Here is a 57,671-nt window from a genome sequence, read left to right as displayed (position 1 = left end):
ATCCAACCCAGCGATTGTGACGGAATGCCCAAAAACATACTTGAGGGTTGCGGTCTTTGGTTTTAATTGTTTGATATATAAAATCGAATGCAACAACAATTAAAGCAATGATCGCCCATGGAAATAAGATATTTTCTAAATACAGTGCCGAACCAATCAAAACAAGACTGGTTGCTTGTAAAAGCGCAATAATCTGGATGTCATATCGACCAAAAAGAATAGCTGTAGATTTCACACCAATCTTTAAATCATATTCACGGTCAGTAATGGCGTATTGAGTGTCATAAGCGACTGTCCAAGCTAGATTACCAAAATAAAGAAGCCAGCAAGTTATATCTAACGGCTTACCCATCGCAGTAAATGACATTGGAATTCCCCAAGAAAATGCCATACCTAAAACCACTTGTGGTAAATGGGTATATCTTTTCATGAAGGGATATATAAATGCTAAAACTAATCCAGCTAGAGCACAATAGAATGTCGCTAGAGGTAAAAAGAACAACGTACAAGCGCTAGCAAATACTAGCGCTAAAAATACATATATTGCTTCTCTCGGACGAATTATCCCAGTTGCTAATGGACGTGTTTTAGTGCGTTCAACATGTGCATCTACTTTTCGATCAGCAAAGTCATTAATGGCACAACCAGCAGCACGCATAAAAATTGTGCCTAAGACCATTGCCAAAAGAATATGCAATGGCGGCGTTCCTTCTGCCGCAACCCAAAGTGCCCACATGGTTGGCCAAAAGACGAGTTCTGTTCCAACTGGCTTATCAAACCGACATAGATAATAGTATGCTTCTAAACGCTGACGCCATGTGGTATCTGTTGCAGTCGTCATAGTAGTTCCTTGTCGTTCTGCTGATGTAGAAAAGCTTCAAAAGCTGGTAAGAATGTTTCTTGGACTATAAATTTACACCCATGCCAAGTATAGCAACTTTGTCGCGTCCACCCTTCTGGCAAACGAATGACACGGCGGTCACAAAGTGGTGTCGTTCTTTGAAATAGAAAAAATCCAATCGGTGTAGAACCAATATGCTGAAATATGCGGGCTTTTTTTTGTAGGCTTAAAATAGGAAAAATACTTTTTGCTTTAACCCATGGCTCTGCTTCACTGCCATATAAATAAGTCTCACGCACCCATGAGGTGTGAGTATGAGGCATATTCATCCATTGGCTATCTGCAAAAGTTAAACGCTGAAAGTGTTCTTTAAAAGGTTTTACACTGAATTGACCACCTCCAAGATCAGTCAATTGTTGAGTCAGAGAACCAGACGCATACAACCATTTTTTCAACTCAGGATTTAAAGTCTTTTCCTGTTTAAGTACTGGTTGCCGTTTACGCATAATCTGCTCACATGAAAACTCGCACTTAGTTTAACCCAATTTTTTGATAAAAAACGTAGAGAATTCAATCAACATTCCAAGCAATAAAAAAGCCTGCATAAGCAGGCTTTTTTATGAAAATACGTATTACAAGCTGTAGTACATATCAAACTCAACTGGGTGAGTAGTCGTGTTAAGACGACGTACATCTTCAGTTTTAAGTTCGATGTATGCATCAAGCATTTCTTTAGTGAACACGCCGCCTTTTAACAAGAATTCGTGATCTGCTTGAAGTGCTTCAAGAGCCATATCTAAGCTATGAGCAACTGTTGGGATTTTTGCTTCTTCTTCTGGAGGAAGATCATACAAGTTCTTATCAGCAGCTTCGCCCGGATGGATCTTGTTTTGGATACCGTCGATACCAGCCATTAACAATGCAGCGAAACCTAAGTACGGGTTCATCATTGGATCTGGGAAACGAGCTTCGATACGCTTACCTTTAGGGCTAGAAACGTATGGAATACGGATAGACGCAGAGCGGTTACGCGCTGAGTAAGCAAGCATGATTGGCGCTTCGAAGTGAGGAACCAAACGCTTGTATGAGTTTGTAGATGGGTTTGTGATTGCATTCAATGCACGAGCGTGCTTGATAACACCACCGATGAAGTACAATGCCATTTCAGAAAGGCCTGCATATTCATCACCAGCAAACAAGTTCTTGCCATCTTTAGAGATAGACATATGAACATGCATACCTGAACCATTATCGCCTACCATTGGTTTAGGCATAAAGGTTGCAGTTTTTGCATATTGGTGCGCAACGTTCCAAACAGCATATTTGAACTGTTGAACTTCGTCAGCTTTACGTACAAGTGTATTGAAGCTCACACCAATTTCTAATTGGCAAGAAGCAACTTCGTGGTGGTGTACTTCTACACGACCAGGGCCCATGATGTCTTCGATTTTTGCACACATTTCTGCACGCATATCTTGTGAAGAATCAACTGGAGGAACTGGGAAGTAACCGCCTTTAACACGTGGACGATGACCAGAGTTACCAGACTCGTAATCTTTACCAGTAGACCAAGCAGCTTCTTCAGCGATCAATGTATGACGAGCGCCAGACATATCGATGTCCCACTTCACTTCATCAAATACAAAGAATTCTGGTTCTGGACCAAAGAATGCAGTATCACCGATACCTGTAGATTTTAAGTATTCTTCTGCACGGCGAGCAATCGAACGTGGGTCACGCTCATAACCTTGACCAGTTGAAGGTTCAATAACGTCACAAGTCACAACTACAGTTGGTTCAGCAAAGAACGGGTCAACAAAACCAGTTTCTGCATCTGGACGTAAAATCATGTCAGATGCTTCAATGCCTTTCCAACCAGCGATTGAAGAACCATCAAACATTTTACCGTCTTCAAAAGTATCTTCATCAATAGAATCAGCTGGGTAAGTTACGTGCTGTTCTTTACCCTTAGTATCAGTAAAGCGAAAATCGACCCATTTTGCGCCACTTTCTTGTATGAGTTGAAGGACCTTGTTCGCCATGCTCATTTTGCTCCAATGAAATTTTGTTGCACTTGTTAAGTGCGTGTTAATTGCTGGTATTTATAAAGCAAATCCCATACCAACTTTATAAGACTTACCTAAAACATTGAATTGCTTATAACTATCCATGATTTAGGCCCCTTGTCCTGAACCCATTATACTGTTTGCATAGTGAAATGCACCATATTCAGACATTTTCAAATTATGGCATACAAGAATAGCTCGCAACCGCCCTAATTTAGTGCAAAATTGTTGCGCTAATATGAATCATCGCATCAATATCTAACAGTAATTCATGATCATAATACTTTCTTATATAGCAAGCTGGCATTCTTATTACAATGAATAAAAAAATAATAAACGATGACTTATGAAATTTTAACCTTTAGATGAGAACTCAACATCTACTTATGCCTTTGCCAAAAAGGTTTTAATGTAAATATTGCCTTGAAAAGTAATTTTCAAAAAATTTAAATAGTCCTCTTTTGCGTTATACCTCACCCATTAAAATACTGAGGTTTTCTGAAATTATTTTTTTACAGCACTTCTATTTTAAGACTCGTTAAAAACAGCTTAATCCTTATTTTCCTTATAGAGTTCTCTGCTGTGACGCAAGTTTTGGTCAGATTTGGTGCGCTAAAATAATTTTTTCAACGGATAATTTTTTTACCATTTGTTATATACCTTTTTTATACATGACTAACTTGCTTTTCAATTTAAAAAAAACTAAAAAATAAAACATAACTTTTTTTTATAATTAAACAAACTAAAAGTTTGGTTTATTTAACTACAAATATGTTCAAAGGATTTGAAATGAAGCATGAACTCGAACAATGCGACACAGCTTTTTTCGGCCATCCAAAACCCTTAAAAACTTTATTTTTTACTGAACTGTGGGAACGGTTTTCTTACTATGGAATTCGTCCCTTATTGGTTCTTTACATGGTTGCGATGGTCAATGATGGTGGTTTAGGGCTTGATCGCCCTACCGCAGCTGCAATTGTAGGGTTATTTGCCGGCTCTATGTATTTAATGACCGTTTTAGGCGGTTGGATTGCCGATAACTGGTTAGGCCAAGCAAGATCTGTCTGGTATGGTTCCATCATTATTGCATTAGGTCATTTATCGATTGCACTTACTCCTATCTTTGATCAATTCTTTTTTTATTTCGGTTTAGTCCTTATTGTTATTGGTTCTGGGTTGTTTAAAACCTGTATTTCAGTGATTGTCGGAACATTATATAAAGCCCAAGATAATAGACGTGATGCCGGCTTCTCCATTTTTTATATGGGAATTAATATAGGTTCTTTTATTGCTCCTCTTCTTACAGGCTTATTAGCACGTGATCATAACTGGCACTTAGGTTTTGGTATAGGTGGCCTTGGGATGTTAGTTGCATTACTTATTTTTCGTGTATTCGCTATTCCACAGCTACAAGCTTTTAATCAGTTGCGTCAAGAAAATGACAATTGGAATAAACCAATTGTTGAAAATAAAAATGCGCCAAAAATTGCTTTCTCCTTTTTACTATCTGTCGCAGTCGTTATTGCCCTGACCTTCTTTGGTGTCATTCATATCAATCCGGTCGCGGTAGCAACTTATTTAACAGTTGGGATTGGTATTGGGATTATTGCTTATTTTGCATATTTACTACTTTTCCTGAATTTAGAGCAGCATGACAAATTTAAAATTATTATTTGCTTTGTTTTATTAGCAGCATCTGCACTATTTTGGTCTGCCTTTGAGCAAAAGCCCACAACTTTTACTTTATTTGCACAAGATTATACGGACCGTATTGTTTTCGGATTTGAGATCCCAACTGTATGGTTTGAATCAATCAATGCCCTATTTATTATTGTTTTTGCTCCAGTTGCAGCTTGGCTATGGGCGAAGCTAGGTAAGGCAAATAAAGACCCAAGCTATATCAGCAAATTCATTATTGCATTGTTATTCGCAGCAGGTGGCTTTTTGCTCATGTCTCTTGCCAGTCATTTTGCTATTAATGGCGGGGCAGTTTCACCATTTTGGTTAGTCGGTACTTTATTTCTTCTTACCATAGGTGAACTTTGCCTAAGCCCGATTGGCTTATCAACCATGACTAAACTTGCACCTGATGTCATCCGCAGTCAAATTATGGGTCTGTGGTTTACTGGTTCAGCTTTAGGTAATCTGATAGCAGGGTTGATTGGCGGACATGTATCGGCAGATGGCATTAATCACTTACCTACCCTCTTTATGAGATGTGTTTTAGCGTTAGTGATTGGCGCAATCGTGTTATTTTTATTAAAGAAACCTATTTATAGATTAATGAACAAAAGTACCAGTAAAGTTCAACCTGACTTGGAAACCATATGACCAATTTAACTGTTCAAAAAAAGCTAGAGAAACTTCGTGAACTCATGCTTAACCAGCATGTTGATGCGTTAGTCGTCATGAGTGCCGATCCACATATGTCAGAATATTTACCAGATTACTGGAAAGCAAGACAATGGCTTAGTGGCTTTAGCGGTTCTGTTGGAACACTTGTAGTCACTCAAAACTTTGCAGGACTATGGGCAGATGGACGCTATTGGGTACAAGCCGAGCAACACCTTGTCGGAACGGGATTTGAACTTCAAAAACTGACCAGTGATGAATCATCAACACATCTAGCTTGGATTGAAAAAAATCTAAATAAAGCCTCAGTAATTGCAGTAAATGGACATACCCTATCCATTCAACAATTCAAGGCACTCGAACATACCGCAAGACTTAACAACTATAAACTCGAAACTCAACAAGATTTAATTGGAGCCATCTGGTCTGATCGCCCAGAACTTCCATCAAATAAAATTCATTTAATGCCTGAAGGGTTAAACGCCCTCTCTCGTAAAGAAAAAATTCAGGCTATTCGTGAAACTTTACATAGCAAGAATATTAAGGGTCACTTCATTTCATCTTTAGATGATATTGCATGGATCTTAAATGCACGTGGACAAGATGTAGAATACAACCCTGTTTTTCTGTCTCATTTATATATTAGTGAAAAACAAGCTGTTCTTTTTATTAGTGCGGACAAAGTTGATATAGCCATTCAACAAGCTTTTAAAGCTGATGGTATTGAGATTCGTAACTATGAAGATACAGCAACTTTTTTAGCGAATATTTCTGATGTCTCTATACTTTTAGATTCAGCCAAAGTATCGATTTTTCATGAACAAGCCATAGCAAAAGATATTCAAGTTGTATACGACATCAACCCGAGTACGCTTTTTAAATCGCGTAAGCATGAAAGTGAAATAGCTCATATCCGTCATGCAATGGTTAAAGATGGTGTTGCCCTTTGCCACTTTTTCCACTGGCTAGAAAAAGCACTTCATCATCGTGAAAACATTTCAGAACTAACCATTGATGAAAAAATTACAGCTTTCCGTGCTCAGCAAGATGGGTTTATAGGGCCAAGTTTTTCAACTATTGCTGGCTTTAATGCCAATGGTGCTCTACCCCACTACCGTGCGACCGAGGAGCACTATTCATTTATTGAAGGCGATGGGTTATTGCTGATTGACTCAGGTGGGCAATATGTAAATGGAACAACAGATATTACTCGTGTAGTTCCAGTAGGCACGCCAACGCAACCACAAAAACGTGACTATACCTTGGTTTTAAAGTGTCATATTGCTTTGGCAAAAACGATTTATCCAGAAGGTTTAGCTGCACCGCTACTCGATTCAATTTGTCGCCATACCTTATGGCAACATGGTTTAGATTATCGCCACGGAACAGGACACGGCGTAGGCTTTGCGCTTAACGTACATGAAGGGCCACAAGTACTTTCTTATTACGCGCCAGTTCATGCTTACAGCAAACTACGCGCGGGAATGATTCTTTCTAACGAGCCGGGCTTATACCATGAGGGACAATACGGTATTCGCATTGAAAATCTGGTTGCAAACCGTCTTCACTCTGGGTTTGAAAAAACTTATGGTGAGTTTTTGGAGTTTGAAACACTTACGCTTTGCCCAATCCATTTAGACTGTATCGTTGTTGATATGCTTAACAATGAAGAGAAAGACTGGCTAAATACCTATCACCAAATGGTTCAAGAAAAACTAGCTGAACATTTGTCTGGAGAGGTTCTAGACTGGCTGATTTACAACACTCGTGCGATTTAATCTGCTTTTCTAACTAAGGCAGAATACTTTTTAGTTCTAATGAAAAAGCCGATTCTGCCGTAGTTGCACATATCTCTGTTTCTTAACAGGTCTAATATCAATTTAAAGCTGAATTTTTTAGCAAATTTCTAACGAATGAAATAGTTAAACTGGTCACTTCATTTTTTGTTATATTAGCCGCTTAGAAAGTGGCTTTTTATTTTTTAATCAAGAAGTTCTTTCTATAAAGTGAGTATTAATGTGAGTAACTACTCTAGTCACTTATTAAATATATATTAATTATTATGAGGTTAAGTTCATCATGCTTCTAATGATCGACAATTACGACTCTTTTACCTACAACATCGTCCAGTACTTTGGCGAGTTGGATCAGGAAGTAAAAGTTGTTCGCAATGATCAAGTCACATTAGAGGATATTGAACGATGGCAACCTAAATATCTGGTTATTGGTCCTGGCCCTTGCTCTCCAAGCGAAGCAGGTATTTCTATTCCGGCAATTAATCACTTTGCCGGAAAAATTCCTTTGCTTGGCGTGTGTTTAGGGCATCAAAGTATTGGGCAAGCTTTTGGCGGAAACATTGTAAGAGCCAAAACGGTGATGCACGGACGTTTATCTGATATGTACCACAGCAATAAAGGTATTTTCAGTAATCTTCCTAGCCCATTCTCGGCAACTCGTTATCATTCATTGGTGATCGATCAGGAAACACTGCCTGATTGCCTTGAAGTAACGTGCTGGACCAATGAAGCAGATGGCTCAATGGAAGAAATCATGGGTGTTAAACATAAGACATTGCCTGTTGAAGGTGTGCAGTTCCATCCTGAATCAATCTTGAGTCAACATGGCCATCAAATCTTTAAAAACTTTTTAGATATTTATGCATAAGTGATCCCTATGAATATTCAACAAGCACTTAACCATATTACAAAAAATATTCACCTGACTCAGCCGCAAATGGAAGACATTATGCGCAGCATCATGCAAGGTGAGGCAACCGAAGCACAAATTGGTGCTTTGATGATGGGCCTTCGCATGAAAGGTGAAAGTATTGACGAAATTACTGCTGCCGCACGTGTTATGCGTGAATTCGCTATTAAAATTGATGTTAGCGATATCAAATATTTAGTTGATATTGTCGGTACTGGTGGTGATGGACAAAACTTATTTAACGTCTCTACAGCCTCAAGCTTTGTGATTGCAGCAGCTGGTGCAACCATTGCAAAGCATGGTAATCGAGGCGTTTCAAGTAAATCAGGTTCATCTGACCTACTTGAACAAGCAGGTATTAACCTTGATTTAGATATGGAACAAACTGAGCGCTGCATTCGTGAGATGGGTGTAGGCTTTTTATTTGCTCCAAATCATCACAAAGCTATGAAATATGCAGTTGGCCCACGTCGTGAGCTTGGTGTTCGCAGCATTTTCAATTTACTTGGCCCGCTTACGAATCCGGCCGGCGTAAAACGCTTTGTCATTGGGGTATTTTCAGATGAACTTTGCCGCCCGATTGCCGAGGTTATGAAGCAACTGGGTGCAGAGCATGTCATGGTGGTTCATTCAAGAGATGGACTTGATGAAATTAGCCTTGCTGCTCCTACTGCTATTGCTGAACTTAAAGACGGCGAAATTACCGAATGGACGCTTAATCCAGAAGATGTCGGGATTGAATCACAAACCTTAAATGGTTTAGTGGTAGCAGATGCCGCAGCAAGCTTAAAGCTGATTAAAGATGCATTAGGTAAAAATAAATCTGACATTGGTGAAAAAGCAGCAAATATGATTGCGCTTAATGCAGGTGCAGGTATTTATGTCTCAGGCATTACCAAAACCTATGCTCAAGCTGTTACATTCGCTCAAGATATTATCTATGGCGGACAAGCATTAGAGAAAATGAGTGTTTTGGCTGAATTTACCAAAACATTAAAACAATGTCAGGCAGATTAAGGACTTCTCATGATTAATATTCAAAATACCATTTTAGGTAAAATTGTTGACCGTAAACATGAGGAACTTGCTGCACGTTTAAAACAACGTAATTTGCAAGATGTTGAAGAACTAGCGAAAGCTGCAACTCCGGTACGAGGCTTTGCAAAAGCTTTACAGCACAAACGCCCTGCCGTAATTGCTGAAATTAAAAAAGCGTCTCCGTCAAAAGGTATTATTCGTGCAGATTTTAATCCTGCTGAAATTGCCGAGCAGTACGAACAAGCTGGAGCAGCATGTTTATCCGTTTTAACTGATGTTGATTTTTTTCAAGGTGCGGATGAGAATATTGCCATTGCACGAAGCCACTGTGCTTTACCTGCTTTACGTAAAGACTTTCTGATTGATCCATATAATGTAGTTGAAGCACGTGCATTACATGCTGACTGTATTTTATTGATTGTTGCATCTTTGTCAGATCAACAACTTGAAGAAATGTCTAAAACTGCTTTTGAACATCAGCTTGATGTATTGGTTGAAGTTCACGACGAAGAAGAACTGGAACGTGCTTTAAAGTTGTCTGAGCAATGTGTATTAGGTGTGAATAACCGTAATTTAAAAACCTTTGATGTAGATTTAAATACCTCAATTCGTTTGAAAAACTTGCTTCCATCATCACGTTTACTTGTGACTGAAAGTGGTATTGCCACTCCAGATGATGTTCGTATGATGCAAGAAAATGATATTCACACCTTCTTGGTTGGCGAAAGTTTTATGAAACAACCAAGACCAGATCAAGCCTTTACAGCCCTTTTTGGACAACCCCAAACGGTTTAATAGAAGATATATGAGTAATAAAGATTCATCGCTTTCTAAAGAGCAACAAAAGTTACTGAAGCAATTTAAAAAGCAAATCTCCAATCCTCATTCAAGCAAAATCGCAAGTCAGTCTGAGGCCCCAAAACCTCAGGCTGAGTCTGAAGAATTGGAAGATGCAAACCTGTTTCAAAGTGCTCTAGCAGGTGTTAAGCCCATCAACAATAGTAATATTGCTGATGTAAGAACGCCTCGCACAAAAAAAATTGATGCTCAAACACTCGCTAAACGTGCAGCTGCCGAAGGTGGTCGTGAAACTGAACATGCCGAGTTATCAGACACTCAAGCCGCTCTAAACCCTGTAGCAAGTCAAGCAACGCTAAGCTATCGCATTGCCACACTTCAGCATAAAGTTTTCGAAGACTTAAAAGCTGGAAGAATGCGCTGGTTTGAAGCTGTAGATTTACACGGATGTACGATTGAGCAAGCACGTGACGCAGTTTTACAAGTTATCCAGATGGCAAAAGATGAAAATCAAAATGTTGTCAAGATTGTACATGGTAAAGGCCCTGAAGCTGTTTTAAAAACCTATGTCAACGGATGGCTACGTCAGCACCGCGATGTTTTAGCTTTTGTAAGTGCACCTGAAAATCAAGGCGGCACAGGTGCCGTTCTCGTACTGCTTAAACGTGCAGAAAAAAATCCAAAGTTCGAACAAAAGAAATGATCCCAAAAGATCATTTCTTCACATCAAACACCTGCAATAATTGAGCAACCACGGCAACGGCAATCGTTGCAGGTTGTTTCGATGAAATCCCTTCTATCCCGATCGGGCAAACCAAACGTTGTAATGCTTCTGGTGCATAACCGCGCGTCAACATACGTTTCTCAAAAATAGCCCTTTTACTTTTTGAACCAATCATTCCAACATAAGCAAATGGTTTTGGAGTAGGTTTCAAAGCTGCAAAGCACAGTTGCAGATCTAGTTGATGATCATGGGTCAAAATTAAAATTGCGCCTGAACGGTCAAAATGCTCGATCTCGGCTTCAAGCGTATCTGTCGTTAAACATTGCACCTGTTGTAGTAAATCCGATGGGAAAATATCATCACGCGGATCAATCCATTTCACACTAACACCAATAGGCAATAAACAACGGACAATTGCTTCACCCACATGCCCCGCGCCACAAATCAGCACTTGCATGACATAAGGTTGAATCTGCTGGTCAAATTGCCATTGGTCACTGCTGGCAGGCTGAACCTCGAAACATGGTTGCTGTTCCTTACTTATATCCATAGTCTGCCAAGTAGATGCATGTTGATGTGAGACTGTACGCCATATACGCTGTCCGGCTCGCCATGCTTGCAAACAATGGGATAAATCTGAGGTAATTACAGCGGGTGATATTTTTTCAAACAATAGCCACATCACTCCGCCACAACACTGTCCCAACCGAGCACTGAGGTTAAATCGCTCAACACGTCTCACACAAACTTCCGTTTCTCTTAACATTGCTTTCGCAATATCAATAGCCTGAAACTCTAGATGCCCCCCACCGATCGTATCCGACTGCTGCCATTGTTGTTGCAAATTAAGCCGCAATAACATTGTTGCACCCACTTCTCGTGGTGTTGAACCATCAGCGCGGACCACTGTGACCAATACCATAGACGCAGCATCGACTTGCCACGCCACAAAATCAGTCCACCATTGTAAATGTTGCATAATCTTCTACATTTTAGCTTGTGGGCGGTCAGCCAAAGCTTGTCCCCGTCCAATGGCAATTGCACGTAAAATTTCTTCGGCAGTTGCTGGCGCATTAAGTACGAGCGGTGCATTTTCTGGAATAGCCGCTTGTACCGCCTGACGAATTGCAGAGAAAACAGATAATGCCAACATAAATGGAGGTTCACCTACCGCTTTGGAGCGATAGATGGTGTCTGCCTGATTTTGGTTATTAAACAGTTTGACGTTAAAAATATGAGGAATATCAAAACTGGTCGGGATTTTGTAAGTTGAAGGTGCATGCGTAAACAAGCGTCCTACATGTGGGCCTTGTGGCTGCCAATACAACTCTTCTGTGGTGAGCCACCCCATCCCTTGAACAAAGCCACCTTCAATTTGCCCCATATCAATTGCAGGGTTAATCGATCGCCCGACGTCATGCAAAATGTCAGTACGTAATACTTTCATTTCCCCAGTTAAGGTATCTATTGCGACCTCACTGACTGATGCACCATAGGCATAATAGAAAAACGGACGCCCTAAATGGTTGACCTGATCGTAGTGAATTTCTGGTGTTTTATAAAAACCACTGTCCCATAGTTGCACACGTGCCATATATGCCCGTTGAACTAAGTCAGGAAATGTCCATAAATGTCCATTCGCTGTTGAAACCATACTATCTTCAAACTGGATTTGCTCAGCATCACTTTGACTTATTTCTGCTGCAAGTTTTGCCAGACGCTCACGAATTTTAATACAGGCATTTTGCACAGCTTTACCGTTCAGATCCGCTCCACTCGATGCCGCGGTTGCCGATGTATTTGGCACACGAGAAGTATCGGTTGCAATTAAGCGAACACTATCGATTGGTAAACCCAACTCATGTGCAGCAACCTGCCGTACTTTGGTATATAGCCCCTGTCCCATTTCTGTACCGCCATGCGTAATAGAGACAGTACCATCCATATACACATAGACCAATGCACCTGCCTGATTGTAATGCACGGCATTAAACGAAATACCGAACATTAATGGTGTTAACGCAATACCACGCTTAATGATGTCATTATTCTGATTAAAGGTATGTATGGTCTGTCTACGTTTCGCATAATCACTACTTTGCAACAATTCGGCCACCAGTCGAGGGGCAACATTATCACGGACTTCTGCCCCATAATGCATACGATCACGTCCAGCACCGGGCTGCTCGGCAAAGAAATTACGCTGCCGAATTTCAACCGGATCACACCGTAAATAACGAGCAATGTCATCAATAATATTTTCAATGACAAACATACCTTGCGGTCCACCAAAGCCACGATATGCAGTATTGGAAACAGTATTGGTTTTACAGCGTAAGTTACGCAACTGAACCGCATTTAAATAATAGGCATTGCCAATATGACAAATAGCGCGTTCATTCACTGGCCCAGAAAGATCTGCCGAAAAACCACAGTTTGAAGCCAGTTGCACCTTTAAGCCTTGCAGAACACCACTGTCATCAAAGGCTACAGACCATTCATAAGCAAAACCGTGACGTTTGCCTGTAGCACTCATGTCATCATCACGGTCTAAGCGTAACTTACATGGACGGCCTGTTTTTTGTGCTGCCAAAGATGCAATGCATGCCCATTGTGCCGACTGCGACTCTTTGCCACCAAAACCCCCACCCATACGGCGGCTTTCTACACTCACCTGATGCATATTCATGCCTAATGCATGACAAATCAGTAGCTGCATTTCTGTTGGATGTTGTGTCGAGCAATAGACTTTTAAAGCGTGATTTTCTTGTGGGATAGCATAGGAAATCTGTCCTTCAAGATAGAAATGCTCTTGACCACCTAGCTCAATAGCACCAGAAAGTTGGTGAGCTGCATTTTGAAATGCCTGTTCAACTTCACCATGGCTAAATTCAACAGGCGGTAACACCCACGATTCTTTTTCAATCGCATCTTGAATTGTTAAAATCGGGGTTTCTGGCACATACTCAATTTTTGCCAACCGAACTGCCTGACGGGCTTGCTGATAACTCTCGGCAACAACCACAAACAAGGCTTGTCCATAAAATTCGACCTGCTCCTCGGCAAAAATCGGGTCATCTTTAACAATTGGTCCCCAGTTATTTTCAACCTCAATATCTTTTGCTGAAAAAACTGCATGGACACCATTGGCCTGACGTACTGCAGCTAAATCAAATTTACTGATTTTACCTTTGGCACAACTCGAAAATCCGACCGCTAGGTGCATGGTATTTTCAAGTTCGGGTAAATCATCGATATAGGTTGCCTGCCCAGTCACATGTAAATGTGCACTTTCGTGTGGAATGGAGTCTCCTGCTTTAGCCGATTTTTTAGAAACACTTAAGTCAATGGTTTGATTCATGTTAGATCTCCACCATAGCAATCAAGTCATTCACACGAGTGATCGTTTGAGACAGGATTTTTTCTACATAAAACCGCTGTAAACAGTTTTTCGCGACTTGTAAACGATATGCTGAGCTAGCCCGTCCATCATCTAGAGGCTGATAGTCTTGCGACAACACGTACTGTGCCTGAACCATCAATTCCGCTGAAAGTTGCTGACCTTCCAATATGGCTTCTGCGTATTTTGCACGTTTGGGAATAGCAGCCATGCCACCAAAAGCAATTCTCACATTGTGAGCGACATAATGAGTATCTAACTCGCATGAAATAGCCGCACATACCGCAGAAATATCTTGCTCAAAACGTTTGGCAATTTTATAGCTGGCAAATTTAAAACGCGTATGCCCTTCACGAAGTGGAATAACAATCGCCTCAACAAACTCACCAAGCTGTAATGCTGTTTTTTGATAATCTAGATAAAAGTCTTCCAATGCGATTTCACGGGTCTGTTCACCTACACGTAAAATCAATCGTGTACCTAGCGTAATTAATGCCGGCATTGAGTCACCAATAGGTGAACCATTAGCAATATTTCCACCTAGGGTTCCCGCGTTTTTAATAGGCATGGAAGCAAAACGGCGTTGTAACTCTTGAAAGTCAGGATAAAAATCTGAAATTTTGATGAGTGCATCACTCAAACTTACATTTGCCCCAATCGTTAAAGCATGCTCGGTAACTACAATATTTTTCAGTTCTTCAACCTGACCGATATAAAGCATATCGCCTAAATTACGGCCCTGCTTGGTTACCCATAAACCGACATCCGTGCTACCAGCGACAATGCGCGCTTGTGGCAATTGCAAACGTAAAGCGGCAAAATCCTGTAAAGTCTTTGGTGCAAAAAATTGCTGACCATGATCATTCAAATGCAATGCAGGCAATGCTTTGATCTCTTTTAATACATCAAGTACCTTTTGGCGTTCTAATACAACACGTGGATAGTCATAAGCTTTTTGTGCTGCCTCTAAAATAGGTCGATAGCCTGTACAGCGACACAAATTTCCAGAAAGATAATCGCTGATTTGATCTTTGCTCGGAGAATGTTGTTCATTTTCATACATTGACCATAACGACATGATAAAACCGGGTGTACAAAAACCGCATTGTGAACCATGCAAATCGACCATTGCCTGTTGTACCGGATGAAGCGTTCCATCCTGAGTAGGCAATAACGTATGCAGATCTTCTACTGTAAATAGGGCTTTACCATCTAAAGTCGGTAAAAACTGAATACAGGCATTCACACTTCGCAATTGCAAGCTGTCATTGACCAACTCACCAATCACGACTGTACATGCACCACAATCGCCCTCAGCACAGCCCTCTTTTGTACCGGTCTGCCTAGTCTTACCAGTTTGGGTATATTCTCGCAGAAATTGTAAAACCGTCATGGTAGGTAATACATTTTCCACTTGCTGCTGACCACCACGGAAAAAAAAGGTGATTGGACGTTCTGACATGTTTTATCCTTATGCTCTATAACACTGCATCTGTGCAAATATGATGCCACTAGGCGATCATTTAGAACTTACCAACATTAAATGCATATTTCATGTTCAAACTCTTGACTATTAACGATAAAAACATGAAATTTATTCATCTTTTATTAAACGCGCGCAAAACCAAAATAAATATAGTGCGTCGAGTTATGAACATCTGGTTATGTTTCTGATACAATGCCGAGCTTGTCTAATAGAGTAAATTTATACGTCTTATGTCAATGCAGCAATCGTACGCAAATATTCTGACTGCCGTCGGTGAAGATCTTAATCGTCCCGGCCTTAAAGATACGCCTGTGCGTGCGGCTAAAGCTTTTTCATATTTAACTTCTGGCTATAGTAAAACTTTAGAAGAAGTCACCAATAATGCTGTTTTCCCATCAGATAACCATGAAATGGTATTGGTGAAGAATATTGAATTCTATTCGCTTTGCGAACATCATCTCCTCCCGTTCTATGGCCGTGTTCATATTGCCTATCTACCGGAAGGCAAGGTTCTTGGCTTATCTAAATTTGCACGTATTACTGAAATGTTTGCACGCCGTTTGCAAATTCAGGAAAACTTGACTCAGCAAATCGCTGAAGCTGTGGCTGAAGTGACTGGGGCTCGAGGTGTTGCTGTCGTCATCGATTCAGCACATATGTGCATGATGATGCGTGGTGTAGGCAAACAAGAGTCAACCACTCGTACAGTTTCATTTATCGGAGACTTTAAAACCGATAAAGAATCACGACGTGAGTTCTTGAGTGCAGTACCAGAAAGTTACTAAATTCTTTTTAGTGATAAATTTAAAAGCCCAACTTAGTTGGGTTTTTTTATATCTAAATACAGCGTTTATTCTATAAAACATAACAATTAAATTATGTGATTTTTGTTATAAAAGTACGTCCCTTCACTTTAAAATGTTTGATGAGTTGATAATGCGATTCAAAAAAATTTCTTACTTAATTCTACCTTCTCTTTTTATTTTTAATACCTCAATTTATGCAGGTAACACATCAAAAGAACAAGATATCAAGAAGGTTGTTGATCAGAACTTTAAACCATTATTAGAAAAATACAATGTTCCCGGTATGGCGGTTGGTGTCATCCAAAACAATAAAAAGTACGAAATGTATTATGGCCTACAATCGGTTCAAGATAAAAAATCCGTAAATAGCAATACCATTTTTGAGCTAGGTTCAGTCAGTAAATTATTTACTGCCACGGCAGGTGGATATGCCAAAACGAAAGGAAAAATCTCTTTTGACGACACTCCAGGAAAATACTGGAAAGAGCTAAAAAATACACCGATTGACCAAGTTAACCTACTTCAACTTGCGACCTATACGAGTGGCAATCTTGCCTTACAGTTTCCAGATGAAGTTCAAACAGACCAACAAGTTTTAACTTTTTTCAAAGACTGGAAACCTAAAAACCAAATTGGTGAATATAGACAATATTCAAACCCAAGTATTGGCCTATTTGGAAAAGTTGTAGGCCTATCGATGAACCAACCTTTTAGTCAGGTCTTAGAAAAGACAATTTTTCCGTCTATTCACTTAAAACATAGCTATGTAAATGTGCCTAAAACTCAGATGCAAAACTATGCATTTGGCTATAATCAAGAAAATCAGCCTATTCGTGTGACCCCAGGCCCACTAGATGCGCCTGCCTACGGCGTTAAATCTACATTACCAGACATGCTTAGCTTTATTGATGCCAATCTAAATCCACAAAAATATCCGGCAGATATTCGACGCGCAATTGATGAGACTCATAAAGGTTTTTATCAAGTAGGTACGATGTATCAGGCGCTTGGTTGGGAGAAGTTTTCTTATCCAGCACCTTTACAAACTTTATTAGAGAGTAATTCTGAACAAATTGTGATGAAACCTAATAAAGTGACTGCCATTTCCAAAGAACCTTCGGTTAAGATGTTCCATAAAACTGGTTCAACTAACGGATTTGGAACTTATGTCGTGTTTATTCCCAAAGAAAATATTGGTTTAGTCATGTTAACCAATAAACGTATTCCAAATGAAGAACGTATTAAGGCAGCTTATGCTGTACTAAATGCGATTAAGAAATAATTCTTTTTCACAACAAAAAAGAGAGAAATAAGTTATTTCTCTCTTTGCTTTACTCATTATAAAAGTTAAAAGAACCAAACGTAGCCTAAACTAGATTTCATCCAGTCTTGATGATTTTGTTGTTCATAGTCCCAATTTAATCGAACGGCATTATTACTATTAATCACATATTGCCATTGAGTATTTACTCTCAAATTCCATTGATTTTGGTCTTCCCAATATGGCAATTCAATCTGTACGACAGAGTTAAATCGATCAAACCATTGGTTCATACAACCTAAAGTCGGGCCCATTCCCACACGCCACCCTTTATCTAGATTTGAGCCTGTTTGAACATAGGTTTGTAGTTGCCCATAGCAAATATGTTTGCGCTCATAGTCTGCAAGACTGTAACCAACCTGAGCATTAAAATTCGCTACGCCATGCTGTTTTTCTTCACTAAAGTTTCCATCATGAATTGCTTCTTGACGCCAGCCTAAGTTAAATCCCCAACTCAGCGGTGTTTTAAAAGGTTGAATCGGGTTATAGGAATTTACTTCTAATAAATCAAGATTTTCTAGTTTTAAATGATCGTCTCGCCACTGTGCATTACCATTTAAAAATAGTAATTGAGTACCTGCGCGGTATCCCCCTTGAGGATCTATTAAGTCGTGATAGGCTTGCCGATGACCAATTTCGATAAACTTATCACCTTGGACTTCACCGGCTTTCACTGAAAGATTACGTGCATTATGGCCTTGAGTTGGCTCTTTTTCTGGTCGTTTAGGTTCATGACGCTGTTTGTCCAAATCGATCTGACTTCTTAAAGCCAAAAGCTGACGTAACTGCGGCTGTGCAACGCTTTCTTCTATTTGACGGCTCGTAAATTGGAGATATAAATCATCATAGGCCATCTCTAGAATTTTGGCCTGATCTTGCTCACTAAAGGATTTTAAAACCTCAGAAGACTGCTTAACGGGCATCATCGTAATTTGATGTGCAACCTTCGCTAAAGAAGCACCATGCTGATGAGCTTGGGCTAATAGCTGGGTTTCTAAAGCAGGCCGATATACAGGCGCTTTAGTTAACCCTTGCTGTTGCATCGATTTAATGGTTTCCATCGGAATAGATGCATAAGTAAACTTTTCTTGTAAGTTAGACTCAGGTTTTACTAAATCGACCAAGCCTAATAACCTATAGGCACAGTTATCACTGACAAAATAATAAGGAAAACTCACATGCTGCATTTCCCAAATATGGCTTACTAAAAACCGCGTTTCTTCAGGGGAAAGTTTCAGCTCATATTCCCATAAATCACGACTTTCGAAATCACCGTACTCTTTTACCTTACGATAATAAGGCATAAGTGAATATTCACCCGGATATTGCCCTGTTAAACCTTTCCATGCATATGACCAGTTGTCATTCCCCGCCACAGTTGCTGCATAATTTACAGCATAGGAAACTAAATTTAATTGCTGCTGATCTTTAGGATCTAAGCGCAGTAAAGTATGACCAAACATCGAGCTAGGGTTGCCCATAAAATCTGTCGCATAAATTAATGTGGCTTTATAAGGCTTAATCTGTCCAATCCAGTTTTCAAATTCTGAACATTTTATTTGAGGCAATTCATTTTCTTGAATACCTACTTTTTGCATGAGCCATTGGCTTCGAGCCGGAAATTTACAGCGAATCGACTGATTATCTTGAGCAGGCATAAATAATGCCGAGATGTCAGCTTTCAGTTCTTCTTTTAAATTATTTTTCCCATTTTCTGACATGAAATAACCAGAATAAGTGACGTCACTTTTATGGTTTTTATTTGCATACATGAGCCTTTGCCATGTAATGTCTTGATCTAGATTTTGTTGTTCTGCAAAGGACCAATATTTTTGAATAGATGGATTTATTTCTGCTGAATACGCAATATTAACTGCCAAAGAGGCAAAAACCAAAACAACTGACTTCATTAAGCTCATCAATTTTTATCATTAAATATAAGAAAAACCCTGCCATACGACAGGGTTTTCAATTTCAAACTTATACGTAAGCTTTTAAAACGTCGTCTTTAGCCATTACAGTTTGTAATGATGCTAAAACTTGAAGGGTATTTTGATTATTTGCTGAATAGATTTCACCAAAGTTTGCTTTTGAAACTTTAAAGAAACGGTCTTTATCTTGAGGTTTAATTTGCATTAACTCAGCAAGTACGTTCAGGCTTTCACCTTGGCCTACTGCCATATCACGTGCTAAAGCTTCTGCATTTTCATTTGTGAATGTTACAACTTGCGCTGTTACTGTCCCGCCTTGACGGCAGCCTAAAGTACCGAAAGTGATCCCTAATAATTGGTTAGTAAAAATACCGTTTGTTGTTGCAGCAAGAATTTTAGGCGCTACTCCTTTTTTGCCAGCCCATACTTGTGTACCCGCACCACAACCCACATCGTTGTCAGCCATTGCAACACTTGAACCAGCTGCTAACAATGCAGCTAAAGCTATTTTTTTTAACATAGATGTATATCTCCAAAAATCATTATTGATTGTTTCTTATGTCTTGTATTGTTATGTGTAATTTTTATTACACGATATTAAAGATAGCGAGAAGGCTACGATTTAGCAATTAAAAAATAAACAATATGATGAAAAGTGCTAAAGAAAAATTTACCTTAAATTCCAGTTACCTTGATTATCTCGATTGCCTAATATTTTAAGCACAAGTACTAGACTTAAAATTAATAATAAATACCACGATCCTAGCTTGCCCCATCCCACCATATGCCAAGCATCGACCTGACTTGGATAGAGCCAAATTTTATAAAATGTACTTATATTTTCAGCAACCCAGATGATAAACGCGAGCGTTAATAATATCGGTAACATCGGGATTTTAAATTTATGTTCATTTATTTGAAAATAAAGTTTCGTTTTCCAGAAAATAAAAATACTAATCGCAAATAAAATATAGCGAATATCAGGAACAAAAAATTTACTCATAAAATTTATATATGAGAAAAATGCCAGTAAAAGCATAGTTCCAAAACTTGGAAGCTTTTCAAAAGAAACCTGAAACAGTCGTATTGACCGTGCAAAGAAACTACCTACAGCCGAATACATGAAGCCTGCAAATAGAGGCACTGTTAAAATTTTAAATACGGCGGGCTGCGGATATTGCCATGAAGCAATTGCAGGATGCGTTAGGAATATTTCCATGACCATCGCCATGACGTGAAATAAAGCAATGACTTTAGCCTCTGCCCATGACTCCAGTTTTAAATAGAGTAAACAGATCTGGATCAGCACAGCATAGATGAGTAAATAATCATAACGATAAAAACCCATATATTCATGGCTTCCCATCGGTGCTGTTAAAGCAAAAGCAATTAAAAGCAAAATACCAAACAAGGCTGCCGAAACAGCCTTGCCGATAAATTGAAACGGTAAAGTTAGATATTGCACAAAAACTATCCTAGATATTTAGCACTATACTCATGCACTGTATCTACAAAGATTTTTGGTTGTGCAGGGTCCACCCACTGGGTAATCCCATGGCCTAAATTAGCGATGTAACCCGTCTTTTCACCATTTGCGTAGGCATCATCCAACATGGCTTTCACTGCTTTTTCAATTGAAGCAGCCGAACCATATAAAACAGCCGGATCAAGATTTCCTTGTAAAGCTACGCGTCCAGCCACCGTAGTTCGAGCTGTATCTAATCGCGTAGTCCAATCTAAACCTAATGCATCTGCACCTGTGCTAATCATTGGTTCCAACCATTGGCCACCACCTTTAGTGAACACAATGATAGGAATACGTCGACCGTCTTTTTCACGTTGCAAACCAGCAATGATTTTATTCATGTAGTTTAAAGAAAATTCGACATATTCACGATGTGCCAATGCCCCGCCCCAGCTATCAAAAATCTGGATCGCCTGAGCACCTGCATCAATTTGAGCATTTAAATAGTCAATTACAGAGTCTGCTAAATGATCAAGCAAAGCATGCAAAACTTCTGGTTGGGCATACATCATTTGCTTGGTAAAACGGAATTCTTTACTTGAACCACCTTCAACCATATAAGTTGCTAAAGTCCAAGGGCTACCCGAAAAACCAATCAGTGGAACTTGACCACCCAAAGCAGAGCGAATGGTGCTTACAGCGTTCATGACATAATCAAGGTCTGATTTTGCATTCAGCTTTGGTAAATTCGCCACATCTTGTTCAGTACGCACTGTTTTATGGAACTTTGGTCCTTCACCTGTTTCAAAATAAAGACCTAAACCCAGTGCATCTGGAATTGTTAAAATATCTGAAAATAAAATTGCTGCATCTAAATCATAGCGACGCAAAGGTTGTAAAGTCACTTCACAGGCAAAATCTGTATTTTTACATAAGGATAGAAAGTCACCTGCTTTTGAACGTGTTTCACGATATTCAGGCAAATAACGCCCTGCTTGACGCATCATCCATACCGGAGTGGTATCTACAGGTTCGCGTAACAAAGCACGGAGGAAACGATCATTTTTCAAAGTCGTCATTACCAATCTCTATCTTCTTTATGTGGCAGCATCATATCAAAAACAGAGACATTTTTATAATTTCAATTTCACACAAAAAACTCGTCAATCTACTAAAAAATGCATATTTACACAAAACTCTACTGCAAGCTGTGGGGTTTTCTGCAATACTTGCAACATGTTACATTGGGTTTATTGATATTCTTTTAATCACTAAATTGCCAATCTTGGGCTCATAGAAATGAGTTATTGGTAATTTTATGCACTTTAAGATCACATCAATCCTCCTATTGCTTATATGAAAATTCTTAAGGTTGAATTACATGTTTGTTCGCTCATTACTCGCTATGAGTTTAAGTTGTATTATTGCTAATGTTGCTTTTGCTGCTTCAACAACTGAGCAACCCCTGAACCCTAAAAAGGTATCAGCTCCTGTAGAAGATCCGATTGATCCTTTAGCAGTAGATGCAGCTTCAACTGTACAAGCTCAAGCTCCAACACAAATTACTGCTCAAGAACAAAATGACTTAAATCGAGCGTCAACAACATTACAAAACTTGCAGAAAACAGAAGACCCAAATGCTGAGTCTGGTATTGCTGCATCTACACCAGCAGTAGCTAAAAGCACAACAGCGTCTAAGGCTGCACCAGTGTCAGCTGCTTCATGGACATTAGATGGCTTAAATTCGGCAGAATGGTCTGAAAATATTGGTAAGGGTCAACTTCCAGTTTATGCACGTGCCCATGTGATGCTTAATAATGCACATGCATCACCAGGTGCAATTGACGGCATGAGCGGTAAAAATACCTTAAAAGCAATTTCTTCATTCCAGCAAATGAATGGTTTATCGCCTACTGGTGAACTTACCAAAGAAACTTGGGATGCATTGGTTGCGAAACAAAACAAGCCAGCATTTATTGAATACACCATTTCTGATGCTGATTTAAAAGGCCCATATGCTGAGTCGATTCCTTCTGACTACGCATTACAAGCCAAAATGAAAGGTTTGTACTACACTCGTGTGACCGAAATGTTGGGCGAGAAGTTTCATATTGATGAAGGTTTCTTAAAGAAATTAAACCCAACTGCGACATTCAAAAAAGCGGGTGAAAAAATCATTGTTCCAAACGTGCGCAATGATTTACCAGAAGATATTCATTTGATTATTGCCCATAAAGGCGCAAAACAATTGTATCTCTTCAATAGCCGGAACCAAATGATTGCCTCATTTCCTGCAACAATTGGCAGTACTGATACGCCTTCTCCGGCCGGTACTTACAAGGTAGTTGGTGTGGCTCGTAACCCATGGTACAGCTATTCACCTTCGAACTTCGTACAAGGTAAAAACTTAAAACCTCTTTCTTTACCACCTGGCCCAAATGCCCCTGTTGGTAATATCTGGATTGGTTTAAGTAAAAAATCTTTTGGTATTCATGGAACACCAAATCCATCTTTAATTTCTAAAACAGCATCGCACGGTTGTATCCGTTTGACTAACTGGGATGCAAACGATTTAGGAAGTAAAGTACGCTCTGGCGTAACTGTTAAGTTCCTCGAATAATTAAATATTTTCATAAAAAAACCTGTCTTTATGGCAGGTTTTTTATTGCAAAAAAATGCAACAAAAAGACAAAAAACTCAACATCATATCAATTATGAAACGACATGTTGCAGTTATTCTATTTTTTCACTCCCGATATAGCATTAATATATTTCTCAATAGATAAATAAAAATTTGGGAGATTAGATCATGAATGCTTACGTACATCGTGGTGAAGATCGTGGACACGTTAAAGCGGGTTGGTTAGAGTCATATCATAGCTTCTCATTTGGTAGCTGGTACAACCCTAAATATATGGGTGTCAGTGCTTTACGAGTCATTAATGACGACAGAATTGATGCGCATAATGGTTTCGGTACGCACTCGCATGACAATATGGAAATCTTAACCTGTGTGTTAGATGGTGCAATTTCGCACCGTGACACGATGGGAAATGAAGGCCAAATTAAAGCAGGCGAATGGCAGTTAATGAGCGCTGGTACAGGTGTTGCCCACAGTGAAGTTAACAACACTGATACGCCTGTACATTTATTACAGATCTGGATTATTCCAGATGTAAGAGATGCAGAGCCAAATTACCAGCAAATTAGTCTTGACCCACGTAATGATCCAAACAAATGGCATTTAATTGCAGGACCTGATGCAAATGCACCGATGCATATTCGTCAAAATGCAGAGATAAAATCTGCCGTATTGGAAAAAGGACATGAGCTAAGTGTTGATCCGGTTAAAAAAGTGAATTATATCCACGTTATTTCAGGCGTAATTCGTATCGGTGATCAAGAAGTTAAAGCAGGTGATGCTTTCGTGTTTGAGGATAAAGCGACGATTCAGGCAAATGAAGATAGTCAATTTATCTGGTTCGATTTACCTTAAGTTAATCAAAAGCCCTTTGAACAAAAGGGCTTTTTTAATCTCCACCACCACCGCCCCCATCACATCCTCCTGAATCTGAAGATGATGATGAACAGTCATTTGAATAACTAGAACTATGATGACTAGGGCTATTATCGTGAAAATGATGGGTTGAAGAAGATGAATGATCATGCTCGCCAGATGACGAAGATTTTTTTAAATTTCTAAGCAGTGCAATTAAACAAATCAGACCAATACTGGAAAAAATTGCAATAAATACAATAATAAATAACTTCAAATAACGACCTCCTTGATCAAGCTAAATACACATTAAAATAAACTATTTTAAGTTTCTTTCACATACAAATAGGCACTCGCTCTTGATATACCTAAATGTTGTGCAACCGTCTCTACAGCCTTTTTAATGTCTAATAAACCATTATTCTTTAACTCGTGTATTAATTGTTTTCGCTCATTGAGTTTTAACATACGCGGCGTAGTCGCATGTTTTGAGGCAAATTGATCGATATATCTTCGAATTGCTTCAGACCCATTCGGTTCCAAATTTTCAATAATGTTGTCAGTTTCAATTTTAGTAAACTGGTCTAAAGCGCTTTGCATGCCCCTAAATAGGGTTAAATCAATATTCATACATAAAGCGGCCACATACTGGCCCTCTTCATCTTTAATACCAATAGAAGTACTTTTTGCGGGGCGGCCATCTGCAAACTGGTTTGCATAGTTTGAAATAAGATTTGGAAATTCTGGAGACATAATTCTTGCCAGCCCTAACTCTGTTGCTGGATCTCCAATTTTTCGACCAGATAAATTATTGTGTATTGAGAGTATGGCATGTTCAGGATTTGTTAAGTCATGGACAACAACTTCGCAAAATGGAAATAGCGTTTCACTTAACCCTTTCGCGATTGTATCTAGTTGAGTGAGTAAATGTTTATCACGATTTCCCAATGTATTTCCTCCAAATGACTTGCTTACTATTTCAAACCCTAGCGTGAAGTATGTAATAGTAATTTAGACTTTTTATCTAATTTTAAACTTAATGTAAATCAAAATCTTATATCTCATTGTTATCCAATTAGAAAATAAAATTAGACATTTTATCTAAATATATATATTTTATCTAAACAAGGTCAATATATTGCGCGTTGCTTGAGCAATACGAAATCTTGCATCCGAAAACATTGAATAGAATTAGGTTTAATTATGAAAAATTTAACCCTTCCAACTTATGAAGATGTCGCAGCCGCTGCTGAACACATAAAAGGTTTTGCAAATAAAACCCCTGTTTTAACTTCACGTACTGTTAACAATGAATTTGAAGCAGAAGTATTCTTTAAATGTGAGAATTTTCAGCGTGTTGGCGCTTTCAAATTTCGTGGTGCAATGAATGCGCTTGCACAGTTCGATGATGCTCAAAAAAAAGCTGGTGTGGTTGCTTTCTCTTCAGGAAATCATGCTCAAGCGATTGCGCTGTCAGCAAAGATCCTTGGTATTCCTGCAACAATCATCATGCCTAAAGATGCTCCTGCTGCAAAAATGGCAGCGACGCGAGAATACGGAGGCAATATTGTTGAATATGATCGTTATACAGAAGATCGGGAACAAATTGGAAAAGAGATTGCCGAAAAAAATGGTCTAACCTTAATTCCATCTTATGATCATCCGCATGTTATTGCAGGTCAAGGAACGGCTGCAAAAGAACTATTTGAAGAAGTTGGTGACTTGGATTACCTCTTTGTATGTTTAGGTGGGGGTGGTTTATTGGCGGGGTCTTCCTTATCTGCGCGTCAACTCTCTCCGAACTGTAAAATATATGGTGTTGAACCTGCCCTAGGAAATGATGGACAAATGTCCTTTAGAAAAGGAGAAATTGTTCATATTGATACGCCCCAAACCATTGCCGACGGTGCTCAAACTCAATATTTAGGCAAATTAACATTTCTTATTATTCAACAGAACGTAGATGACATTTTGACTGTAACAGACGAAGAACTCGTTACCTCTATGAAGTTCTTTGCTGAAAGAATGAAGATGGTGGTTGAACCGACAGGATGTCTCGGATTTGCGGCTGCCCGTAATTTGAAACATGAGTTAAAAGGCAAACGTATAGGCATCATTATTAGTGGTGGGAATGTCGATATTTCTAAATATGTAGAGTTTTTATCAGCTTAATAAAAGTTGGTGTCTATCTATGATTTCTTTTAAAGCGTCATGGATAGACAATACATGCTACTAGTCTCTCGAACTGTTCACGTCTTAATTTAAATATTCACTTTTGGAGATGGCTATGAGATTTATTTCTGAGTCTGAATCTTCTACTCTCATCAATCATGAACTGGCTTACGATGCCATTTATCAAGCTTTAATTGCTGCAACTCAAACGGACACTCAAAGTTTTCCTGTGGTTCATGGTCAAGCGTCTGATACAAAAAATACGTTTAGTATTAAATCATCTGCTACCCAGCAATTAGCTGGTCTTAAAGTCGGTTCTTTTTGGGAAGACAATCCTAAAAATGGTTTGCCTCGCCATAACGCGCTCATTTTATTATTTAATCAAGCGAATGGAAAAATGGCGGCAGCCATCGAAGCAGGCAAAGTGAATGCATTCCGTACAGCAGCTTCTAATGCTGTTGCGACCAATATATTGGCGAGAAAAAATTCAAAAGTATTAGCCATATTTGGTACAGGAAATCAGGCCAAATATGAATGTGAGGCATTAGCGAGAATTAGAGACTTCGATCAGATTTTGATAGTAGGACGCGACCAAAATAAAGCTGAAACAATGGCAGAAGACCTAAAACAATTAGGGATTAAGCTTAAAATTGCTGGTGCAAAAGAAGCCTGTGAACAAGCGGATATTATTGTGACAGCAACTTCGTCTCAAACCCCTCTTTTTAAAGCAGAATGGGTCAAAGTCGGCACTCATATTTCATCTATGGGTTCCGATAAACAAGGCAAACAAGAACTTCCACCAGAATTATTTTCACAGAGTGGTTTATTCTGTGATCTTAATACTCAGTCTAAAGTTATTGGTGAATTCCAGCATGCACCTGAGTCTGCAATTTTAATGAATATCGGTGATGTGCTTTTAGCAAACACTCAAGGAAGGCAATCTCAGGAACAAATCACAATTTATGATAGTTCAGGGTTATCTATACAAGATTTATATATCGCCCAAAAAATTTTAGAAATTTCTTAAAATTTATCATTTAACTGCATCATTCAAGCTGATGCAGTTAAATGATAAGGTATTTCTTTTTATTTGCATTAAATAAACTGCATTAAAAAATAATCCAACAACCGTTCCCTTTCCCCTGCCTTATTTGGGTCTAAAAGTTGAACCATCGCCCCATCAATCACAAACAAGAACATGTGTGCATCTTGCTTTGAAGCATTTGCATTGGTTGTTAAAAGCAAATTATAGATTTCATTAATAAGCCAGCTTCGATAGTCAATTACCACCTGATATGCCTTGGGATGTGTTTTTGAAATCTCAAAAATGGCTTTAAAGGGCAAATGATAAAGGCCATCTAAGTTCGCATGTAAGAAATAAATTTTACGAAGCTTTTCAAGTAGAGTTAAGTCTTTTTGAACATAAATAATTGAAATCACCTCTTGTTTAAGTCCATCTTTTTGAAAAGTTAGGCTCATTTCAATAAGACGTTCTTTTGAGTGGAAGTAATTATAAAAAGTTGCTTTTGGAGTCTTTGACGATTCAATAATGCGGTCCACCCCGACTTTATGAAAGCCATATTTATTAAAAAGATATCGAGAGGTATGAAGCACGCTTAAAGCACGAAATGGAAGATCTGAATGTGGCATATTTTTACCGTTATAAATTAAATTTTTTTTGTATATAAATGAGATACAAAAGCCGCTGCCCTTTTTGGGAGAAAAAAGGCATAGCAAAGCCATAAAGACTGTGCTTGGCACATCTCAAGTTTTATTGTTAATGCAAGTTTTTTGAGTCGTAATGACTTAAAGCCTGAGAACCTTAAAGGTCATCAAGCTGCTTTAAATTTTTAAGTTGTATCGTTATAGCTTTTGGCAAAGGCTGCCAAGAAATTAAGAATGTGCAAAGCCAACTCCTTTTTATTGGGAGTCCTGCCAGACATTAATAGAATTATGGTGGCAGAACGGAAGAAGGTTGACAGACTAGTATTATCTCAAACTAGCACACCCGAAAGTGTCCCTCTCCCGTCCTACCGCTACGGGAGGGAACGAGTGGTACACCACACAAGGCTATTCCTCAGAAGAAATAACTCTGATGCGGGAGATAATATTCAGCCTGTCAAAGCCGACTGGCAATGTGGCCAGCAGGCAAAGGATAAGCTTCACATTTGTTGCAGTCAAGCACACAAAATGACATTTGTTTTAAATTAGATCATTAAAAAGTAATGTTAAATAATGAATAAGTTATTGTTAAATTGGGGTTTATAAAGTTGCGGAATTTTGAGATATAGGGGTTTAGGAAACTAGAAATGCGCTAGTGCGGCTTCCGCCACCTGCGCTTTATTATTAAAGTTATTGTTTAATTGAGTATTTGCAATGTGCCCTAAGGCTATGAGGTTTTCTATTTTTAAAAGAACTCTATCCTGCAACGTTAAATGTATTGCGTTGATAGATTAATTTATTTTATCAATTTTAAAAATTTTACCACTTAGAGTACTTTGAAAAAACATTTCAAAACCCGGTCGTATATCTTCACCTTCAACTGTAATGTATTTTAAATTAGAAAAACATTGAGTATTGGCGAAATAATTATCTACTGTTGCCTGAATGACGTATTTAATTCCAAACTGGTCTTTGACACTAATATTTTGTTTAAGCATGACGATATCCTAATAAAATTATGGCAGAAATAATGGATCCGCCTAAATATCCAATAGCAAACTGAGTTTTAACTAACTCTATAATCTAATTTAAATAGTTGATTTATAGACGCATAAAAGGTGCGACCATCTAAATTTAAATCAACTTCAATTCCAGAGGAAAGAAGAACTCTTTTACCAACTTCAACAGTTTTAAAACCTTCACGTGTATTTTGTATTCTATTTAGAGGAATTAAAGACACTAAAATTTCTGTACCATTTTTAGATTTTGCAATTAAATCATTTATTTTTAACAATTTATATCCTAAATTAAAATTTACTTATAATCTTAAAATAATTTTAAAATTAATTTAAAGTGAAAAGCACTCATTAGTGCTTTTCATTTATGACTGCTTATAATTATTTATAGAGCAACAATATTTACAGCATTTGGGCCTTTTTGGCCTTGTGCAACACTGAATTCAACACGTTGACCTTCAGCAAGAGTTCTGAAACCTGAGTTAGCGATTTCGCTAAAATGAGCAAAAACGTCTGGTCCTGATTCTGGTTGGATAAAACCGAAACCTTTAGCTTCGTTAAACCACTTAACAGTACCTTTCATGATATTTGAATTAGACATAATACATCCTAGTTTTTTTAAAAATTTAAACCATTTTATTGGTTATGAGTAACATCGAAATAATAAAGAATGGAGCTGAAAATCTGAAAAAAACGAAGGATTATGACTAATACTGCGGTACTTAGAGAAGATTTACCAAACATGACTTTTTCTAGTTATGTTCATTGTATACGAAAAATAAAATTAATCAAGTTTTCTAATATATATATTTATTTTATTTATAAAAAAGGTGATGTTTTGGATTCTAAGTGTTTATAAATCTTGGAGGCACCTAATGCCAAAAAACAATAAAATATTAATAAATATACATTTAACAAGATAAAAATTATCGATAATACAACAAGTAGTGATACAAAAATATTTTTACTGTCTTTGCTTGGGAAATACATCAATAGCTATAACCTTCTATTACACATCAACCATTTCTTAAATCATTAGCAATAGGTTATCCAACATAAACTTGAACTAGCAGGCCGCTTATTTATGTAATAAGCAGGGAGTAACAAAGCTGCTCTATCCATTAAGACTTAAGAACATATCTGGATATCTTGCACATATAAAATCAACAAACGCCCGTACTTTAGGAGCTGCAAGTCGTCTAGAAGTATGTAAAACCCATAATGATCTCTCTACTCCTGACAATGCCCCCCACTGAACTAATTCGCCACGGGCAATCTGGTTCCATGCTATGGAGTGCGGAATGAGTGCAGCGCCACCACCAGCAATTGCAGCTTCACGGACCATAAGTAGTGACGAGAATCGTAGTTTCGGAATTGGTTCCAAAATCAACTCCCCTTCATCCAGTTTCCAATGTGTGGGCTGGAAGCTTGTCGTTACAATACTGGGAACTTGTCTGATTGCACCAGATTGAGGTTTGGTAATTTCTGGAGCTGCTACAACAACGAGTTTATCTTTTGCGAAACATCGCCCCACTAAATTACTATCAGGACTTGGGTTTATTCTAATAGCTACATCAAATTGTTCTTCAATAATATCTACCAAGCGATCTTCTGCAACAACTTCAATTTCAATCTCTGGATAAGCTGCACAGAATTCGGCACCAATGCGTCCCATTGTGAGTTGAGAGAATAAAACTGGTGCTGCTATTCGTAAACGCCCACGAGGTGTTGAAATTCCATCACTAACAGAAGTCATGGCTTCTGCTACCTCAAGCATCAATATTTCAGTGCGGGACATCAATTGCTGACCTGCTTCTGTAAGCTTCAATCCTCGAGCACTACGTTCAATCAATCTGACTCCTAGTTGTTCCTCGAGATCGGCAATTCTTCTAGATAACGTGGCTTTTGGAATACCACTCACACGACTAGCCCTCCCCAAACCTTCATGTGTTGCCACAAGTATGAAATCTGATAGCGCATTCAAGTTCATGGTGTTCCATTTTTAAAACAAGGTGTCTATTTTTTATAATCTTTGTTTATTAAATGCAATGGAATAATGTCTTGTTATGGAAACTTGATATTAGGAATTGCAATGAGCAACGTTCAACGTGCGGTATTAATCCGTGATTATGGTGGTTCGGAAATTACTGAAATTGCCACTATTGAGAAACCAATACCAGAATCTGGTCAGGTTCTGGTTCGGGTGCAGGCTGCTGGAATTAATGGGATTGATTGGAAGGTCCGTGAAGGGAATGTAAAAAGAGCTTTCCCACTTCCATTACCAATCATCTTAGGGGCCGAAATGGCGGGAGTCATCGAAGCTGTTGGCCCCAATACATCCCGCTTCCGTGTAGGTGACCGTGTTATGGGTGCTATGGGAAGACTGGGAGCATTTGCTGAATTTGTAGTCATTGGCGAATCCAGCCTTTCTCCTACACCTGAAGGTTTAAACGATGTACATGCTGCCGCTCTACCAGTAGCAGCAGTCGCAGCTTGGAACAGCCTACATTACGCAGGACCTCTTTACCCAGATCAAAAAATCCTTATTCACGGCGCTGCTGGTGGTTTGGGCTCTTATGCAGTTCAGTATGCGAAACAAGCAGGTGCCAAGGTTTTTGCTACTGCAGGTAAAGCTGATCTGGGTTTTGTGCAAAGTCTTGGTGCTGATGAAGTTATTAATTACCACACTCAACGTTTCGAAGACATTGTACAGGACATCGACTTAGTACTTGATTATGTCGGGGGAGAAGTTCTAGACCGCTCATGGCAAGTCTTGGCAACTGATGGAACAGTGATTAGCACTGCATCTCCCGACATTCTAGTCCGTATGCCTCCGAACCGTCGAGGGCTCTGGTTCATGAACCAACCTAATCCCGAACTGCTAGAAAAATTAGCTCTAGAGGTATCAAACGGCACACTTCAATTCAGGATTGGTGACGTAGTCAATTTTACTGATATTCCCAATGCAATTGAACGCAATCGTACCGTTTCAGGAACCGGTAAGGTCATTGCAGATTTTTCAATTTAAATAATTACGTATCAATTCTAGGAGATCAATATGAGTATTCTTGTTACAGGTGCTACAGGCACTATTGGTTCACTCATCATTCAAGGACTGGCAAATGCAGGTGCCGAAATTAAAGCACTTGTACGCAAAACGGGTAAGCGAAAACTTCCTGAGGGCGTGACTGAAGTAGTGGGAGACCTTACTGATGTCTCTTCCATGCGTACAGCACTGTCATCTGTACGTACCCTATTTTTGCTAAATGCAGTTACACCAGATGAGGTGACCCAAGCCCTAATTACATTAAACCTTGCACGTGAAGCTGGCATTGAACGCATCGTATACCTTTCGGTCATACATGCTGACAAGTTTACGAATGTTCCTCATTTTACAGGGAAGCATACGGTCGAACGTATGATTGAAAGTCATGACATCCCTGCCACTATTCTTCGTCCAGCTTACTTCATGCAAAATGATTTAATGGTTCAACAGACCGTTCAAAATTATTCAGTTTATCCAATGCCAATTGGTTCTGCTGGCGTTTCTATGATCGATGCACGAGATATTGCAGATGTGGCCGTCGCTGAATTACTAAGACGCGACCGATCCTCTTCTGTACTTGATCGTATTACACTCGAATTAGTAGGCCGTCAGCCACTTACGGGAGATTCGGTTGCACAAATTTGGAGTGAAGCTTTAGGTCAAAAAATCACTTATGGCGGGGATGATGTCGCTGCCTTTGAAGGGCAATTATCTTCATTTAGCCCTAGCTGGATGGCTTATGATATGCGTCTTATGATGGCTGGAATCCAAACATTTGGGATGCAAGCTGCTGCTGGCACAGTAGAAAATTTAGAGATGATGATAGGACATCCCCTACGTACCTATGAAGATTTAGTCCGTGAGTCTATTGCTTCTGTTTAAAAGAGCGATTGCTAGGACCACATAAGAATCGATCTGCTATATGAGTTTATAGAAAGCAATAAAAAAAGCCCTAAACCATTATAGTTTAGGGCTTTTTAAGTCATGTATAGCTATTCTAGGTTGTATGACTTTTTCTTATTAGAGCAAAGTTTTGAGGGTGTAACCTTTTTAGAAAGTACAAAGGTTACAAAATTCTGAGGTTACACCGCCCAATTAAGTTATAAATAGAAATTAGACTTAATCTATTTTCATAAAATATAAATCGGTGCCTTTTGCAATGACCTGCTCTTGAAACGGAACCATCACAATACAGTTCGCTTTAAAAAACGGTTCAATTCGATATGGCTGCTGTTGCTCAATAATTTCTAATAAATATTCACCATTTTCTTGAGCCTTATAATTTCCCCATAACAATTTTCTGTTTGTCGTATCAGGAACAATCTCTATGTCAGCTTTACCTTTAAAGTAAGCATGATCAAAAAAGTCTGAGATGTGCTTATTCAAAATATATTTCACAAAAGCATGCATCAGAATTGCAATATCTTGAATATCACCCGGTAAATTAATAATAGTCGCTTTATCTTCTGTAACAACTACTCGCATACCTTTATGATTACCGCTTTCATCATATATCTGCACTGTCTCACGACTAGGTGGAGTCCTATCTTTGCCTTTTAGAATTTTAATTTCATTCGCTGGTATACAACGTGTATTCAAGGCCGATGACATGCTGCTTTGATCAAAGATTGGAAGTTTTTCAAGCTGAAATAAAGAAGAACGGTTATTTTGATATGTGCAGCAAAGAATGACATCAAAATTCGAGGTTTGTTCTTCAAAGAACTTTATATAATCGTCCCTGCTTGTCGTTAATGAGTCATCTAAAGCTGGGTCATTATCTTTTTTAAGATTATTAAATGCTGCATCGAAACGTTCAGGTTTAAGTAATTTTATTTCTACGTGTTCATATCCCCATGTTTTCAAGACATCTTTAACATAGAGACTTTCCTCGCTCATTTCATCTTCATCAAAAGAATGCATACTTACAATGAGAATTTTTGGATTCTTATATATAGATAATTCTTTGACTCCTGCTCGTCTTAAGGCAATTAATTTTTCAGGAGTTATTTTCTCATCTTGTTTTAAAATCACTTCGCCTTGTTTAAATATACCGCCCTTCGGAATAACACCATGCATGGCTGGAATGGAGCCAGTAATTTTTTTAGCATCGGTATCAGAAATATCTAATCTTTCATCTTGTTTAGCAATGACTGCGTCTAAACACTCTGGTAATTTTGTATAGGCAGGAATTTCTAACAAACTTGGAGCTTTTAAATCTAATTTATACGGATTAATAGACCGATAAAGTTGTTGTCCCCAATAGTACCAATGAGTAATGAGTAATGGACTTTCTTTAGTTGCACTTTGAGTTATTTCTGAATTAATAGCCCATCCTGCATATCCTGATAAATTATGTAGAGGATAGTCCTGTAAAGCATACACATCACTTGCATTAACTTGATTTATTGCGTCATCTAGCTTTACAGTTTCTTTTAAATCGCCTTTTGGCAAATTTATATTGATGTGATAAAAAATGTCCGTTAAATGATTTGGTAAGTTATCTGGTACTGGAAGTTTTTTTTGCATAAATATAATTCCTGGAAGTACCTCAAATAGGAGGTACTTCGCTAATTTTAATTATTAATCAACATTAATAAAGAACTTATCACCGTCTAAAACGCGTTCAGCATTGAAGAAAGATCCTAAAAAACTACCTGCTCTACGGTTGTCAGAAGCATCAATTTTTTTCACCGAAGCCCCTGTACCACCTTGGTGGGTAGCTGCAAATGGAAATTCATCACAATCACAGTCAGTCGCGACTTCATCTGAATCGCCAGTAAAGAAGCATTTTGAACCAACAGTTGGACCATATTTAACTTTGCACATTTTCACAGATTCAGCTCGATTATCTTTACGAGTTTGAGCATCTCGTAAACGAGTTAAAGGACTTGCACTTGAACTAGGAAAAACTGAGTTAGGTGCTCCAGCTATAAACTTACCAGGTTGTCCAGCTGCAAATGCTTCTTTAATGTGCTTTGCAGATTCATCTACATCGGGATTAGTGACTTTAATTGTAGTAAGGACAGGTGGTACATCTGAATATACACATCCTTTCGTATTTGCCTTAGCTTTACCTATATCACAACGTACACCAGGACTATAAATACCTGGATCATAACTTGCAGCATCATTAAATGACGCGTTTGCTTTAACGACTTGAAAAGACACACTAGGAGATAATGATAACGGGTTTGAAGAAGCTAACTCTGTATTAGACGGCGTGAAAGTTGTTGTAGATTCTAAAGATAACCCATTTACTAAATTAATTGGATTGCCATAGACAGTCTTTGCTGTGCAGTTATAACAGTACAACTCAGGTCGTACTTTTAGAGAATCGCCAAGTTGCCCTATAATTTGTGTGCGCAGTTTATATTTAAAAGTCCAAGTTAATGCATTTTTTGGATTATCAGAATAAACATATGCAACCACTTTCGCAGTACCTACATTTAATCCTTTTGCATCAGTCAATGGAATTTCAAATGGTTCGGACTCTAAACAATGCGCCCCTCTGTTTATATAGCTATCTAGATCTTTTCCAACTTTTTTACAAATTGGTGATACATCCAAAGCACTAGCAGCATGGCTAGTTGTTACTATGAATACTGAAGCTAAAGCTATTATATATTTAGTTATATTTAACATGAAGTTTCCAATTTTATAAATTTAAAAAATCACTCTAATAAGCCATTTTGGCTTACCAAAATGAGGGCGCATAATATCACAATTAAAAAATAAGTAAATTTATTGATTAAAATTGATATGTTACATTTACCAATTGGTATTTTTAAAATTTTAGAGCAGAAAAAAACAAAACACTATTCACGTAATTATTATTCACAAACTTATCTAAACATCTTTTGTTTAAACTATTTTATTAAGCTTTATTTCAATGTATTCAAATAAAAATTATATCCAAACGCTTAGACATCATTGTTTTGAGCTGCTCCTATCTTGGTCTTCAAAAGAAATTTTTAATTATTTTTTGCTTAAGGATTAATCAGCTGTATGAATTTATGTAAAGCAATAAAAAAAGCCCTAAACCATTATAGTTTAGGGCTTTTTAAGTCATGTAAAGCTATTCGAGCTTATATGGCTTTAATATCTTGGTAGGATATCCAAATACCAAACAAATTAACAAGCTATTGATAATCAATTATTTAATAAAACAAGTTATATTGGTGATACAAGCCATGATACAAAAATACTCCTACTGTCTTTGCTAAGAATTTGTATCACCACCACTCTTCTCATTTTAATTTAAGAAACAGTTAAATTTTAGAAGTTACAAAGGTTACTTGGGTTACAGCCTTATGGAACAAGCCTTTCAGGGTGTAACCTTTTAGAAAAGTGGAAAGGTTACAGATTTCTGAGGTTACAACTTTACCTTTAACATTTTGAGTCAAGTACCTAATTAGTCTTGTAAAATAAAATTATTCTCTATGAAATAGCTATTAGAAAACCTTTCATACATTTATATAAAAGGATCAGGTAAATTCATCTTTTTTACATATAGGCAATCTCTTATAGGAATGCTTATATTCCCTCAAATGGAGTTAAAACTATAATCATAGAGGAAGTAAAAGATGCCTATTCATACGGAACATGATCCACGTCTGAAATCTACACTCAAAACCCGCCACATTAGCATGTTAGCCCTTGGTGGAGTAATTGGAGCTGGCTTGTTTGTCGGTTCTAGCTCAGTAATAGCTGCAGCAGGTCCGGCTGCCTTTATCTGCTACGCCATTACAGGAATCATGGTAGGTTTAATCATGAGAATGTTAGGAGAAATGGCGGCAGCTCGTCCTACCAATGGTTCATTTGTAGATTTTTCTAGATTAGCCTTTGGTAATCTCGCAGGCTTTTCAACTGGATGGCTTTATTGGTATTTCTGGGTAGTTGTCGTTGGTTTTGAGGCAGTTGTTGGTGGACAAATTATTAATCAGTGGTTACCAGATATTCCTGTTTGGATTATCTCACTTGGCTTACTAATTCTGATGACCTCTCTCAACTTATTATCAGTCAGTTCTTTTGGCGAAGCAGAATATTGGTTTGCTGGAATTAAAGTAGCAGCTATTGTTGTATTCTTGCTTATTGTCGGAGCATATGTATTTAAAGTATGGCCAAATTCAACAGCTTCTTTTGCTAATTTAACTCAGCATGGCGGTTTCTTGCCCCACGGCACATTAGCTCTATTCTCTGGTGTGGTTTCAGTAATCTTCTCAATGAGTGGAGTAGAGGTTGCTACTATCGCTGCTGCAGAATCAGATAATCCTTCACAAAACATCCGCCGTGCTGTAAACACTGTAATGGCACGTATTCTAGTATTTTTCGTTTTATCTACACTGTTCATTGTTGTTGCACAACCTTGGACTAATATAATTCCAGGCAAATCACCTTTCGTGGCAACACTTGAAAAAATTGGCATTCCTGGTGCAGGTACAATGCTAACAGTAGTAATTCTTGTTGCTGTTTTATCTGTACTTAATGCAGGTTTATATACTGCATCTCGTTTATTACATGTATTAAGTTCAAATAATGAAGCTCCAAGTTGGTTGGCTAGAAAAAATAAGCGTGGTGTACCAGTTTGGGGGGTACTCACCTCTACTTTAGTTGGATATGGATGTGTTGTAATTGCGGCATTATGGCCAGACACTGCATTCCAGTTTTTACTTGATTCCTCTGGTGCTCTATTCTTATTTATCTATTTAATGATTTGCTTATCACAGTTAAAGTTACGTAAAAAATGGGTACAGGAAGGAACTCTAACATTTAAGATGTGGTTGCATCCTTGGTTACCGTTATTTGTAACTCTATCCATCATCACTGTTTTAATTAGTATGGGGATCAATCCGGCTACACGACTTAGCTTATTACAATCATTAATTGCAATCTTTGTTATCGTAATTGCATACGGCGCTATGAAAATTTTTAGATCTAATAAGACACCACATGCTCCACAAGTTAACCCATTAAGACACAGTAAATAGCCATAATCATCTTCTATTTTTGATTTAACAAATCTCGGTATATCAATACCGAGATTTTTATATCCAAATCAATAATTAAAACAATAGTCAGATAGAAAAGCTGTAGGGTCCCATTATCTACTTCCCCTAAACTGAGCCATTCATATGTGCTTAAACAATCCCCTAAATCTGAATTCTGGAAGAGCTTTAGTTGTATATATTGTCAAAGTTATGACTGTAATCATAATCTGGGTTATCGGAAGTACTGTCTAATGGGCTTAAATTTGCCTAACCTCTAGAAGCGGGAATTATCAAAGCTTATTAAACACCTGCAATAAATGGCTGCATTAGTAAACTATCAATAGACTTTAGATTCTATGAGTGACAGCCTATATGCTGGTAAATGCTTCAGTAATCTGAATATTGGCGATGAAAGTATTCACGAATACTAAACCTCGAAATAGACACATTTTTGCTGGTTGAACGTCTAGTTAAGGACTTGAGCTACTTAAACAGCAATGCGGCCTTACCAAGGTAGCTTCGTATTGATAATAATCTTGAGTTGAACTCATCCAAATTGCTTTAGTTGTGCGAAGATAAAAAGAAATATTACATATAATCATGCAAGCTAAAAAAAATGCTTTTATTGAATAATTCCATGGTTCATTCAGGAAGGAGTTTTTCAATACTTATTTATTTGAAAACCTGACATAGGTTAGAGAAATAGTGTGGTTATAGGCGTTTGCATAATAAGCAATGACATATAAGAGTTAAGACAATTTACCCACTACGGTTTACGGGAACGAACTGGAAAGCTCTAGTTTAGAACTGTCTTAATAATGGAAAAGCGGTCAATCTTTATTTAATTTAATAAAAATGACTTAAACCTCAAAAGATTTAAGTCATTTAACTATCTTTTTTAATTATTCAAACTATAAGGTAGGCATTGAAAATTGAGCACCCTCTCGGATTTGTGCAGTTGGCCAACGCTGAGTGATAGTCTTACGGCGAGTGAAGAAGCGTACACCGTCTGGACCATACATAAATAAATCACCAAATAATGAACGCTTCCAGCCACCGAAACTTTGATAAGCTACTGGCACAGGCAGTGGAATATTAATACCAACCATACCAACTTGAATGTTATCTGCAAAATAACGAGCAGCTTCTCCATCTCTAGTATAAATACAGGTACCATTCCCATACTCATGTTCATTGATTAGTTCCATTGCTTCCTGCATGGTCTTAACACGCATAACCTGAAGTACAGGACCGAAAATCTCTGCCTGATAACTACTCATGTCTTTGGTAACCCCATCGATCAATGTAGCCCCGACATAAAAACCATTTTCATAATCTCCATGGACGAGATTTGAGCCATCTACACAAATAGTAGCTCCTTGCTGTTCTGCACTTTTGATATATCCAATAACTTTGGTTTTATGTTCTGCAGTGATTACAGGTCCAAAATCATTTTGTTTATCTGAATGAATACCTACTTTTAAATTCGCCATTGCATCTTTTAAAGCTGCAATCATTCTGTCAGCAATTTCATCACCAACAGCAACTGCAACTGATAGAGCCATACATCGCTCTCCAGAAGAACCAAAAGCAGCTCCTAATAAGGAATTAACTACATTGTCTAAATCTGCATCAGGTAGAACAATTGCGTGGTTCTTCGCACCGCCAAGAGCTTGGCAACGCTTACCATTGGCCGTAGCAGTTCTGTAGATATATTCAGCGATTGGAGTAGATCCCACAAAACTGACTGCTTGGATATCTTTATTAACCAAAATAGCATCTACAGCTTCTTTGCCACCATTTACTACGTTAAGTACACCATCAGGTAAACCAGCTTTTTTTAACAACTGAGCAATATATAAAGTGGCGCTAGGATCACGTTCAGATGGTTTTAGGACAAAAGTATTTCCACATACAATTGCCATTGGGAACATCCATAATGGAACCATTACAGGAAAGTTGAATGGTGTAATTCCAGCAACTACACCTAGTGGATGAAACTCACTCCAAGAATCAATATTAGGACCAACATTACGACTATGCTCGCCTTTCAATAACTCAGGTGCACCACATGCATATTCGACATTCTCAATACCACGCTGTAATTCCCCTGCTGCATCATGAATAATTTTCCCATGTTCTTCGCCAATTAAACGACAAATTTCAGTAGTATTTTGCTCTAATAACTCTTTAAATTTAAACATGATGCGAGCACGTTTTAGTGGAGGAGTTTTACTCCATGATGGAAACGCTGCTTTAGCTGAGGCGACTGCTTCATCAATTGTTTTAGCTCCACCTAAACTTACTTGCTTACTAATCTCACCTGTTGATGGATTGAATACCGATTGAGTATTGCTTTCATCTACAACTACTTTACCATTGATAAAATGTCCAACGATCTGGCTCATTTGATTCTCCTTAACTTTAGATATATTCCTTACTTTTCCTTAAGGAAATGATTGAATTAATAAATTGTGAATATCTTTCGAACTGTTTCAGTTACATCCCAACGACCTGTCCAGCCAACAGGCAGAATTATTAAATCGCCTTCACTTACAGAAATGGCTTCACCTGTCTTGTCATCAGTTAGAGTTGCTTTACCAGAAATGATGTAGCAAAACTCGGTATCCTTTCTGTCGATAACAGGCCATCCTCCTGGTTGACATTCCCAAATCCCTAAATTCCCTTGAGCATTAGGTGCAAGAGTTTGAACTCCTAATTGAGGGTTTCCACTATCAGCGCCAGCACGTAAACCTGCAGCAGGTAAATTACCGTTTTCAATTTCATCGCGCTTAACAATAGTCATAGTTGTCATATAGTTACTCCTTTAAAATTAATGAGCGCCAGTCAATGCTTCTAGTGCAGATGCAACTGTAGAAGGACGGTTAGTCATGTTTTCTTCTTTATCGGCAAACGCCGTTGCAGATAAACCAAAATTAATTCCCATCCATCGTAAAGGCTCAGGTTCCCATAAAGGAGAAGCATGATTTACGATTGGTAGCTTATTAATTGGTTCTTGAATATTTAGAATTAAATTTTTGAGAATTCGTCCCGAAAGGTTACTCATCGCGACACCATCACCTACATAATGACCACCCCAAGCAATGCCTGTATTCGGATCAAAACCTACAGATGGAGACCAATCACGGGCAACTCCAAGGGCTCCACCCCATCGATGAGTTATTTTTAAACCGCTTAACGTTGGGAAAAAATCATTAATAGTGCTACGGATGCTTTCATGAACGTTATCAACAAGATCAAATTCAGGTGAAATTGTTGAACCATAATGATAAGGAGCACCACGTCCACCAAAAATCAATCGTCCATCAGCAGCCATTTGTGCATATACACGTAAATGCCTCATATCATTAAAAGCTAACCTATGGTTTAACTTCAGGTCATTTCTTACAGATGCAGGAATTGGTTCTGTGGCCAGTACTAATGAATACAAAGGAATAATTGATCGTTTATATCCATCTAATTGGCATGAATAACTTTCTGTAGCTTTTACAATAATAGGTGCTTTAACTTTGCCTGTTAGAGTCGTAACTTGCCCAGAATTTATATGTGTTACGGCACTTTTCTCATAAATTTTGGCTCCTAATTTTTCTACAGTTTTAGCCAAACCTCTAACAAGCTTACCTGGATGAATTACAGCGCAATGTGGTGTATAAATTGCCCCTAATGCATTAGAAACATTGATCTTTGATTTAGTTGCTTTAGCATCAAGGAAATACCATTGGTCAGATAAACCAAAATCTTTCGAAGCGTTAACTGAAGATTTTGCACGCTGTAGTTGTGCCTGTGTTCGAGCTATTGATAAAAAGCCATCTTTAGAATAATTTGCATCAATATCTTCCAATTGAAGAACTTGACCAATTTCATCTACTGTCTCATTCATTACTTGCTGTAAAAACAGTGCACTTTGATGAGATGAATTTTTTGCTACTTTAGATAATGAAATTGGAAATATGGCAGAAGCCCAACCGCCATTACGACCTGATGCTCCAAATCCAGCATATTCACGCTCTAGAATCACAACTCTAAGAGAAGGTGATGTTTTAAGTAAGTAGTACGCAGTCCACAATCCTGTGTAACCAGCTCCGATAATGACTACATCAGCATCAATCTCAGTATTTAACGATGGTCTTTCATCAGTTTTTTCATACCAATATGGAATATTTGGTAATTTGATGAGCTCATCCCTAAGTGCTTCATTCATTTATTATTCCTCAAACATTTTTAGTATTGATTGAGGATGTTAAGCCCATGTTAAACACGATTCTATTGGTAAGATAAGCATAAAAACTGCTATCTTTTATACAAATGTATGATGAAAAAAGCAGGATGCTTATGATTACCGTTGATGAATTGGTGAAAAACAACAATTTAGGCCTAACTTTTAAATCTGGTAGATCAGGTGGCAAACATATAGTTAAATGGGCCCATGCTGTAGATTTACCAGATCCTTGGCATTGGATATCACCTGGTACCCTCGTAATGACTACTGGTGGCGGTTTACCAACAGAACCGATTGAACAGATAGAATGGTTACGTCAGCTTGCTGAAGCTCAAGCTAGTGCCCTTGTTATTGCCCCTAGAGATTTTGCACCTTCTATTACTCAAGAGATGCTAGATGAAGCAACTGATTTAGGATTTCCAATATTAGGGGCTAGTTTTGATTTAGAGTTTTTAAGATTAGCCCGTTTGGTAATTGAGAGCGTTTTGCAAGCTCAAAGAGACCGTTTTGACGCAGGAAATAAGCTATTTCAAGTCTATACTGATGCGTTATGGGAAAGTTCACAATTAGATGAACGATTACAGATTATCGGGCAAAAGTTATCTTTAAATTTACAAATCTTAGATAATGAAACACTCACTCCTATTTTTAATTTTAGTACTCCGGTACAAAAAGATAATGTTCCCTATAGTGTGAAAATACCGGGTAGAACCCAAACTACTCTAAATATTATTAATAAAGAGTCACGTTTTTTTGATGAGACATTTTTACCCCGCATATTAGCTGGCTTACTTAGTATTGAGCTAGAACGTGAAATGATAGACCGTGATGGAATTCGAGAAGAAGGTGAGGCTTTATTCGATGACTTGTTAAATGGGGAAATTGAATTTGGCGCTGCAAAAATTATGTTAGAAAGACGTGGCTTACTAGGTAAATTAGTCACTATAGCCATTGATCCCTCAAACAAAGGATCTCGTCAATACATAGATATTCACCACATACCTGAATTTTATAAAATTTATCCATTATTTTCTCTTGATGAAAATAGAATATTTGCGGTACTTCCTGACGATAGTAATTTATTAAATGCGCTTATTAATTATTTTGGAAAAGGAACAAAAATAGGTATAAGTAGTCCAATTACAGCAATGCTTGGTTTCAAAGAAAGTATTTTTCAGTCATGTTTAGCTTTAGGAAGAATCAAAGAAAGCCAAACCGACTTAATTCACTACAACCATCTAGATCTAGAACTAGCCTTAGGTCCTAAGACTGTTGCAGAAGCAAGAACTGTTGTTGGTCATTATTTTGGCCGTATTTTAGAATATGAACAAACTAACTCCCTACCATTGCTCAAAACTCTAGCTGTATTTTTAAAATATGATGGCAATTGGAAGGTCACCGCTTCAAAATTAGATATTCATAGGCAGACACTAGTCTATAGATTGAAAGTTATTGAAGAATTAACCGGTATAAAGCCCACAACAAGCTTAGGTATTACACGGTTTTGGATAGCTTTAGAAGCAGCAAAAACCATAGGATTGTTGCAGGATTCTTAATTAAAACCCTTATATTGAGATTGTTTTTTTATAAGATTATTCTCTCCACAGAGCGTAATCTTATTAACCAGTAAAGTAATGATTTCACATAAAAATTAATTTTTTGTTCTATGAACGCAACAATAAAGAGAACATTTTAATGTCTATATATCATGGTTTAGAACCACTTCCCCTCTCTAGGATTGTAAAACAAAATTATTCCCCTTCAACTCTAAACTTTTGTTTGACATAGTTTGACAAACTCAAGGTTTCAAAACTCACTCTAAGCCTTTCTATATCTAGCTTTCAGATAAATCAAAATATAAGCTCTGTCCAACAAAATTAGTTTTTGCTTTACGTAGCTTTACGAGATGAATAATTGAAAAATACTAAAATCCTTATGGTACATAGCTTACAGCGTATTTTATATAAATCGCCGTAAAGCAAAATTTACTTGGACCTACTTGGACAGATTTGGATAAACATAGTTCCTAGAAATCCACCGTATCCATTGATATACATAGCTTATAGATGATTTTAAATCAAAATTCAGAGCTGAGCCGTCCAAGTAATTACTTAGATGTACTTAGATAGAATTGAATAAAAATCATGTTTTTTATTGTACGTAGCTGTACGAAATGAAAATTATAAAAAGGCTGAAACCATTGCACTGCCTAGCATAGAAGCTATTTTCAAAAATATTGCTGTACAGCTAAATGTTCTTACTATTACTAGATAAATAATTGAATATAAAACTTTGACATGTAATTTAAATTTAGGTTGACATAGGTTGACGAAACTCAGTTTCTCAAAATCAATTAAAACCATATAAGGCATTAATATATAAATAATTTAAAGAAAATTTAATATGTTTTCAGGAGACATGCTGTCAACCTAAATTGCAATCCTCTCATATACGCAAAAAATAGAAGTTTCCTTGACGTACCTTGACGAAATTCAATTTTTTAAAAACTCACACAAATAACCGGTAACCATTGGTATATAAGGGATTTAAAAGCAAATCTAGTCAGCTTTTTGAGAGTGGTCTGTCAAGGTAAATTGCAAACACTTCGTATAAGTAAAAAGTAGAAGTTTCCTTGATGTCCCTTGATGAAATTTCAATTATCAAAAAGAGATGAGATATATTATTCGTGGGCTTTTGAAAGCAATTGATTAATCATTCTATAAGTTGGTCAGCAAGGAAATGAGAAGTGATTTCGAGTTAAAGTTGTCTCTTTTTGTTATACGTAGTCATACAAAATCAAAAAATGAATGGAAAAATTTAGTCAGCCTTTAATGAGGAATTTAAAGATATTTACTCTTACGTAGCCTTACGAAACAGTATTTGTCAAAATAGACGTAAAGCTTACTCTATATAAGTTAGAACCTATTTCAATACTATTCAAAGATATAGATCCGTAAGACTAATTTTTGCTAGACGTAGCTAGACGAAACTCTTTTTTGAGAAAACTTGAAGTAAGGGTTACGCTATAAAGATTTGAGAGCTATGTAAATTGTGTTTTAGATGACAATTGTCTGGCGAGATTCTATAATTTTTAATAAATTTATAGTTCAAAAACAAAACAACAAAGAATGTTAATTTTCAAAGAATTCATAAGGTTGGTGGATATATTGAGATGAGGTATTATTATAAAAGATATGTTGACATCCAAAATTTAATAAGAACAACTCAATGCAGATAGTTTTAGTATTTTACGATTTAAATCTCGAGGTTTGATATGACAAAAAATGATTTTTCTAAACTATGGGAACAGAATTTTAAAAGTGAATCACCACTAATATCCATATATAACATATATTTAAAATATATTGATAATGATGATCTAGCATACTTTTTTGCTGAAATCCACAATAGTGAGAAAGTAAATATCTTCAAAGAATTAGCAAATTTTGAGTCTTATGAAAATAAAATAGATACATATATATTATTTGATTTTATTAATAAATCTTCCAAGTACATTAAAAATTACTCTATTGCCGATCTAGTCTCAACCATTGAAAAATTAGTATTAAAAAATAATATTGAATACTCTCATCTTATAGGTATATATGAAAAAACAATTGGACAAGATTTGGAACAGGCGATTTTAGCTTTAGATTATATTCTAAAAATTAATATAGATATTTCTATCAATCTAATCACTCCTACTCTATATGCACTTTCTAGAAACAGTGAAGAAATTTGCTTAGATAGAATCATGAATTTATTAAAATCTGAAAAAAATCACATAGTGGCAAATACATTATTAGCCTTAGGAAATATTAAAAACATTCCTATCAATGGTGAAGTCTCAAAATTAATTATTGAAAAAAGTATTAGTAACTCTAATGAAAATATTCTTTGTGGTCTCACATATACATTACTTAAATTTTACATTAGGGAAAAAGATCTAAAGCCCCAAATTTTTAAAAAACTTAATGATGTAGTCAATCTAGATCCTTCAAATCAAATTGTTTTACATTCATTAGCCGTAGAGTTGCAAAGCAATGGAAAAGAATTTGATATTGAAATGATTCAATTTTTATTAGATAAATTAGAAAATGTCGAATTAGATTCAATCAATACATTACGAAAAATAGATCACATTTTATACAATATTTCTTCCCAACATTTTGAAATGGTAATAAAATTTCTAGAAAGAATTTTCATACAATCCGAGTATAAAATTTCCATTAAAAATTTTAATTTTTTCTTATCTTACTACTTGTTAAGTGAAGAAAATAAAGAAGATTTATCATTTTTAATTACCAGATGGTTTTTAAGTAAAGATGGTTTTTTATGTAGATCAGCAGGAAATCTTATTTTAGAAAAAGAAATAATTATTTATTTTGACTTAAATCAATTAGAAGAAAATCATGATAATGATCTTTACTATTTAGCGAGAAAAGCATGTGGCTGGTATTTTACAAATCCCATAACAGCAATTAGTTTAATTTTTTCTACATTAGAAACTTGTACAGATCAAGAAATAATAAAAAAGATTTTTAATTTAATTTTCAACCCCCTTCTTATAAGTTATTCAGGAAAAGTTCATGATTACATAATAGAACAAAGAAAAAAAGTAGATAAAAAAATTAAAAAACATATTGATGAATGTTTAAAACATTTAGATGAATATCATAAAAACCTTAATGAAGCTTATAAAATTAAGGAATTGAGGCCATCTCAATTAGAGAGCTATACTTATAGAAAATATCAACAAGACTTAATGCAAAAAAGATTTGAAGAACCAAATGAGAACTCTCTAATAGCAAGTTTTTCAACAAGTACACTATTATATGGTAATAGTTCAGCTTTCCTTGTACATACGCCACAAGGAAGTTTTCGTCAAACAGTCCAAATGCAAAAATTTAGTCATAGTATAGAATTTCCTTCAATGGAAATATTGGATCCTCTTACTCTTTATAACTTTTTAATACATTGCAGAGGTGAGGCATTAAAATGAAATTAATTATTAAAGAATACTTAGCCTCTTTAAAAGAAAGAAATGAACTAGATGCACTTTTACCAGACTTACTTTCACAGATGGGATTACAAGTTTTATCTGCACCAAGTATAGGAAATCGACAATATGGAGTTGATATTTCCGCATTTGGTTCAATAGAAGATGGTCCCCAAAAAATATACTTATTTTCTATCAAATCTGGTCATCTCGGAAGACAAGATTGGGATAGCGGTAATTCTCAAGATTTACGCCCGTCATTAAATGAAATTAGAGATGTGTATATTCCAACCCATATCCCAGTTGAGTTTAAAAATTTTCCAATCGAGATATGCCTCACATTTGGTGGCGATCTAAAACAAGAATTGGAACTAAACATTGCGCAATATGAAAAATTAAACTCAACAGATACAATTAGCTTCACTAGATGGGGCGGTGATCGTATTGCAGGTTATTTAGAAAAATATCTTTTTAATGAACAATTATTTTTAAATGAAGAGGTAAAATCTTTACTTAGAAAATCTCTAGCATTAGTCGATCAACCGGAGGTTTCTTTCGCAAATTTTAAAAGTTTATTATCTTTTATATTTACTGGACTAGAATCGAAAGATGTAAAAGAACATCTCACTTCTCTTAGACAATGTTATCTAGCTTTAGGTATCCTTAATTCATGGTGCAAAGGCGAAAACAATCTTGAATCAGCTTTCTTATCATCTGAAAGGTTAATTCTATTAAGTTGGACTATATTTAAATTACATGCGACATCAAAAAACCAAAATTCAAAAAAAATTAAAAATATTTTTAATTCAATATTAATGCTTTATTTCTCTATTAATCAAAACTATCTTGATAAAATATTGAAGCATTGCGATAAATTACATGCATTATCTGCTGCGGTACATCCTAACTCTGAGGTAGACGTAAATTTAAAACTATTTGATATTTTAGGTAAAACAGCATTATTTGGTTTATGGTCAAATTGGTTTTATAGTCGTTTATACTCTTACAAACAGGAAGAGGTTTTTCAAGAAAAAGCTTTAGAGCAATATGAAGAATTATCAAAATCGATCAAGCAATTAATTTTAAATAATCCTATTTTATTTCAACCATACAAAGATGAGCAAGCTATAGAAATTTCCCTTGCTATTTTATTCCTTTTAGAAAATGAACAGAATGATAAAGATATAAATAGCTGGTTAACAGATATGACTCATATTATCTATGAATCATTTAGATCAAATAGAAGATATCCTTCTACTCTTAATGAATATCTTAGCCTTATTCAACATCCAAGTAGTAGCTCTGAAACGTATAGAAAGTCTGTAACGAAAGGTTCAATTCTTTATCCATTATTAGCTTTTTTTTCTTATTACTTTCAAAACACAGAATCATTAAACATCTTAAAAAGTATAGTAAAAGAGTATATTTCTGAATGTACAATGCAGATATGGAATCCAGACGAATACTCAGAAGAACATTTCTATAAAAATACTGATATTCATGGTACTGCTTTAACTGGTATTTCCTTTGAAGAATTAGATACCGCATTCAAACAAATCAAAAGTGAATGTAAAGAAAATCAGAAAATAAATGACTTGTCAGCTATAAAGTATGAGTTTTCTCCTTTAATTCTCACAGCATGCAGGCACTATAGACTTCCTGTTCCTTTTCATTATTTTTTGAGCATGCTTTCAATTCCACTTGATAATTAACTCATTTATTATTTAATTCTGAGTTTTTATATTTTTTATTTGCCAATCAGTCACTCCCATACCAATAAGGATTTCCTCATCCCCTTTCAGGAACTCCTTATTGGTGTGATAGAAATATCCTTCTTCATCTTTACCTATGGTAATAATAGATTGGCCATATGGTGGAATCTCTTTCTTAAGAGACTTCCAATCATTCACGGCGTACCCTTCTTGCTGTTCAAGCATTATTAAAAATTCTTTCTTATTCATTGCCATTTTATTGCTCACGTATTAGTAAATTAGATAAATCTGTGTAACCTCAGCAATCTGTAACCTTTTCACTTTTTTAAAAGGTTACGCCCTAAAAGCCTTGCCCTATAAGGCTGTAACCTCAGTAACCTTTGTAACCTCAGTTTTTTCGCCATTCCTAGAGTTCATCCAGATCATCTGTGAGTACCTTTTCATTAAATACATACATAGGAATTGCTTTAGGCATACCATCAATACCTCGAGTGAGCTTTGTAGACTTGCCATTATTAAGATGATCCAGCCATCCACGTTGTATAAGTAACTTACCGACACGTTTAGGATTCAGCCCTTTGCAAAGCTCTTTTTTGAACTGTTCCGGATAGACCAGATATTTCTTTTCGCCGTTCTCAATCTTCCAGTAACCTACTCGATTAATAACTTTATCTAGATGTTCCGCATCTGGTGTCATACATTCAAAACGACTATTACCATGTGCTTCAAAAAAAGCTTTAATTTGAGCCAGAATTTCCAAATCTTCATAATTCCCAACTCGATCAAAACTACCTAACCATTGTTCAAACACAGCCCGTATAGCATTAAATGCAGTGCCGCTTTTCCAACCCGTTATTCCAGCTTGTGTTGCCAGTTCACCAGCTGTAGCAATCAAGGCGAATGTATTCGCTACACGAATAATATGTCCTTCTGAATGACCAGCAATCAATGGTTCTCGATATTGTTCCCATAACTGTCGTGCTTGTTTAATAATTTCATTTTTATCGCTACAGAGATATTCAAGCCACGCTATACCTGCTTCGCCGTAATACATGTTCGAATGCTCTACTAACATTCTAGATTGCATTGCACCATCGGAAGCAAAATCAATACTGTCAAACACACCATACTCTGACTGATCTACATCAATATCGATTAAGCGAATCTCTTGTCCTAGTTTGGCCTTTTGACCATGCTTGGCCATAATATCCTTTAGCCCTTCTTCCCCACTTGAAAGAAAGATAAGCTTCCAGTTAAAAGCAGGCTTAGCCGTAATTTGCTTATTTAAACGTGCCTTACCTAAACCATTGGCCAGCATATACACAATGTTGCCTAACTCTTTAGGATTAGCAATTTCCCCAATCTCATCTAAAGCTAAAAAGCTATCATTGTGCATATAGGCCGTATGTTCCAAAGCATTACCAGTTGCTCTCCATGTACGATAAAAACGGCTCGGTTTACCCCATACACTACAACCTAAAAATAATGCTGTTGATTTACCTTTAGATGATTTCCCAACAAAGTGAACACCAGCTCCATTCTGTTGTTCAAGTGGGCCTAAAAGCTGGCCAGCAAACGCCGTGCTAATGGCACACACTAACTTGTTATGGTTCTGTGCGGGCTTAGATACCTCTTCTCTCCATTGAATTAATGTGCCGTTGCGTTGATAGCGATTATCTAAACCGTGAATAGCCTGATAGACAATTAAATCGTTCTCTTTACTTTGGCCAACTTCACAATGAGGTAATACATACACCTCATCATGCCAGCCCACACGATCGACACATAACGCCCTTTGCTCGACTGGATAACTCATCAGATAGCTTTGTAATAGACTTCTTGCTTTAGCATCCGGTGCTATGGTCATTCCTTGATAAGAAAGTGCTTTACGTAGTTCTACGCCGTCAGACTGGAAGAACTCCATAGAAACAGCTTGTAGATGCTTAATACCATCTGGATCGTACCATTCAAGCAACCGCCCCCATGAGGTACTAGAATTATCTCGGGTCAGAGCAACAACTTTAATAGGACTAGAGATATAACGCTTATAGTCATCTCCTTTGTTATTCGTTTCTAAAAAGTACAATCCAGATTCTAAAAGATGAAAGCGTCCATCACCCCATTTGAATGGCTTGGCCATATGGCCTTTTGGTAAAGGTTCAGTATGAGGAAGTCTAGCAATGGCTTCTTTTAAAAATGCAGAAACTTCTTCTGGATCTTCATCTTTAGTGAGTTCGATTAGAAATTCACTCTCATCAATTTTCTGGTACTGATTAATTAAGCGAACACAAGTATTCTGCTCGAGCTTCTGGAAAGCATCATTTTTGAAATATTCAGGTCGTACAGGCAGGTAAAGCTTTTTAAATCCAGCTTGCGCCAATTGATTGATGACAAACTGGATCTGCTCAAAATCGAAAGCCTTAAGCGATTTTGCTAAGCGCGAAGCACATAAGTTATTTAGTACAACTAAAACTACGGATAACCCACTAGAAGCGACCTTAAAGAAAGACTCGAGGCTATAAGTAATAATTACAGGCTTATCAGGCTGGAGTTCACCATAATAGGTAAACCCTCTTGCTAATCCATCAGGAAAGATAGAAATAGTTTTTCCACTTTCTATAACGGCGCATTGGACAATACTCAATTCGCCGTTATAGATCGGTAAAACTATGGGGTTAGAGTATTCAACGTTATCTATCTCAACTCTATTTTGATCAATATAAATAGCCTGATTTGGTCCACCAAAACGCTGGATAATTTTATGCTGCAGATATTCAGTTTGATCAGGTGTATATAACTGACAATGAGTCAAAACTTCACTTGGCTTCATGTTTGAGGTGTCACGTTTAGTCATGCTTGTGACTCCTCATATTCTTTTTGAAACTGGTCTTCTTGTGCTTTGGAAAACTCCAGATTTTCATCAATCATGCTATCCGTAATACTCAAAAGACGTTTTAAATCCTTAAATACACTTTCTGGCACGCTATAGACTTGTTGTAAGTACTCTGCTGTTTTTTCATATTTACTACGAATCGAATCAAGCATTACGGCGAGGTCAGCAACCTGTTCATATGCCAGCGCATAACCTTCAGACACATCACTGGCGTCATAAGTTTTTATAGCAATTTCTATATGAGAATTTTTTAAAGATGAGTTGTTATTAGGCATGATTAATGCGCTCCTAGCGATTCATTAGAAGCTTCACCATTCACGGCCAAATGAGGGTGGCGAAGCTGAAAAGGGTTGGCCGACAGGCTCACTAGGTCACCTGCACACCCGAAGGTGTCCCTCTCCAGCCCCGCCATAACATGCAGGTGCATAGAGATTTCACGCACAAAAAAAGTCCTATGAGCGGACTGTGCGCCTAGTGAAAACTTGTAACCGGCCAAGGTTAGCTCATCTGCTTTTTGATGAACGTCCTTAGCATAACTAGGCACATGACAGCTTGCAAGAAGTATTGTTAAAAATATGGGTAACAGATTCTTATGCTTTTCCATAAGGTGGTTCCCCCATAATGCTGGTGAGTAATACCTGAAGGCTGCCAGCGTGCAGGACTAAAACGTCCTGTACAGAAGGCTTTTTCAATAATAATTCTCGGGTATCTTTAACATCTTGAAGCTCGCCATTTATGGCGAGGGTTTCAATAAACTTCATGGCTTGGTCATTCACAACCAAATCTGCTTTATCATCGTCTTCAGTAAGTGGAGCATATGAAGCTAAAACAAAACTCTTCATTTTAAGCCCCCTTACCAAAATGTTTAGCCAGAACGTTCATACCCTTAGGAAGGATGAAGAACTCTATTTTGGTAAAGGTGTAAGGATCTCCATTAGGACGGACCCGAGCAACTTCTTCATACTTGGTTTCGCAATAACCGCGCTCCTGACTGTAGTAAGTTGAAGCACGTACTCCGTTAAGCTTGCGATCCCAACCATGTTTACGTAGCCAGTTGGCCAATACTTCTCTTTTAATATTTAATATTTTGCAGGCTTGCTGAAACTTTACACCTGCAGGAGTTTGAGTAATGGTATCGATTGTTCGTTCTAAAGACTGGTTCTGAGTTTCAAGTTGAATTACTTGCTCTGTATAGTCCAAAAGAGCACGGCGTAAAGCATGAGGATTAGAGATATCTACCACCACTTCATCCTTAACTTTATATTCAAGTTCTTGCCAGCGATCGACTAAAATCGCCGTGAACTCAGGGCAAAGCTGAGCAACAACAATAATGCTGTCTCGTTTGCCTTGCTCACCTTCAAAAACATATACACCAACTTTTGAAATAAACCCTAAATTATTGATTCTTTCGAAATTCGTCATTGGAGTATTTCGAATAACACCTTTTTGCATAAGTCTCTCAATTGAGACTTTTACATTTCTATGCTCAGATTGAACCAACTCAGAAATTTCTAAACTAGTCATCTTAAGAATTGATGGATTAACTAATTGATTCATGAGTTAAGCCTCCAATTCTGCATTGGTTTGGCTTTTGATTTGGTTGTTATGCCACTCAATTAGTTGTGCATAATCAAAATAGACTGGTGCCTGGCGAGTTGTACCAGCTTTATAAGCTTTAGGGAAAGTTGGATCATTTATGGTGAGCTCACGCAAAGCATTGCGCTTAATACTCAATAATTTGCATGCTTGGTTATATGTAACTCGGATTGGTTGCATTTATTTGACTCCATACAGTTGTGTTTGATGGAGCAATAAAATCAAATTAGGTATTACCTCAGGTAAGATAGGTAACGTAAAAAAATACCCTACCTTAAGTAGGTAGGGTATATATAAATCAACAACTTAAAGTAAAATTATTTTTTATAACTTCTATCTCTATGCGTTGACCAGTTGACTAAAGGGTTGGTTATTTCTCTTAATTTTGTAGCAGATGGCCTAGTTAATTCATAATCTGTATTCATACAAATCCAATTATTAGCTTTATTACTATGGCTATCATTTTTCGGATTATCTATATAGATCGCTTTCCATAACTTTATGGAAAGTACTAAATCTGGCGCGTATCTGTCTGTAGCTGATTCATCAAAAATTAAAGATAAAAGTTCGCTTTCATCTGATTTTTCTAAGGTTTGCTCGCTTTCTAGTTGTTTAATGTGTTCCTGTAATTTAGCAACCTCTTTTTCCGCTTCATTTTTATCAGTCCATGATGAAAGAGAAATCGCCCTTTCGTTCGCTATATCTTTTTTTAATTGTTCAATCTCTAGTTTTTGTTTAGCCACAAGTCCACTTAAATTTGCTATCTCTACATTAATTTTTTCATCACTTAGCTCTACTTGCTGAAGTATTAGTTGCTCTTTCTCTATAAAATTATCTGGCTTAAAATTATTATTAAACCCTTCAATAATAATATTTTCTGAAGCTAAAAATGATTTTAAATCATCACGCTTAATATGCTCTATAACCGAGCCTTCAGTTTCTAACAGCCCCTCTTTTATACATGTTTTTATATAATCTAAGGCCCCTCCCCAATTTGGATATTCAATTTTTGCTTCAAACTCATCATTGAATGCTAGGACTAAGTACAAACCAATTCCCGATATGATACATGCTGCTTCATACTGAGTAAGTAACGGTTTTTTAAAAATTATTTTATTATAGTCAAATAAATCCGGTTTATCTGCTGATATTACTCTTTGTAATGGCGGCTCACTTGGCTTAATAGGATCGAAACTAAAGTTTTTATCAATAGCTTGCAAGACAGCTAAAAGCTCAGACTTTTTAAAAGCTAATGTCTCAGAATGGTAATTCATCATCTAACTCCTTTTGTCTTCTTGTACTTATCTCTAAATCAATTGCGCCCCGAATAGTATTAGTCTTCTTAACTTCTGTAATATATTGATCTTGTGCAAACCAATGAATATCAACTGATCCATATTGTTGAGTAATGGTTACCTTTTCCCATCCACTAAAATCATATCTTTTGTATATATTAGGTTTGTTTGGTGCTTTACCAATTGCAAGATTCAAAACTTGTATAGCTTTATTAATATCTTGCTCTAACCCAATATGCTTATGAATAGCATCAATAGCATCCCCAATACTGATATATTCAGAATCGATACTATTTAGAAAGTCCAGTAAGTTGGTATGAGGTTGAGTTGTAATAGATGCTGTCTCTATTTGCTCTATTCTATTTTTCCACTCATTAAATGAGCTTTTATTGATTAAAAGTATCCCACGCCCTTGAAGATCTATAACTGGGTCATCAAAGGTTTTACCATCACTTCTTGTATACGCTATTTCACCATTCTCACAAGCCCCAAGAATAGCAAGTTGCTTGACTTCTCGGCATGTTCTATCTGCTTTACACCATTCATTTAGAATATCAGATAACCTTAACCATTCAGCATATTCTGAATAGCCAGAACAATTATTATGTTCGTTATACATCATGCCTCCCACAGCACAAAATTCCCATTTAGAAATAGCTAAGCCAATCAGATTGGGTATCTGACTTTCGGGAGCTAACCTAGGCTTAGCGAAACAAATATAAGTGATAAAAAACTAAATAAGAACATATAAAGCCAAGTAATACGTCTAATCGTGTCGCGCACTAGTTTTAGATCTATAGAAATTAAATATTGATGAGTTCAAGCAAAAGACGAATGATATTCAAAATTAAATTTAGCGCGTCTAACAGCGTTTTATGATGTGGCTTTACTGAACCTGAAATGATTTTTCTGGTTTGATTAATTTTATTCGACATCTAGATACATCCTTTCAAAATTAACAGGGATGTACTTAATTATTCACATAGAAATATAGATTAATATCTCCAAAGCAGCTTTGGGGGATTATTTATTTTTTGCCCTTGTGTTTAAAGTATTGGTTATAATTTTCAATCTGACCTTTAACTAAACTAAAGTCCTTTTCAATAGATTTCAATGAGCGAGAAATTTCATGTTTTCTTACCTCTTCTTGCGCATAAATATAAAATTGGCTTCGACTATCCCAAACCCGTGTAATCAGCAATTCTTCAATTATTTTTTGAGATTTAATACTATCTATTTGTCCCTTTTTTCGACCATCGTCAATACGCTGTAACTTTTGTATTTTAATTTCATTTTTTGATGTATTTACACCATTAAAAAAATGAAAAGAATTAAGGTGCCTTATAACCTTTGTTAAATTACTTCTTTCAAGATAAAATTCACAAAAAGAAAGTGAAATCATCATTCTATAGTAAAAATATTCAGTAGATTCATCATGTTTCTTTTCAAAAACTCGATATAGAAACTTGTGTCCAATACTATTAATTTCTACTTCATCTTTTACCCCATCTTCAATGATATTTTCCTTTATTACATCTATTATTTCGGACGGAAAGTGAAAAACTTCTACTCCTTTTGACTCGTAAAATTCTTGTACTGTGAGATCAAGATCAAACTTCAATGCAGACAGTTGATCTTCTAAATAGCTTTTAACATTATTCATATTTTATTTAATGATCCTATCAATCTCATCTGCCCACCACTGCATCATCCCTATACGCTCTTCAAAGTGGGCTCCTTTGTCATAGACACCTTTAACACCTTTCTTTAAATGTGCCAGTGTGGCTTCTACTACCTGCTCTTTATCACTAAATCTATTGTTTAGCTGAGTACTAGCAATGTGTCTAAAGCCATGAGGATTTTGTCTATCTTTATATCCCAATCGATTTAATGCAGTATTAAACGTATTATCAGATACCGGCTCGCTTAAGCTTCCTCTGCCAGGGAACAGAAAATTAGACTCAGTTTTATAAGTTAATAATTCTTTTAAAAGAACTATAGCCTGAGGAGGCAAAGGTACAGCATGAGAAATATCTTTTTTCATGATTACAGCTGGCTTAATCCACACAGCTTTATCAAGATCAAATTGATCCCAAGTCGCATATCTTAATTCGACAGGACGTGGAAACAATAAAGCAAATAATTCCAAACCAATTGCTTTATCCCGTTTAGGATAACTTCTGATAGCTCTAATCAAAGCAGGAAATTCATCAATATCGACAAACTTCATATTCCCGCCCTGATTTTTATCAAGATGTTTTGTTATACCTTCTAACGGATTAAATTTTATTTTCTCTTGGAACTTTGCCCAATCATATGCATTACGACAATAAGACGTCAGCTTTTCAGTTTGAGTATAAATACCTAAATCACGCTGTAGACTTTGGAAGAAATCAAACCATTCTTTAGGTGAAATACTAGTAAAGTCTCTATTTCCAAAAGCAGGAATAATGTGCCTTTCAATAGATTTCTTCGCCTTATCAAAAGTATCAAATCCCCAATTTGGCTCTTTAGTATTTAGCCAGTCATACATGAGATGTTTGAATAGCAGTTCTTCTTGCTCAATTGCTTGTTTTCTTATATCTGCTTTAGTTTGTATCATCTCACCATTAGAGAGCTTAGT

The 57,671-nt window shown here is 37.0% G+C and carries 52 protein-coding genes (2 of these 52 cut by a window edge); 18 read left to right on the top strand and 34 right to left on the bottom strand.

Features of this window, described 5'->3' with window-relative positions:
* The 3 genes from ubiA to glnA all read right to left on the bottom strand — a co-directional run.
* Positions 1-841: the 5' portion of a 4-hydroxybenzoate octaprenyltransferase gene (gene ubiA, locus ACLBWE_RS06150; protein WP_447601760.1), read on the bottom strand. Its footprint begins 38 nt before the window's first position; only the first 841 of its 879 coding nucleotides appear in the window; its start codon is at positions 839-841; its stop codon lies beyond the left edge, outside the window.
* On the bottom strand, positions 838-1,347 hold the full coding sequence (locus ACLBWE_RS06145; protein WP_281834935.1) for a chorismate--pyruvate lyase family protein: 510 nt from the start codon (positions 1,345-1,347) through the stop codon (positions 838-840). The genes ubiA and ACLBWE_RS06145 overlap by 4 nt, the downstream gene beginning before the upstream one ends.
* Before the next feature lie 126 nt (positions 1,348-1,473).
* Positions 1,474-2,889, bottom strand: a complete 1,416-nt coding sequence (glnA, locus tag ACLBWE_RS06140) for a type I glutamate--ammonia ligase (RefSeq protein ID WP_003650573.1) — start codon at positions 2,887-2,889, stop codon at positions 1,474-1,476.
* Positions 2,890-3,678: 789 nt separating this feature from the next.
* Between glnA and ACLBWE_RS06135 the strand changes: the two genes are divergently transcribed.
* From ACLBWE_RS06135 to ACLBWE_RS06110, 6 genes are all read left to right on the top strand, one after another.
* A complete protein-coding gene (locus ACLBWE_RS06135; protein WP_080632094.1) occupies positions 3,679-5,238 on the top strand; it encodes a peptide MFS transporter in 1,560 nt (519 codons plus the stop codon).
* The gene (locus ACLBWE_RS06130; protein ID WP_447601756.1) at positions 5,235-7,037 is read left to right on the top strand and encodes an aminopeptidase P family protein; all 1,803 of its coding nucleotides are present in this window, start codon (positions 5,235-5,237) and stop codon (positions 7,035-7,037) included. Before ACLBWE_RS06135 ends, ACLBWE_RS06130 begins: the two co-directional genes overlap by 4 nt.
* Before the next feature lie 301 nt (positions 7,038-7,338).
* Entirely contained in the window at positions 7,339-7,923 is a 585-nt protein-coding gene (locus ACLBWE_RS06125) for an anthranilate synthase component II (protein ID WP_009390033.1), read from the top strand.
* A 9-nt stretch (positions 7,924-7,932) separates the two neighbouring features.
* Entirely contained in the window at positions 7,933-8,982 is a 1,050-nt protein-coding gene (gene trpD, locus ACLBWE_RS06120) for an anthranilate phosphoribosyltransferase (protein ID WP_005039127.1), read from the top strand.
* Between the two features lie 9 nt (positions 8,983-8,991).
* Positions 8,992-9,798, top strand: a complete 807-nt coding sequence (gene trpC, locus ACLBWE_RS06115; RefSeq protein WP_017387943.1) for an indole-3-glycerol phosphate synthase TrpC — start codon at positions 8,992-8,994, stop codon at positions 9,796-9,798.
* Positions 9,799-9,808: 10 nt separating this feature from the next.
* Complete coding sequence (locus tag ACLBWE_RS06110; RefSeq protein ID WP_003650560.1) at positions 9,809-10,504, top strand: Smr/MutS family protein; 696 nt, start codon at positions 9,809-9,811, stop codon at positions 10,502-10,504.
* Positions 10,505-10,514: 10 nt separating this feature from the next.
* Here the strand turns inward: ACLBWE_RS06110 and xdhC are convergent, their stop codons facing one another.
* The 3 genes from xdhC to xdhA are packed head-to-tail and all read right to left on the bottom strand — an operon-like array spanning position 10,515 to position 15,387.
* Positions 10,515-11,504 carry a xanthine dehydrogenase accessory protein XdhC gene (gene xdhC / locus ACLBWE_RS06105; protein WP_447601752.1) on the bottom strand — a complete coding sequence of 330 codons (990 nt, stop codon included), beginning with the start codon at positions 11,502-11,504 and terminating at the stop codon, positions 10,515-10,517.
* A gap of 6 nt (positions 11,505-11,510) precedes the next feature.
* Entirely contained in the window at positions 11,511-13,886 is a 2,376-nt protein-coding gene (gene xdhB / locus ACLBWE_RS06100) for a xanthine dehydrogenase molybdopterin binding subunit (RefSeq protein ID WP_447601750.1), read from the bottom strand.
* A 1-nt stretch (position 13,887) separates the two neighbouring features.
* A complete protein-coding gene (gene xdhA, locus ACLBWE_RS06095) occupies positions 13,888-15,387 on the bottom strand; it encodes a xanthine dehydrogenase small subunit (RefSeq protein WP_447601748.1) in 1,500 nt (499 codons plus the stop codon).
* 260 nt (positions 15,388-15,647) lie between these two features.
* On the opposite strand from xdhA, the gene folE reads away from it, so the two are divergent.
* The gene (gene folE, locus ACLBWE_RS06090) at positions 15,648-16,196 is read left to right on the top strand and encodes a GTP cyclohydrolase I FolE (protein ID WP_005039113.1); all 549 of its coding nucleotides are present in this window, start codon (positions 15,648-15,650) and stop codon (positions 16,194-16,196) included.
* A gap of 151 nt (positions 16,197-16,347) precedes the next feature.
* Positions 16,348-17,499 (top strand): ADC family extended-spectrum class C beta-lactamase, encoded by a 1,152-nt coding sequence (blaADC, locus tag ACLBWE_RS06085; protein ID WP_447601745.1) that lies wholly within the window; start codon positions 16,348-16,350, stop codon positions 17,497-17,499.
* Positions 17,500-17,564: 65 nt separating this feature from the next.
* Here blaADC and ACLBWE_RS06080 read toward each other — a convergent pair whose 3' ends face one another.
* The 4 genes from ACLBWE_RS06080 to hemE all read right to left on the bottom strand — a co-directional run bounded on the left by ACLBWE_RS06080 (position 17,565) and on the right by hemE (position 22,013).
* Positions 17,565-19,448, bottom strand: a complete 1,884-nt coding sequence (locus ACLBWE_RS06080) for an Lnb N-terminal periplasmic domain-containing protein (protein ID WP_447601743.1) — start codon at positions 19,446-19,448, stop codon at positions 17,565-17,567.
* A gap of 70 nt (positions 19,449-19,518) precedes the next feature.
* Positions 19,519-19,989, bottom strand: a complete 471-nt coding sequence (locus ACLBWE_RS06075) for a DUF3015 family protein (RefSeq protein ID WP_092706332.1) — start codon at positions 19,987-19,989, stop codon at positions 19,519-19,521.
* A gap of 150 nt (positions 19,990-20,139) precedes the next feature.
* Positions 20,140-20,934, bottom strand: a complete 795-nt coding sequence (locus ACLBWE_RS06070) for a DUF817 family protein (protein ID WP_198495379.1) — start codon at positions 20,932-20,934, stop codon at positions 20,140-20,142.
* Positions 20,935-20,939: 5 nt separating this feature from the next.
* The gene (gene hemE / locus ACLBWE_RS06065) at positions 20,940-22,013 is read right to left on the bottom strand and encodes a uroporphyrinogen decarboxylase (protein ID WP_003650543.1); all 1,074 of its coding nucleotides are present in this window, start codon (positions 22,011-22,013) and stop codon (positions 20,940-20,942) included.
* 302 nt (positions 22,014-22,315) lie between these two features.
* Here hemE and ACLBWE_RS06060 point away from each other — a divergent pair, with 302 nt between their 5' ends.
* The gene (locus tag ACLBWE_RS06060) at positions 22,316-23,554 is read left to right on the top strand and encodes a L,D-transpeptidase family protein (protein WP_045429942.1); all 1,239 of its coding nucleotides are present in this window, start codon (positions 22,316-22,318) and stop codon (positions 23,552-23,554) included.
* A 189-nt stretch (positions 23,555-23,743) separates the two neighbouring features.
* A complete protein-coding gene (locus ACLBWE_RS06055; protein WP_198495378.1) occupies positions 23,744-24,430 on the top strand; it encodes a pirin family protein in 687 nt (228 codons plus the stop codon).
* 34 nt (positions 24,431-24,464) lie between these two features.
* Here the strand turns inward: ACLBWE_RS06055 and ACLBWE_RS06050 are convergent, their stop codons facing one another.
* Together ACLBWE_RS06050 and ACLBWE_RS06045 are read right to left on the bottom strand one after the other, a co-directional pair.
* Complete coding sequence (locus ACLBWE_RS06050; RefSeq protein ID WP_080758357.1) at positions 24,465-24,707, bottom strand: hypothetical protein; 243 nt, start codon at positions 24,705-24,707, stop codon at positions 24,465-24,467.
* Positions 24,708-24,754: 47 nt separating this feature from the next.
* On the bottom strand, positions 24,755-25,378 hold the full coding sequence (locus ACLBWE_RS06045; RefSeq protein WP_080027543.1) for a helix-turn-helix transcriptional regulator: 624 nt from the start codon (positions 25,376-25,378) through the stop codon (positions 24,755-24,757).
* A 255-nt stretch (positions 25,379-25,633) separates the two neighbouring features.
* Here ACLBWE_RS06045 and ACLBWE_RS06040 point away from each other — a divergent pair, with 255 nt between their 5' ends.
* Positions 25,634-26,602 carry a threo-3-hydroxy-L-aspartate ammonia-lyase gene (locus ACLBWE_RS06040; protein ID WP_447601738.1) on the top strand — a complete coding sequence of 323 codons (969 nt, stop codon included), beginning with the start codon at positions 25,634-25,636 and terminating at the stop codon, positions 26,600-26,602.
* Positions 26,603-26,717: 115 nt separating this feature from the next.
* Positions 26,718-27,629, top strand: a complete 912-nt coding sequence (locus ACLBWE_RS06035; protein WP_447601736.1) for an ornithine cyclodeaminase family protein — start codon at positions 26,718-26,720, stop codon at positions 27,627-27,629.
* A 68-nt stretch (positions 27,630-27,697) separates the two neighbouring features.
* On the opposite strand, the gene ACLBWE_RS06030 is transcribed toward ACLBWE_RS06035, so the two are convergent.
* The 5 genes from ACLBWE_RS06030 to ACLBWE_RS06010 all read right to left on the bottom strand — a co-directional run bounded on the left by ACLBWE_RS06030 (position 27,698) and on the right by ACLBWE_RS06010 (position 31,270).
* Positions 27,698-28,252: a TetR/AcrR family transcriptional regulator gene (locus ACLBWE_RS06030; RefSeq protein WP_447601734.1), complete on the bottom strand. Its 555-nt coding sequence runs from the start codon at positions 28,250-28,252 to the stop codon at positions 27,698-27,700.
* 803 nt (positions 28,253-29,055) lie between these two features.
* Entirely contained in the window at positions 29,056-29,262 is a 207-nt protein-coding gene (locus tag ACLBWE_RS06025; protein WP_004643550.1) for a hypothetical protein, read from the bottom strand.
* A 68-nt stretch (positions 29,263-29,330) separates the two neighbouring features.
* The gene (locus ACLBWE_RS06020; protein ID WP_003650533.1) at positions 29,331-29,558 is read right to left on the bottom strand and encodes a hypothetical protein; all 228 of its coding nucleotides are present in this window, start codon (positions 29,556-29,558) and stop codon (positions 29,331-29,333) included.
* Positions 29,559-29,665: 107 nt separating this feature from the next.
* The gene (locus ACLBWE_RS06015; RefSeq protein ID WP_003650532.1) at positions 29,666-29,881 is read right to left on the bottom strand and encodes a cold-shock protein; all 216 of its coding nucleotides are present in this window, start codon (positions 29,879-29,881) and stop codon (positions 29,666-29,668) included.
* 513 nt (positions 29,882-30,394) lie between these two features.
* Positions 30,395-31,270, bottom strand: a complete 876-nt coding sequence (locus ACLBWE_RS06010; RefSeq protein WP_447601731.1) for a LysR family transcriptional regulator — start codon at positions 31,268-31,270, stop codon at positions 30,395-30,397.
* A 102-nt stretch (positions 31,271-31,372) separates the two neighbouring features.
* Here ACLBWE_RS06010 and ACLBWE_RS06005 point away from each other — a divergent pair, with 102 nt between their 5' ends.
* Positions 31,373-32,308, top strand: a complete 936-nt coding sequence (locus tag ACLBWE_RS06005) for an NADP-dependent oxidoreductase (RefSeq protein WP_035357337.1) — start codon at positions 31,373-31,375, stop codon at positions 32,306-32,308.
* A gap of 30 nt (positions 32,309-32,338) precedes the next feature.
* Complete coding sequence (locus ACLBWE_RS06000) at positions 32,339-33,208, top strand: NmrA/HSCARG family protein (protein ID WP_447601729.1); 870 nt, start codon at positions 32,339-32,341, stop codon at positions 33,206-33,208.
* 237 nt (positions 33,209-33,445) lie between these two features.
* Here the strand turns inward: ACLBWE_RS06000 and ACLBWE_RS05995 are convergent, their stop codons facing one another.
* A complete protein-coding gene (locus ACLBWE_RS05995) occupies positions 33,446-34,852 on the bottom strand; it encodes a molybdenum cofactor biosysnthesis protein MoeA (RefSeq protein WP_447601727.1) in 1,407 nt (468 codons plus the stop codon).
* 54 nt (positions 34,853-34,906) lie between these two features.
* Positions 34,907-35,968: a NucA/NucB deoxyribonuclease domain-containing protein gene (locus tag ACLBWE_RS05990; protein WP_003650526.1), complete on the bottom strand. Its 1,062-nt coding sequence runs from the start codon at positions 35,966-35,968 to the stop codon at positions 34,907-34,909.
* A 941-nt stretch (positions 35,969-36,909) separates the two neighbouring features.
* On the opposite strand from ACLBWE_RS05990, the gene ACLBWE_RS05985 reads away from it, so the two are divergent.
* Positions 36,910-38,313, top strand: coding sequence for an amino acid permease (locus tag ACLBWE_RS05985; RefSeq protein ID WP_447601724.1), 1,404 nt, complete (start codon positions 36,910-36,912; stop codon positions 38,311-38,313).
* A gap of 911 nt (positions 38,314-39,224) precedes the next feature.
* On the opposite strand, the gene ACLBWE_RS05980 is transcribed toward ACLBWE_RS05985, so the two are convergent.
* The 3 genes from ACLBWE_RS05980 to ACLBWE_RS05970 are packed head-to-tail and all read right to left on the bottom strand — an operon-like array spanning position 39,225 to position 42,535.
* Entirely contained in the window at positions 39,225-40,721 is a 1,497-nt protein-coding gene (locus ACLBWE_RS05980; RefSeq protein ID WP_447601722.1) for a CoA-acylating methylmalonate-semialdehyde dehydrogenase, read from the bottom strand.
* Positions 40,722-40,777: 56 nt separating this feature from the next.
* Positions 40,778-41,128, bottom strand: a complete 351-nt coding sequence (locus ACLBWE_RS05975; RefSeq protein ID WP_000210402.1) for a cupin domain-containing protein — start codon at positions 41,126-41,128, stop codon at positions 40,778-40,780.
* Between the two features lie 18 nt (positions 41,129-41,146).
* Positions 41,147-42,535 (bottom strand): NAD(P)/FAD-dependent oxidoreductase, encoded by a 1,389-nt coding sequence (locus ACLBWE_RS05970; protein WP_447601719.1) that lies wholly within the window; start codon positions 42,533-42,535, stop codon positions 41,147-41,149.
* Between the two features lie 131 nt (positions 42,536-42,666).
* Between ACLBWE_RS05970 and ACLBWE_RS05965 the strand changes: the two genes are divergently transcribed.
* The 3 genes from ACLBWE_RS05965 (at position 42,667) to ACLBWE_RS05955 (ending at position 49,264) form a co-directional block, all read left to right on the top strand.
* Entirely contained in the window at positions 42,667-44,109 is a 1,443-nt protein-coding gene (locus tag ACLBWE_RS05965) for a PucR family transcriptional regulator (RefSeq protein ID WP_447601717.1), read from the top strand.
* Positions 44,110-45,827: 1,718 nt separating this feature from the next.
* Positions 45,828-47,555, top strand: a complete 1,728-nt coding sequence (locus tag ACLBWE_RS05960; protein ID WP_447601715.1) for a hypothetical protein — start codon at positions 45,828-45,830, stop codon at positions 47,553-47,555.
* The gene (locus tag ACLBWE_RS05955) at positions 47,552-49,264 is read left to right on the top strand and encodes a hypothetical protein (protein ID WP_447601713.1); all 1,713 of its coding nucleotides are present in this window, start codon (positions 47,552-47,554) and stop codon (positions 49,262-49,264) included. Before ACLBWE_RS05960 ends, ACLBWE_RS05955 begins: the two co-directional genes overlap by 4 nt.
* Before the next feature lie 12 nt (positions 49,265-49,276).
* Here the strand turns inward: ACLBWE_RS05955 and ACLBWE_RS05950 are convergent, their stop codons facing one another.
* The 12 genes from ACLBWE_RS05950 to ACLBWE_RS05895 all read right to left on the bottom strand — a co-directional run.
* Positions 49,277-49,519, bottom strand: a complete 243-nt coding sequence (locus tag ACLBWE_RS05950) for a hypothetical protein (protein WP_447601711.1) — start codon at positions 49,517-49,519, stop codon at positions 49,277-49,279.
* A 151-nt stretch (positions 49,520-49,670) separates the two neighbouring features.
* Positions 49,671-52,118 carry a DUF927 domain-containing protein gene (locus tag ACLBWE_RS05945; RefSeq protein ID WP_447601709.1) on the bottom strand — a complete coding sequence of 816 codons (2,448 nt, stop codon included), beginning with the start codon at positions 52,116-52,118 and terminating at the stop codon, positions 49,671-49,673.
* Positions 52,115-52,432 (bottom strand): hypothetical protein, encoded by a 318-nt coding sequence (locus ACLBWE_RS05940; RefSeq protein ID WP_045125799.1) that lies wholly within the window; start codon positions 52,430-52,432, stop codon positions 52,115-52,117. Before ACLBWE_RS05940 ends, ACLBWE_RS05945 begins: the two co-directional genes overlap by 4 nt.
* 2 nt (positions 52,433-52,434) lie before the next feature.
* Positions 52,435-52,761 (bottom strand): hypothetical protein, encoded by a 327-nt coding sequence (locus ACLBWE_RS05935; RefSeq protein WP_407969593.1) that lies wholly within the window; start codon positions 52,759-52,761, stop codon positions 52,435-52,437.
* A complete protein-coding gene (locus ACLBWE_RS05930) occupies positions 52,748-52,999 on the bottom strand; it encodes a hypothetical protein (protein WP_447601706.1) in 252 nt (83 codons plus the stop codon). The genes ACLBWE_RS05935 and ACLBWE_RS05930 overlap by 14 nt, the downstream gene beginning before the upstream one ends.
* 1 nt (position 53,000) lies before the next feature.
* Positions 53,001-53,714, bottom strand: coding sequence for a phage antirepressor KilAC domain-containing protein (locus ACLBWE_RS05925; RefSeq protein WP_447601704.1), 714 nt, complete (start codon positions 53,712-53,714; stop codon positions 53,001-53,003).
* 3 nt (positions 53,715-53,717) lie between these two features.
* On the bottom strand, positions 53,718-53,933 hold the full coding sequence (locus ACLBWE_RS05920) for a transcriptional regulator (RefSeq protein ID WP_447601702.1): 216 nt from the start codon (positions 53,931-53,933) through the stop codon (positions 53,718-53,720).
* Between the two features lie 137 nt (positions 53,934-54,070).
* Positions 54,071-55,030, bottom strand: coding sequence for a hypothetical protein (locus ACLBWE_RS05915; protein ID WP_447601700.1), 960 nt, complete (start codon positions 55,028-55,030; stop codon positions 54,071-54,073).
* Positions 55,011-55,670 (bottom strand): hypothetical protein, encoded by a 660-nt coding sequence (locus tag ACLBWE_RS05910; protein ID WP_447601698.1) that lies wholly within the window; start codon positions 55,668-55,670, stop codon positions 55,011-55,013. The genes ACLBWE_RS05915 and ACLBWE_RS05910 overlap by 20 nt, the downstream gene beginning before the upstream one ends.
* 181 nt (positions 55,671-55,851) lie before the next feature.
* Positions 55,852-55,983 (bottom strand): hypothetical protein, encoded by a 132-nt coding sequence (locus ACLBWE_RS05905; protein WP_447601696.1) that lies wholly within the window; start codon positions 55,981-55,983, stop codon positions 55,852-55,854.
* A gap of 92 nt (positions 55,984-56,075) precedes the next feature.
* A complete protein-coding gene (locus ACLBWE_RS05900) occupies positions 56,076-56,711 on the bottom strand; it encodes a hypothetical protein (protein WP_447601694.1) in 636 nt (211 codons plus the stop codon).
* 3 nt (positions 56,712-56,714) lie between these two features.
* Positions 56,715-57,671: the 3' portion of a tyrosine-type recombinase/integrase gene (locus tag ACLBWE_RS05895; protein ID WP_447601692.1), read on the bottom strand. 243 nt of this gene lie beyond the right edge of the window; the window shows 957 of its 1,200 coding nt (coding positions 244-1,200); its start codon lies off the right edge, out of view; its stop codon occupies positions 56,715-56,717.

This window comes from Acinetobacter sp. M5A5_2a (assembly GCF_053345265.1).
The sequence above is the reverse complement of the archived record's forward strand: the minus strand, read 5'-3'. Positions and strand labels throughout refer to the sequence as shown.

Coding starts and splice junctions, on each gene's coding strand:
- ACLBWE_RS06010 (WP_447601731.1), bottom strand. CDS start 31,270: ATGAACTTGAATGCGCTATCAGATTTCATACTTGTGGCAACACATGAA.
- ACLBWE_RS06025 (WP_004643550.1), bottom strand. CDS start 29,262: ATGCTTAAACAAAATATTAGTGTCAAAGACCAGTTTGGAATTAAATAC.
- blaADC (WP_447601745.1), top strand. CDS start 16,348: ATGCGATTCAAAAAAATTTCTTACTTAATTCTACCTTCTCTTTTTATT.
- ACLBWE_RS06040 (WP_447601738.1), top strand. CDS start 25,634: ATGAAAAATTTAACCCTTCCAACTTATGAAGATGTCGCAGCCGCTGCT.
- ACLBWE_RS05900 (WP_447601694.1), bottom strand. CDS start 56,711: ATGAATAATGTTAAAAGCTATTTAGAAGATCAACTGTCTGCATTGAAG.
- ACLBWE_RS06060 (WP_045429942.1), top strand. CDS start 22,316: ATGTTTGTTCGCTCATTACTCGCTATGAGTTTAAGTTGTATTATTGCT.
- ACLBWE_RS05930 (WP_447601706.1), bottom strand. CDS start 52,999: ATGAAGAGTTTTGTTTTAGCTTCATATGCTCCACTTACTGAAGACGAT.
- folE (WP_005039113.1), top strand. CDS start 15,648: ATGCAGCAATCGTACGCAAATATTCTGACTGCCGTCGGTGAAGATCTT.
- ACLBWE_RS05945 (WP_447601709.1), bottom strand. CDS start 52,118: ATGACTAAACGTGACACCTCAAACATGAAGCCAAGTGAAGTTTTGACT.
- ACLBWE_RS06030 (WP_447601734.1), bottom strand. CDS start 28,252: ATGCCACATTCAGATCTTCCATTTCGTGCTTTAAGCGTGCTTCATACC.
- ACLBWE_RS06135 (WP_080632094.1), top strand. CDS start 3,679: ATGTTCAAAGGATTTGAAATGAAGCATGAACTCGAACAATGCGACACA.
- ACLBWE_RS06005 (WP_035357337.1), top strand. CDS start 31,373: ATGAGCAACGTTCAACGTGCGGTATTAATCCGTGATTATGGTGGTTCG.
- xdhA (WP_447601748.1), bottom strand. CDS start 15,387: ATGTCAGAACGTCCAATCACCTTTTTTTTCCGTGGTGGTCAGCAGCAA.
- ACLBWE_RS06130 (WP_447601756.1), top strand. CDS start 5,235: ATGACCAATTTAACTGTTCAAAAAAAGCTAGAGAAACTTCGTGAACTC.
- ACLBWE_RS05920 (WP_447601702.1), bottom strand. CDS start 53,933: ATGCAACCAATCCGAGTTACATATAACCAAGCATGCAAATTATTGAGT.
- ACLBWE_RS05960 (WP_447601715.1), top strand. CDS start 45,828: ATGACAAAAAATGATTTTTCTAAACTATGGGAACAGAATTTTAAAAGT.
- ACLBWE_RS05975 (WP_000210402.1), bottom strand. CDS start 41,128: ATGACAACTATGACTATTGTTAAGCGCGATGAAATTGAAAACGGTAAT.
- ACLBWE_RS05950 (WP_447601711.1), bottom strand. CDS start 49,519: ATGGCAATGAATAAGAAAGAATTTTTAATAATGCTTGAACAGCAAGAA.
- ACLBWE_RS05905 (WP_447601696.1), bottom strand. CDS start 55,983: ATGTCGAATAAAATTAATCAAACCAGAAAAATCATTTCAGGTTCAGTA.
- ACLBWE_RS05990 (WP_003650526.1), bottom strand. CDS start 35,968: ATGTTAAATATAACTAAATATATAATAGCTTTAGCTTCAGTATTCATA.
- ACLBWE_RS05940 (WP_045125799.1), bottom strand. CDS start 52,432: ATGCCTAATAACAACTCATCTTTAAAAAATTCTCATATAGAAATTGCT.
- ACLBWE_RS05980 (WP_447601722.1), bottom strand. CDS start 40,721: ATGAGCCAGATCGTTGGACATTTTATCAATGGTAAAGTAGTTGTAGAT.
- trpD (WP_005039127.1), top strand. CDS start 7,933: ATGAATATTCAACAAGCACTTAACCATATTACAAAAAATATTCACCTG.
- ACLBWE_RS06000 (WP_447601729.1), top strand. CDS start 32,339: ATGAGTATTCTTGTTACAGGTGCTACAGGCACTATTGGTTCACTCATC.
- ACLBWE_RS05925 (WP_447601704.1), bottom strand. CDS start 53,714: ATGAATCAATTAGTTAATCCATCAATTCTTAAGATGACTAGTTTAGAA.
- ACLBWE_RS05985 (WP_447601724.1), top strand. CDS start 36,910: ATGCCTATTCATACGGAACATGATCCACGTCTGAAATCTACACTCAAA.
- ACLBWE_RS05915 (WP_447601700.1), bottom strand. CDS start 55,030: ATGATGAATTACCATTCTGAGACATTAGCTTTTAAAAAGTCTGAGCTT.
- ACLBWE_RS05910 (WP_447601698.1), bottom strand. CDS start 55,670: ATGATGTATAACGAACATAATAATTGTTCTGGCTATTCAGAATATGCT.
- ACLBWE_RS06055 (WP_198495378.1), top strand. CDS start 23,744: ATGAATGCTTACGTACATCGTGGTGAAGATCGTGGACACGTTAAAGCG.
- glnA (WP_003650573.1), bottom strand. CDS start 2,889: ATGAGCATGGCGAACAAGGTCCTTCAACTCATACAAGAAAGTGGCGCA.
- ACLBWE_RS06125 (WP_009390033.1), top strand. CDS start 7,339: ATGCTTCTAATGATCGACAATTACGACTCTTTTACCTACAACATCGTC.
- ACLBWE_RS05935 (WP_407969593.1), bottom strand. CDS start 52,761: ATGGAAAAGCATAAGAATCTGTTACCCATATTTTTAACAATACTTCTT.
- hemE (WP_003650543.1), bottom strand. CDS start 22,013: ATGACGACTTTGAAAAATGATCGTTTCCTCCGTGCTTTGTTACGCGAA.
- ACLBWE_RS05970 (WP_447601719.1), bottom strand. CDS start 42,535: ATGAATGAAGCACTTAGGGATGAGCTCATCAAATTACCAAATATTCCA.
- ACLBWE_RS06035 (WP_447601736.1), top strand. CDS start 26,718: ATGAGATTTATTTCTGAGTCTGAATCTTCTACTCTCATCAATCATGAA.
- ACLBWE_RS05965 (WP_447601717.1), top strand. CDS start 42,667: ATGATTACCGTTGATGAATTGGTGAAAAACAACAATTTAGGCCTAACT.
- ACLBWE_RS06145 (WP_281834935.1), bottom strand. CDS start 1,347: ATGCGTAAACGGCAACCAGTACTTAAACAGGAAAAGACTTTAAATCCT.
- ACLBWE_RS05995 (WP_447601727.1), bottom strand. CDS start 34,852: ATGCAAAAAAAACTTCCAGTACCAGATAACTTACCAAATCATTTAACG.
- ACLBWE_RS05955 (WP_447601713.1), top strand. CDS start 47,552: ATGAAATTAATTATTAAAGAATACTTAGCCTCTTTAAAAGAAAGAAAT.
- xdhB (WP_447601750.1), bottom strand. CDS start 13,886: ATGAATCAAACCATTGACTTAAGTGTTTCTAAAAAATCGGCTAAAGCA.
- xdhC (WP_447601752.1), bottom strand. CDS start 11,504: ATGCAACATTTACAATGGTGGACTGATTTTGTGGCGTGGCAAGTCGAT.
- ACLBWE_RS06110 (WP_003650560.1), top strand. CDS start 9,809: ATGAGTAATAAAGATTCATCGCTTTCTAAAGAGCAACAAAAGTTACTG.
- ACLBWE_RS06075 (WP_092706332.1), bottom strand. CDS start 19,989: ATGTTAAAAAAAATAGCTTTAGCTGCATTGTTAGCAGCTGGTTCAAGT.
- ACLBWE_RS06080 (WP_447601743.1), bottom strand. CDS start 19,448: ATGAAGTCAGTTGTTTTGGTTTTTGCCTCTTTGGCAGTTAATATTGCG.
- trpC (WP_017387943.1), top strand. CDS start 8,992: ATGATTAATATTCAAAATACCATTTTAGGTAAAATTGTTGACCGTAAA.
- ACLBWE_RS06015 (WP_003650532.1), bottom strand. CDS start 29,881: ATGTCTAATTCAAATATCATGAAAGGTACTGTTAAGTGGTTTAACGAA.